At 44.0% G+C, this 43,510-nt stretch carries 45 protein-coding genes and 1 riboswitch; of the genes, 26 read left to right on the top strand and 19 right to left on the bottom strand.

Features of this window, described 5'->3' with window-relative positions:
• Positions 1–56 precede the first annotated feature (56 nt).
• The 4 genes from B1A98_RS18150 to B1A98_RS18135 all read right to left on the bottom strand — a co-directional run bounded on the left by B1A98_RS18150 (position 57) and on the right by B1A98_RS18135 (position 4,839).
• Positions 57–1,034, bottom strand: a complete 978-nt coding sequence (locus B1A98_RS18150) for a Ger(x)C family spore germination protein (protein ID WP_063384400.1) — start codon at positions 1,032–1,034, stop codon at positions 57–59.
• Positions 1,031–2,122 (bottom strand): GerAB/ArcD/ProY family transporter, encoded by a 1,092-nt coding sequence (locus B1A98_RS18145; protein ID WP_063384401.1) that lies wholly within the window; start codon positions 2,120–2,122, stop codon positions 1,031–1,033. The genes B1A98_RS18150 and B1A98_RS18145 overlap by 4 nt, the downstream gene beginning before the upstream one ends.
• Positions 2,123–2,142: 20 nt before the next feature.
• Entirely contained in the window at positions 2,143–3,627 is a 1,485-nt protein-coding gene (locus B1A98_RS18140) for a spore germination protein (protein WP_063384402.1), read from the bottom strand.
• 144 nt (positions 3,628–3,771) lie between these two features.
• Positions 3,772–4,839 (bottom strand): NAD(P)/FAD-dependent oxidoreductase, encoded by a 1,068-nt coding sequence (locus B1A98_RS18135; RefSeq protein ID WP_063384403.1) that lies wholly within the window; start codon positions 4,837–4,839, stop codon positions 3,772–3,774.
• A 208-nt stretch (positions 4,840–5,047) separates the two neighbouring features.
• Between B1A98_RS18135 and B1A98_RS18130 the strand changes: the two genes are divergently transcribed.
• Entirely contained in the window at positions 5,048–5,284 is a 237-nt protein-coding gene (locus tag B1A98_RS18130) for a YuzB family protein (protein WP_041094439.1), read from the top strand.
• A gap of 204 nt (positions 5,285–5,488) precedes the next feature.
• On the opposite strand, the gene B1A98_RS18125 is transcribed toward B1A98_RS18130, so the two are convergent.
• Positions 5,489–6,193: a DUF2225 domain-containing protein gene (locus B1A98_RS18125; protein ID WP_063384404.1), complete on the bottom strand. Its 705-nt coding sequence runs from the start codon at positions 6,191–6,193 to the stop codon at positions 5,489–5,491.
• A 192-nt stretch (positions 6,194–6,385) separates the two neighbouring features.
• Between B1A98_RS18125 and B1A98_RS18120 the strand changes: the two genes are divergently transcribed.
• Positions 6,386–6,754 (top strand): HesB/IscA family protein, encoded by a 369-nt coding sequence (locus tag B1A98_RS18120; RefSeq protein ID WP_082821689.1) that lies wholly within the window; start codon positions 6,386–6,388, stop codon positions 6,752–6,754.
• A 60-nt stretch (positions 6,755–6,814) separates the two neighbouring features.
• On the opposite strand, the gene B1A98_RS18115 is transcribed toward B1A98_RS18120, so the two are convergent.
• A complete protein-coding gene (locus tag B1A98_RS18115; protein ID WP_063384431.1) occupies positions 6,815–7,456 on the bottom strand; it encodes an SDR family oxidoreductase in 642 nt (213 codons plus the stop codon).
• A 301-nt stretch (positions 7,457–7,757) separates the two neighbouring features.
• Between B1A98_RS18115 and B1A98_RS18110 the strand changes: the two genes are divergently transcribed.
• Positions 7,758–8,978 carry an NAD(P)/FAD-dependent oxidoreductase gene (locus B1A98_RS18110; protein WP_041094435.1) on the top strand — a complete coding sequence of 407 codons (1,221 nt, stop codon included), beginning with the start codon at positions 7,758–7,760 and terminating at the stop codon, positions 8,976–8,978.
• A 52-nt stretch (positions 8,979–9,030) separates the two neighbouring features.
• Here the strand turns inward: B1A98_RS18110 and B1A98_RS20610 are convergent, their stop codons facing one another.
• Positions 9,031–9,156 (bottom strand): YuiA family protein, encoded by a 126-nt coding sequence (locus tag B1A98_RS20610; RefSeq protein WP_158286042.1) that lies wholly within the window; start codon positions 9,154–9,156, stop codon positions 9,031–9,033.
• A gap of 201 nt (positions 9,157–9,357) precedes the next feature.
• Here B1A98_RS20610 and B1A98_RS18105 point away from each other — a divergent pair, with 201 nt between their 5' ends.
• Entirely contained in the window at positions 9,358–9,675 is a 318-nt protein-coding gene (locus B1A98_RS18105; protein WP_063384405.1) for a YuiB family protein, read from the top strand.
• 68 nt (positions 9,676–9,743) lie between these two features.
• Here B1A98_RS18105 and B1A98_RS18100 read toward each other — a convergent pair whose 3' ends face one another.
• Complete coding sequence (locus B1A98_RS18100; RefSeq protein WP_063384406.1) at positions 9,744–10,562, bottom strand: cobalamin-binding protein; 819 nt, start codon at positions 10,560–10,562, stop codon at positions 9,744–9,746.
• Between the two features lie 194 nt (positions 10,563–10,756).
• Between B1A98_RS18100 and B1A98_RS18095 the strand changes: the two genes are divergently transcribed.
• The 7 genes from B1A98_RS18095 to B1A98_RS18070 all read left to right on the top strand — a co-directional run bounded on the left by B1A98_RS18095 (position 10,757) and on the right by B1A98_RS18070 (position 17,903).
• A complete protein-coding gene (locus B1A98_RS18095; RefSeq protein ID WP_063384407.1) occupies positions 10,757–12,388 on the top strand; it encodes an acetolactate synthase large subunit in 1,632 nt (543 codons plus the stop codon).
• Between the two features lie 111 nt (positions 12,389–12,499).
• On the top strand, positions 12,500–13,999 hold the full coding sequence (locus B1A98_RS18090) for a leucyl aminopeptidase (protein WP_063384408.1): 1,500 nt from the start codon (positions 12,500–12,502) through the stop codon (positions 13,997–13,999).
• Positions 14,000–14,185: 186 nt separating this feature from the next.
• Positions 14,186–15,001 (top strand): STAS domain-containing protein, encoded by an 816-nt coding sequence (locus B1A98_RS18085; protein ID WP_063384409.1) that lies wholly within the window; start codon positions 14,186–14,188, stop codon positions 14,999–15,001.
• Positions 15,002–15,323: 322 nt separating this feature from the next.
• Positions 15,324–16,643, top strand: coding sequence for a Na+/H+ antiporter family protein (locus tag B1A98_RS18080; protein WP_063384410.1), 1,320 nt, complete (start codon positions 15,324–15,326; stop codon positions 16,641–16,643).
• A 105-nt stretch (positions 16,644–16,748) separates the two neighbouring features.
• Positions 16,749–16,922 carry a hypothetical protein gene (locus B1A98_RS20605; protein ID WP_169713123.1) on the top strand — a complete coding sequence of 58 codons (174 nt, stop codon included), beginning with the start codon at positions 16,749–16,751 and terminating at the stop codon, positions 16,920–16,922.
• 150 nt (positions 16,923–17,072) lie between these two features.
• Entirely contained in the window at positions 17,073–17,459 is a 387-nt protein-coding gene (locus B1A98_RS18075; RefSeq protein ID WP_223661978.1) for a hotdog fold thioesterase, read from the top strand.
• Positions 17,460–17,519: 60 nt separating this feature from the next.
• Entirely contained in the window at positions 17,520–17,903 is a 384-nt protein-coding gene (locus B1A98_RS18070; RefSeq protein WP_063384412.1) for a DUF2188 domain-containing protein, read from the top strand.
• Positions 17,904–17,964: 61 nt separating this feature from the next.
• Here B1A98_RS18070 and mnhG read toward each other — a convergent pair whose 3' ends face one another.
• The 7 genes from mnhG to B1A98_RS18035 are packed head-to-tail and all read right to left on the bottom strand — an operon-like array spanning position 17,965 to position 23,698.
• Positions 17,965–18,303 carry a monovalent cation/H(+) antiporter subunit G gene (mnhG, locus tag B1A98_RS18065; protein ID WP_041094418.1) on the bottom strand — a complete coding sequence of 113 codons (339 nt, stop codon included), beginning with the start codon at positions 18,301–18,303 and terminating at the stop codon, positions 17,965–17,967.
• Positions 18,287–18,556 carry a Na(+)/H(+) antiporter subunit F1 gene (locus B1A98_RS18060; RefSeq protein WP_370511080.1) on the bottom strand — a complete coding sequence of 90 codons (270 nt, stop codon included), beginning with the start codon at positions 18,554–18,556 and terminating at the stop codon, positions 18,287–18,289. The genes mnhG and B1A98_RS18060 overlap by 17 nt, the downstream gene beginning before the upstream one ends.
• A gap of 8 nt (positions 18,557–18,564) precedes the next feature.
• Positions 18,565–19,047 (bottom strand): Na+/H+ antiporter subunit E, encoded by a 483-nt coding sequence (locus tag B1A98_RS18055; protein WP_041094416.1) that lies wholly within the window; start codon positions 19,045–19,047, stop codon positions 18,565–18,567.
• A 6-nt stretch (positions 19,048–19,053) separates the two neighbouring features.
• A complete protein-coding gene (locus B1A98_RS18050) occupies positions 19,054–20,535 on the bottom strand; it encodes a Na+/H+ antiporter subunit D (RefSeq protein WP_041094414.1) in 1,482 nt (493 codons plus the stop codon).
• Positions 20,528–20,869: a Na(+)/H(+) antiporter subunit C gene (locus tag B1A98_RS18045; protein ID WP_041094411.1), complete on the bottom strand. Its 342-nt coding sequence runs from the start codon at positions 20,867–20,869 to the stop codon at positions 20,528–20,530. Before B1A98_RS18045 ends, B1A98_RS18050 begins: the two co-directional genes overlap by 8 nt.
• Complete coding sequence (locus B1A98_RS18040; RefSeq protein WP_063384414.1) at positions 20,869–21,291, bottom strand: Na(+)/H(+) antiporter subunit B; 423 nt, start codon at positions 21,289–21,291, stop codon at positions 20,869–20,871. The genes B1A98_RS18045 and B1A98_RS18040 overlap by 1 nt, the downstream gene beginning before the upstream one ends.
• Entirely contained in the window at positions 21,281–23,698 is a 2,418-nt protein-coding gene (locus B1A98_RS18035; RefSeq protein ID WP_041094408.1) for a Na+/H+ antiporter subunit A, read from the bottom strand. Before B1A98_RS18035 ends, B1A98_RS18040 begins: the two co-directional genes overlap by 11 nt.
• A 379-nt stretch (positions 23,699–24,077) precedes the next feature.
• Here B1A98_RS18035 and B1A98_RS18025 point away from each other — a divergent pair, with 379 nt between their 5' ends.
• Positions 24,078–24,635: a DUF5366 family protein gene (locus B1A98_RS18025; protein WP_063384416.1), complete on the top strand. Its 558-nt coding sequence runs from the start codon at positions 24,078–24,080 to the stop codon at positions 24,633–24,635.
• A gap of 100 nt (positions 24,636–24,735) precedes the next feature.
• Here B1A98_RS18025 and B1A98_RS18020 read toward each other — a convergent pair whose 3' ends face one another.
• A complete protein-coding gene (locus tag B1A98_RS18020; RefSeq protein WP_063384417.1) occupies positions 24,736–26,586 on the bottom strand; it encodes a transglycosylase domain-containing protein in 1,851 nt (616 codons plus the stop codon).
• A gap of 430 nt (positions 26,587–27,016) precedes the next feature.
• Here B1A98_RS18020 and kapD point away from each other — a divergent pair, with 430 nt between their 5' ends.
• Complete coding sequence (gene kapD / locus B1A98_RS18015) at positions 27,017–27,679, top strand: 3'-5' exonuclease KapD (RefSeq protein WP_052474950.1); 663 nt, start codon at positions 27,017–27,019, stop codon at positions 27,677–27,679.
• On the opposite strand, the gene kapB is transcribed toward kapD, so the two are convergent.
• Positions 27,676–28,074, bottom strand: a complete 399-nt coding sequence (gene kapB, locus B1A98_RS18010; protein WP_063384418.1) for a kinase-associated lipoprotein KapB — start codon at positions 28,072–28,074, stop codon at positions 27,676–27,678. The genes kapD and kapB overlap by 4 nt on opposite strands.
• 263 nt (positions 28,075–28,337) lie before the next feature.
• Between kapB and B1A98_RS18005 the strand changes: the two genes are divergently transcribed.
• The 5 genes from B1A98_RS18005 (at position 28,338) to queE (ending at position 31,324) form a co-directional block, all read left to right on the top strand.
• Positions 28,338–28,928 (top strand): peptidylprolyl isomerase, encoded by a 591-nt coding sequence (locus tag B1A98_RS18005; RefSeq protein ID WP_063384432.1) that lies wholly within the window; start codon positions 28,338–28,340, stop codon positions 28,926–28,928.
• Positions 28,929–29,037: 109 nt separating this feature from the next.
• Complete coding sequence (locus tag B1A98_RS18000; RefSeq protein ID WP_041094399.1) at positions 29,038–29,271, top strand: hypothetical protein; 234 nt, start codon at positions 29,038–29,040, stop codon at positions 29,269–29,271.
• A gap of 80 nt (positions 29,272–29,351) precedes the next feature.
• A riboswitch (PreQ1 riboswitch) is annotated at positions 29,352–29,395 on the top strand.
• Positions 29,396–29,508: 113 nt separating this feature from the next.
• Positions 29,509–30,171: a 7-cyano-7-deazaguanine synthase QueC gene (gene queC, locus B1A98_RS17995; protein WP_063384419.1), complete on the top strand. Its 663-nt coding sequence runs from the start codon at positions 29,509–29,511 to the stop codon at positions 30,169–30,171.
• Complete coding sequence (gene queD, locus B1A98_RS17990) at positions 30,168–30,605, top strand: 6-carboxytetrahydropterin synthase QueD (RefSeq protein WP_063384420.1); 438 nt, start codon at positions 30,168–30,170, stop codon at positions 30,603–30,605. Before queC ends, queD begins: the two co-directional genes overlap by 4 nt.
• On the top strand, positions 30,602–31,324 hold the full coding sequence (queE, locus tag B1A98_RS17985; RefSeq protein WP_063384421.1) for a 7-carboxy-7-deazaguanine synthase QueE: 723 nt from the start codon (positions 30,602–30,604) through the stop codon (positions 31,322–31,324). Before queD ends, queE begins: the two co-directional genes overlap by 4 nt.
• 68 nt (positions 31,325–31,392) lie before the next feature.
• Here queE and B1A98_RS17980 read toward each other — a convergent pair whose 3' ends face one another.
• Positions 31,393–32,571, bottom strand: coding sequence for a MalY/PatB family protein (locus B1A98_RS17980; protein ID WP_063384422.1), 1,179 nt, complete (start codon positions 32,569–32,571; stop codon positions 31,393–31,395).
• Between the two features lie 97 nt (positions 32,572–32,668).
• Between B1A98_RS17980 and B1A98_RS17975 the strand changes: the two genes are divergently transcribed.
• The 8 genes from B1A98_RS17975 to nhaC all read left to right on the top strand — a co-directional run bounded on the left by B1A98_RS17975 (position 32,669) and on the right by nhaC (position 41,636).
• A complete protein-coding gene (locus tag B1A98_RS17975) occupies positions 32,669–32,932 on the top strand; it encodes a DUF1871 family protein (protein ID WP_041113524.1) in 264 nt (87 codons plus the stop codon).
• A gap of 262 nt (positions 32,933–33,194) precedes the next feature.
• Positions 33,195–34,679: an amino acid permease gene (locus tag B1A98_RS17970; RefSeq protein WP_063384423.1), complete on the top strand. Its 1,485-nt coding sequence runs from the start codon at positions 33,195–33,197 to the stop codon at positions 34,677–34,679.
• A gap of 143 nt (positions 34,680–34,822) precedes the next feature.
• Positions 34,823–35,323, top strand: coding sequence for an Lrp/AsnC family transcriptional regulator (locus B1A98_RS17965; protein ID WP_063384424.1), 501 nt, complete (start codon positions 34,823–34,825; stop codon positions 35,321–35,323).
• Positions 35,323–36,486, top strand: coding sequence for an aminotransferase (locus B1A98_RS17960; protein ID WP_063384425.1), 1,164 nt, complete (start codon positions 35,323–35,325; stop codon positions 36,484–36,486). The genes B1A98_RS17965 and B1A98_RS17960 overlap by 1 nt, the downstream gene beginning before the upstream one ends.
• A gap of 268 nt (positions 36,487–36,754) precedes the next feature.
• Positions 36,755–37,387: an NAD(P)H-binding protein gene (locus B1A98_RS17955; RefSeq protein ID WP_063384426.1), complete on the top strand. Its 633-nt coding sequence runs from the start codon at positions 36,755–36,757 to the stop codon at positions 37,385–37,387.
• Between the two features lie 45 nt (positions 37,388–37,432).
• Entirely contained in the window at positions 37,433–39,040 is a 1,608-nt protein-coding gene (locus tag B1A98_RS17950; protein ID WP_063384427.1) for an FMN-binding glutamate synthase family protein, read from the top strand.
• Positions 39,041–39,622: 582 nt separating this feature from the next.
• Positions 39,623–39,985 (top strand): S1 domain-containing post-transcriptional regulator GSP13, encoded by a 363-nt coding sequence (gene yugI, locus B1A98_RS17945; RefSeq protein ID WP_063384428.1) that lies wholly within the window; start codon positions 39,623–39,625, stop codon positions 39,983–39,985.
• 199 nt (positions 39,986–40,184) lie between these two features.
• Entirely contained in the window at positions 40,185–41,636 is a 1,452-nt protein-coding gene (nhaC, locus tag B1A98_RS17940; RefSeq protein WP_063384429.1) for a Na+/H+ antiporter NhaC, read from the top strand.
• A gap of 201 nt (positions 41,637–41,837) precedes the next feature.
• Here nhaC and B1A98_RS17935 read toward each other — a convergent pair whose 3' ends face one another.
• Positions 41,838–43,238: a sigma-54 interaction domain-containing protein gene (locus tag B1A98_RS17935; protein ID WP_063384430.1), complete on the bottom strand. Its 1,401-nt coding sequence runs from the start codon at positions 43,236–43,238 to the stop codon at positions 41,838–41,840.
• Positions 43,239–43,510: the final 272 nt, after the last annotated feature.

Genomic DNA, 43,510 nt, shown 5'->3' with positions numbered 1-43,510 from the left:
CGAATTTTAGAAACAAAAGAATGGCTAGAAAACAGCCAATCTTAGTGGCTCAATTTTTAATTAATAAATGGCTCACTTTTCAGTTGCGAAATACAAGTGCCTATATCCTGTAGCTTCCTCACTAACTTTTCTGCTTTTTCTAGCGTTTCTTTTTCCCATTCCGCTTCTACCTTGCGTATTCGTTTTTGGGTATGAAGAGGCACGCCATAGGCATCCTGCACTTTTCCTTCCAAAGACACATGAATGGTAACAACAGGGCGTGTTGATGATCCTGAGATATGGTATTTTACTTTTGAGCGCAGGTTTTCAATTGAGATATAGGTGTCTTCGTACTTAATTTCATATATTCCGTATTTAAAGTTCTCATACAGCATTTTGAAGATATAGCCCTCCCTAAACGAAAGGCTGTCTACATATTTTTCATCTTTAAAAAGCGCCAGGCCCATATAATGTATACGGTCATGTTCTTGTTTAAGCAGGGGCAGAAAGGGATCTTGGCCGAAGCCTTCCATTTGGGAAAGAAAGGAATGCAATCCGGTGCTCGGAGCCATTCTTACGATGCTTTCTTCCAATAAATCAGAAAGATAGCGCGATAAGTTCTGCGCATTCGGATAATTACTGGTCAAAAGCTTTTTTGTGCTGCCATCGACAACCGCAAGCTTTGTATCCCTGCCGATAAAAGTAGTGCGGCCAAAAGAATCGACCACCTTTTTGACCCCTCGTTCGGCTAGATCCTTATTTACTAGAATGCTTTGCAGCCGGCCGGATGCCAGCTTTCTCTGTGCTTCTCGCTGAAATTGCTGCCTAATACTGTGAATCGTATGCCCGCTCGCCGTAAAGGAAACATTAATGGGCTTCACATCCTGACCCTGGGGATAGAAAGGGGCTGCCACGGTTCCTCTCATGGTGTCATCCTCCAGGTAATCATAGCCGAGGGCCGTGATAATTTGAATATCCTCCAGCACATAGCGTTCAATATTATAATTTAAGACCAGAATAATAGCGATGGTTACCCATATTAAAAAGGTTCTCATTGATTTTTCCTCACTTTTTGCCAGATCCATTGGTACAGATAAATAAAGGGAATATAAGCGAAAAGAATAAAGAAGCTTATTCGGTCTAAAGTAGCGCTAAAGTTGCGAATTTGCACTCCATCGGTAATGAAAGATGAAACGATGATTGCAAGGAGCAGAAGAAAGAGGATGCTCTTTTTTTGCTTAATGGAAAACAGCTGCTTTAACCCGCGTGTAACAGCCCATATATATAAACATAAGTTTGGCAGCATTACAAACAGCCAAATGGCGATGCCGGCATATTCAAATCTCTCCAAGAAAGGGAAGTCAACGATCTTCCATAAAGTAAGGGTAGGCCAGAGTGTTTTTTCCAGCTGTCCTTCACTGAAATAAAGCAGAGAAACGAGCACGGCTGCCAGGTAGACGGATGTCGTGAAGGCGGCACCAAGCTGAGCCCACCTATGTGCGCGGATTCCTTGCTTGAAAAAAGGATAGCAAAAGAGAACCACTTCGAAGCCTGAAAAAATGACGGACATTTTTTTAGCGCCGCTTAAAATTTCAGCCGGCGAATGCTCCATTACAGGCAGGAGGTAGGAAAGGTGTGCGCTTTTTAATGGAAAAGCCTTCAGCATCAGCAAAGGGATTGTCAGCATAAAGCTCAGCACACACAAGCCGACCATTACCCGAAATCCTCCAGTAAAATAAAGATACACTAGAATAGCCAGCACGAATGCCATATACCACGTTTGCAAATGAGGAAACATCCATACTTGAATCACATCTATATAAGCACGCATAATCATTATAAAGAGCGTCATTAAATAGGTGATCAGCAGTAAAGTAAACAGTCCCCCGATCCATTTGCCGAATAAATTCTTGTGAATAACAGCTATATCGTTTTCACCTTTGATCGTGATTTGAAAAGTCATCCATAAGATGATATGGGTAGCAATGCCGGCGATGAGAACAGAGATCCAAGCATCTTGTCCCGCTTCTTTCACGAGGAACCTCTCAAAGCTAAGAACCACTATTCCAATTTGCATACTATTAATAATGTAAAAAGCAAGATAGGGGGAAACCTTTTTATCTTCAGATGGCAACGGCAGCATAGGACCACCTCCAAGGAAATTTATTCATCGATATCCCGTTTATCCGGCGGTGAGCTGTGCGGCCGGAATTTAATTTTGTTATCTGTGCGTGTTTGCAAAGGGCGGCTCGTCTGTTGATTAAACGGCAGACGGACAAGCGCATCCTTCATATCTTTCAGCCGAATGGGATAAACAGGTTCCAAAAAAGGACGGCCAAGCGATTTCAATTTGAGCAGATGGGCCACAACAATGGCTGTACAAGCTGCCACTCCCAATAATCCGAGCAGCTGGGCAAAGATTAAGAAAGGAAAACGGATCAGCCGAATGGCATTACTTACTTGATAGACAGGTGTTGTAAATGACGCCAGTGCACTCAAAGCAACGACGATTAACAGTACATTGCTCGTTAGACCGGCTTGTACGGCTGCTGTTCCAATTACGATTCCTCCCACGATGCCAATAGTCTGGCCGACTTTGGTCGGCAGACGCGCTCCGGCTTCCCGTAAAAGCTCAATCGTCCACTCAAGAATAATCGCCTCCAGAAGTGGAGGAAAAGGAATGCCTGCTCGTGAAGAGATGAGCGTAGTAAGCAGATCTTGCGGAATCATTTCGTAATGGTAAGTTAATACGGCGACATACAGAGGGGTTGATAGCACAGAAAACGTAATGGCCAAGAAGCGGATCAACCGGAAAGCAGAAGCGATATTCCAAACAGTTACATAATCTTCAAAGGCAGAGAAAAATTCTCCCAGCGTAGCTGGTCCGGTTATCGCACTTGGAGAGCCGTCCACTAAAATAGCAACTTTCCCTTCCATCAGCACGCTGGCAACCCGGTCCGGCCGTTCTGTGTCCACCAGCTGGGGAAAGGGAGAGTTTTTATTGTCAGCTATCATTTGGTTGATGAAAGAACTATCAATAATTTGATCGTAACCAATATCAGTGATGCGCTGAATGACTGTATTTACATTTTCCTCATCGGCAATGCCTTCAATATAGGCGACGGCTACCCGGGTTTTGGATAATTTTCCGACAGAGAACTCCTTTATTTGAAATTCAGGAACAGGAATCCGTTTCCTAACGAGATTTATATTCGTATCAAGCGATTCCACGAAGGCTTCCTTCGGACCGACAACGGAATATTCCGTTTCCGGAATGGATACTTGGCGATTTTCCTGCAGAAAAGCCGGGATGAGTAAACAAGAAGGCTGAGCCTCCTGCTGATAAATGATGATGTTCCCTTGCATCAGCTTCTGCTTCACGGAAGAAAGTTCAGTTGTCAAAACAAGATCTTCTACTTGTATAGCATGCTTCATGTCCTCTAAAGAGGTAAATTGCTTGTCTTTCAAAATAGTAAGAATGTCCTGGTGAAGCACTTTCTTGTCTACTAACGTTTGAAAATAAGATATAAAAAAAGGGGAGTCTTTTAATTGAAAGGTGACGAAGTCTGCCGACTTGCAGCATTGATCGATCAGCTTGCCAATCTCGCTGCTATGAAATGCTGACGAGCTTCGTTTGTTTCTTCGCATCACAAGATTTCCCCTTTCTGCTTTGTTAAAGCACACGTTGTTGTTAGTATGCACCAAAAAAAGAGGAATTATAATAAAAGCGGGGAAGAATAAAAAATGACTGCCTCACGCTGTAAATGCGCAAAGCAGTCAGATAAAAAGAGATTATCCATTATGGTAGCGGTACATCCAAAGTACACCCGATTTTAAGAAGCGGGCAACCCGTCCTGTAATTGCACGATCAGCTACAAAGCCGAAGCCTTGCTTTTTGCCAAGCGAGCCGAGAATGCCTTTGAGTTTGATTTCCGGCAGCTCTTCTGGAAGAGGCTCTCTTTTCCAGCGCTTTAAAAGAACCTGTACAATTTGTTCGGCCTGTTCTTCTGCCAGCTGGGCACTTGGTGCGTGCGGAAGGCTTGCGCAGTCGCCGACAACATACACATGCTCATCAGTTGGCAGGTTGTGATATTGAGAAAGCTTTACTCGTCCAGACCGGTCTTTTTCAACCGGCATCTCACGAACAACCTGATTTGGCTGAATGCCTGCTGTCCAGACAACAGCGTCCATTGGATAGGCTTCATCATGGTTGTAAATAGTATGAGGCTCTACCTTTGTGATGTTGGCGTTATTGACGACCTCTACACCATGGTCAACGAACCATTTATGAATATATTTGCTTAATCGCTCCGGGAAATCTTTCAGGATACGATGGCCGCGGTCAAATAAGACGATTCCAAGGTCTGGTCGGCTCTCCCGGAGTTCACTCGCCAGCTCAATCCCGCTTAGTCCTGCTCCAACAATGCCCACTTTCGATCCAGCTGGCATATTAGACAGCGTCTGGTAAGTCAGACGTGACTTGTCAATGGATTGAATGCTATGTGTGTATTCGGCTGCTCCCGGTACGCTGTGATATGTGTCTTCACAGCCTAAGCCGATGACAAGATCATCGTAGGGAACAGGCTCTTTATCTTTAATAAAGACTTGTTTGTTTTCTAAATCAATATGAGTGACTTCGCCAAACAGAGCATTCAGGCGAGGGTGTTCAGGAAAGGAAACCCGCACCTCCTGGTCAGATATCGTTCCTGCTGCTAGAGCATAATACTCGGTTTTCAAGGAGTGATACGGAAATTTATCCACTAGGGTAATGGTGACGTCTTCAGGCAATTGGTTAGGAAGGAGCCTGAGCAGCACGCGCATATTCCCATAGCCGCCGCCGAGCAATACTAAATTCTTCATCATAATTTTCCTTTCTGTAACAGTATGTATTAAAATTTACGAATTCTCAAAATTATTGTGAAAAGACTCACAACTTTTCACTCTACCATCTTGAGTATATCTAAATACTGCGCTTTTCACAACTGAGTTCATACATTTTCAATTTAAAGTTTTCCGCTTTTCTCCGGGCGGAAAGGATAGTAAAATGAGAATAGAGGTGAACAGGAAAATGAAACCGATTATTGAATTTTGCATTAGCAATTTAGCGAATGGTGCGCAAAAAGCGCTTGAAATACTAGAACGCGATTCAAATGTGGATGTAATTGAATATGGCTGTCTCGGCTATTGCACCAGATGTGCTGAAGGGCTGTACGCTTTAGTAAATGGAGAACCGGTCGATGGAGAAACACCAGAAGAATTAGTGGACAACATTTATGAATACTTAGAGGAAAATCCAATGTTTTAAAGGATAGCGGAATACTTTACTTCTGCTGCATCAATGAAAAAGAAGGGATGCCTGAACAACTGAATGTTCCGGGCATCCCTTCTTTTGTGCAGACTCTGTTGCCAGCCGGCAGCGTCCGACCGCAGCGGAAGCTATAGAAGCATCAAACGTGTTCTTTAACAGCGTCCTTGCATAGCGCTAAAGTATATATGCTTGTTCCGTTCTTTATGAAATGGCGCTTGCCTCACTTTTTTTCATTTCATCGCGCAGCTCGTACCAGCGGTCCCTAGCCATTTCAACGAGCCTTTTATCCCTGGATTCTCTCTGCTTTTCGAGTACTTTCGAGAAATATTTGACAGCTTCCTCCCATTTTCCGATCCGCACGTGGAGCTCAGCCAGCAAGTACATAACCTTCACATCTGACATGGATGTCAGCGTTAAATCTTCATTTAAATAAGCTTCTTTATATTGGCCGGCAGCAAGAGCGAGGAACCGTTTTTCATCGGGGGACGATAAATCCCGATAAAGCCAGGCAATTCGCAGAGCCAGACCTGCCAAGGTTAAATGTTTTTCTTTTTTCAAAAAGCCGGAATAAAAGGCTAGTTTATAACTGTTAATTGCTTCATGAATTGTCCGCGCCCTGCCGTAATCCTGGGAAACCCAGTTGCTCGTGATCTTTTCTGTCAGCACATCTTTTGTGCCGGGCGGAAAAAACTTAGAGAAATCATCTGTAAAAGAGTACCCGCAATGCGGACAGACTTTCACATGATAAAACAAGGGATTCATCGCCGCATCTGCGTAATTAGGCTTTAAATCAGTATCTTGTCCGGTTAGTTTAACAAATCGGTTTCTGAGCTTCATCGATGAAAACGGCCTTTTGCATAAATGGCATGTTTCTTGTTTTTCATAAAGAGGAGAAAGATTGTCCATATGTACAGCCTCCTGACGAATGTTATAAGTCGATCTACTCACACTGTTGTCCTTATTATAACTTTTTTGAGTTAAAAGAACTACGCCTTTAGAACTTTTCCTTGAATTTTTGTTGAATTTTAAAAGCAGATTGGTTGAGATGGCTCTTTCTCGTGTATATACTAATAGTAAAGACAGAATGGAGGGGTCCCATTGCAAGAACAAGAAGTAGTGAAAATTACAGAAGCAGCTGCTTTTCAGATAAAGGAAATGATGAAGCAAAATGAAGAAGAGGGAGCCACTTTGCGCGTAACTGTTCATGGCGGAGGCTGCAGTGGCTTGTCGTATGGCATGGGATTTGACCGTGACGTGAAAGAAGATGACATTCAATTGAGTCAGTATGGAATTGACATTGTGGTTGATCAGGAAAGTGCGCCGATTCTGAAGGGTACGGTCATTGATTATAAACAATCGTTAATGGGGGGCGGCTTCACCATCGAAAATCCGAATGCCATCGCTTCCTGCGGATGCGGCTCTTCTTTCCGTACAGCAGTAAATGCCGGCAAACCAGAAAACTGCTGAGCCATCTTGTATGTATATGGACACCGACGGAGAAAAAAGCGCCGCATTGGGGCGCTTTTTTTATATTTTTGCCAGTGCTTCTGTGATAGGGGTATTTCCGCTGATGATTTCAAATACTTTTCCTTCGGTCTCCTTGATTGTCAGTGCTTCGACAAGCACTTTGGCTACATCTTCACGGGGGATCGTTCCGCCCATGGGGGAGAAGCGCGTCGCCAACTCAATCATCCCGGTGCCTGGATCATTGGTTAATCCGCCGGGACGGACGATGGTAAAGTTCAAGCGGCTTTTGATTAAATAGTCATCTGCTGCCTTTTTAGCTTCCAGATAAGGCTTGAGAGAGGCAGGAGCTTCTTCGGGCGTATCTGTTCCCATGGAACTCAGCATAATAAAACGCTCAATCCCTTTTGTTTTCGCAAAATCGATCGTTTTCTTGGCGCCCTCCTGATCAACGGCAATCGTTTTATCATGACCAGTAGAAGAGCCGGACCCTGCTGCAAAAATGACGGCATTCACATCATTCAAAGCAAAGCTGAAGTCTTGTTCTAAATCGGCAAGAATCGCTTTTGCTCCTAGCTTCTCCATTTCATCCATTTGTTCGGCTTTGCGTACCATCGCCCGGACGAGGTGCTGGTTGCTCTCTGCAAGTTGTTTGACAATTTTTTTACCGGTTAATCCGCCTGCTCCAATAACGAGTACGTTCAAAATCATCACCCTTTTCCTAAAGAATTCTTGTTAAACAGTTTACCCTTTTAAAAATAAAAAAAACGGGAGAAAAAGCGGTGAAAAGCAATTCGATGAAATCGGTTAAATATCTTGAAAAAGAGGTATAAAAAGCATATCATTGAGATAGATATGCCTTTGTTAAAATTTCATGACAATTTTTATTGTGTTTTTTTACAACTATTCGTGAAAAAAATCACATTTTCACCGAATAAGTGGCAAACTACTAAATATTCAAGCGAATGATTCGCAAAATATGTGCAGAAGGTGGCAGGGAAACATTATGAGAAAACCAAAAATTGTTGTTTTAGGTGCAGGTTATGGCGGATTAATGACGGTTACGCGTCTTCAAAAAGCTTTAGGACAAGAGGAAGCCGATATCGTTCTTGTCAATAAGAATGACTATCATTATGAAACAACTTGGCTGCATGAAGCATCTGCAGGCACGCTTCATCATGACCGTGTTCGTTATGACATTGACAATGTCATCAATCGCAGCAAAGTAGAATTTATTCGTGCTGAAGTGCAAGATATTAAAACGGATGAAAAGAAAGTAATCCTCAATACAGGAGAAATTGATTACGATTACTTAGTATTTGCTCTTGGCGGCGAATCAGAAACGTTTGGCATTCAAGGATTGAAAGAATACGCTTTCTCTATCTCTAACGTAAATGCTGCCCGTCAAATTCGTGAGCATATTGACTATCAATTTGCTACATATGCAACGGAAGTAGAGAAGAAAGACGAGCGCTTGTCCATCGTAGTCGGCGGTGCCGGTTTTACAGGCATTGAGTTCCTTGGCGAGCTGGTAAACCGTGTTCCAGAGCTTTGCCGCGAGTATGACATTGATTATGCCAAAGTGCGCATTTACTGTGTAGAAGCGGCTCCAATGGTTCTTCCTGGATTTGATCCAGAGCTTGTTCAATATGCTGTCGCGCTTCTTGAGAAAAAAGGCGTGGAATTTAAAATCGGCACAGCGATCAAGGAAGCGACTCCAGAGGGAATTAAAGTGGCTAAAGGCGAAGAGGAAATGCAGGAAATCAAAGCGGGAACAGTTATTTGGGCAGCTGGTGTCCGCGGAAATCATGTGATTGAAAAAGCAGGTATTGATAACATGCGCGCCCGCGTAAAAGTAAATCCTGATCTGCGTGCTCCAGGCCATGATAATATTTTCGTTATCGGGGATTCTTCTTTAATTATTAATGAAGAAATCAACCGCCCATTCCCGCCAACCGCCCAAATTGCTATGCAGCAAGGCGAGGTATGCGCGCGCAATTTAGTGAAGCTTGTGAGAGGCACAGAAGGCGAACTTGAAACATTCAAGCCGGATATTAAAGGAACTGTTTGCTCCCTGGGCGATAACGATGCAATCGGTGTTGTTTTCGGCAAGAAGCTGACAGGCACAAAAGCTTCTTTCATGAAGAAAATGATTGATAACCGCGCCTTGCTTATGATTGGCGGTCCATCACTTGTACTGAAAAAAGGTAAATTTAATTTCATTTAAGTATAAAAAGAAGGAAGAGACTGCCTGATCAAACGATCGGGCAGTCTTTTTCTTATTTGGCTTCAGCCTTTTGTTTCCCTTTACAGCTCGGACAAGTTTCTGAACCGCCCAGCAATAGCTGGAAGTATCCTTGGCCTCCGCAATAACCGCACGCTTTTGTCTCCGTTTGAATAGACATCTGATTCTCCTTTCTATTTTTAGAATTTTTAGATAATATATCATGTTCCTAGAAGCCAATCAATCTCCTTTTTAGCTCAAATCCATATCAAAGAGAGAATGGCAGGGCAACCTGTGAACAAAAAAGGGCTATTGTCCCGTTTAGTTGACGTTTTTAATAGAATTGAGTACACTATTCAATAGTGATTTAGGGGGGACAGACATGCATATAGCCATTTTGCTTGTTTCAGTTTTGCTGTTTTTTGTGCTTTTTTTTGGTATTGGCTTTCTACTAAATATGCTGCTTCGAATGACTTGGATCATGGCGGTTCTTTATCCGCTCGTCACGATTGCTATTGTGGATGGAATCAGTACATTTGACTATATCTTTCATGCAAGTGAATCGTTTAGTGCTTTAGGAACAAAAATCGTTTCTCTGAAGCTGCCAGACATCGTTATTTTAGCTAGTGGTTTTATCGGAGCGCTAACATCCGGCGTGACGATGAAGTTTTTGCGTCAAAAAGGATATCAAATGTTTTAACGGCCAAATGAATGGCCGTTTTTTTGTTGTTCCTCACCTTATGCTTGCTTTGCTGCGATTATTCTCGCTTATAGATGAATGTTTTGAAAAAGAGGATCTAATTCAATCTCTTGAAATACCTCCGGATGAACAAGCTTGGACAACTTGTCTAAACCACTAACGAGGCGCGGCGATGGCCGGCAAAAGAGACTTTCTTCCATGACTGATACACGCTGTTGCTGGACAGCAGAAAGATGGCTCCAGCCAGGGCGTTTCAGGACGGCCGCAGGGTTAATCTTCTCAAGGCGCACCCCCACCCAGGAAAGCAAAATAAAGTCCGGATTCCGCTCCCTTACTTCTTCCCAGTCTGTCTGATAGTTCGCTGTCTGTTTATCCTTGAATACATTGCTCGCTCCGGCCAGTTCGCTTATTTCGGTAAGCCAATTGACACTCCCGGGGGTAAATACAGGTTTGGGCCACCATTCCCAATATACAGAAGGACGGCTGCCAATTCGGGCGCTAGCCGATCGAAACCGTTCGAGCTGCGCTTCGTAGCTTTCAGCCAGGAGCCTGCCTTTATGAGAAATGCCGCATGCATCGGCTATTTCCTCAATCGATCGGCCGATTTCGAAAAGCGACTGCGGATTGGTAACGATATGGGGAATGTCGCGCTTTCTTAATTGTTCCACATTTTTTTCCATCCCGGGAACACTCAGCGAGGCAATAACTAGATCGGGCTGCAAGGCTTCTACTTTTTCCATATCAATATCCAAGTCAGGGCCAAGCTTAGGCAAATGTTGAATAGACGCCGGCCAATCGGAGTAATCGTCTATTCCAACGAGCTGCGGGGCCAGGCCGAGAAATTCTATAATTTCTGTGTTACTCGGGCAAATTGAAATCAGTCTCATGAAACCGCCTCCTTTTCTTCCATAGTATCAAATTCTTCCATGCAAAGAGAGCACAACAAACGAATTAGTAAAAAGAGAAGGAGAGGCGCTTAACTTTTCGTTTACTGGACAATCCTAGTGGAAAAGGGAGAACACACTTGCTTTCGTGTATCTCTAAGTATAGAAGGCGAAATAAATGAAAAAGGGTGTGGCCGATGAATGTAGCTCAATTAGTCGTTAAGTGTCTTGAACATGAAGGGGTGGAATATATTTTTGGAGTGCCCGGCGAAGAAAATTTGGATATTATGGATGCTTTGCTTGATTCAAGCATTCAGTTTATCGTTACGAGGCACGAAGCAAGTGCAGCGTTCATGGCGGGAATGTATGGACGCCTTACTGGCAAGCCGGGTGTTTGTTTATCTACGCTGGGACCGGGAGCCACCAATTTATTAACGGGTGTGGCAAATGCTAACATGGATCATTGTCCGCTGGTGGCGATCACCGGACAGGCGGGTTTAAACCGCCAGCATAAGGAGTCCCATCAATACTATGATCTCGTTTCTGTTTTCAAGCCTGTTACAAAGTGGAATGTCCAGATCAAAAAGGGAGAGGTTGTTCCAGAAGTGGTCAGAAAGGCGTTTAGAGTCGCTACCCAGGAGAAGATGGGAGCCGCACATATTGACCTGCCTGAAGACGTTGCCGCCACCGAGGTCGGCGAGTCGCCAGTAAACTTAATAAACCATACGTTGTCGGAGGCGAGTGAGCGGGTTATTCAACAAGCCGTTCGTTTGATTGAAAAAGCCAAGCGTCCGCTGATTTTAGCGGGAAACGGAATTGTCAGAAGCCGTGCGGAAGACAGCTTGCGCGCCTTTGTCAAGAAAACATCTATCCCGGTTGTTCATACTTTTATGGGAAAGGGCGCTCTTCCTTATACAGATGATCTCAGCCTTCTTACTGCAGGGCTAGTCGGCAAGGATTACATCACCTGCGGATTCACGAAAGCAGATGTAATTATTGCTATAGGCTTCGATATGGCTGAGTATCCGCCAAGGAGCTGGAATCCGGATGGAGCGGTGCCGATTATTCACATTGATACGCAGGAGGCGGAAACAGACGCTAATTACCCTGTGGAACTGAATGTGCTAGGAAACATTGCTGAGAATTTAAAAGAATTAAGCGTCAAGGCTGGATGCACACACAGAAACAATGACTGGGTGGCTGATGTGAGGAAAGCGGCGCTCGCTGAATTAGCGGAATACAGAGATAGTGACAGCTTTCCTGTCAAACCGCAAAAAATTATTTCAGACGTGCGTTCCGTCTTAGGAAAAGAAGATATTTTAATATCTGATGTTGGCGCACATAAAATGTGGCTGGCACGGCTGTACCATACGTACCAGCCCAACACGTGCTTGATTTCCAACGGTCTTGCTTCTATGGGTGTTTCTGTTCCAGGCGCTATTGCTGCCAAAATGGTGCACCCCGATCGCAAGGTGGTTGCTGTTTGCGGGGATGGTTCGTTTCAGATGTCAAGCGCTGAGCTGGAAACAGCGAAGAGACTTGGAGTACCGATTATCATTCTTCTTTGGAGAGACGGCGGATACGGATTAATCGAATGGAAGCAGCTGAAAAAATTTAAGCGATCTTCCAATATTAAGTTCGGCAACCCGGATTTTATTCAGCTAGCTAAGTCCTATGGGTTTGAAGCGATCAAAATTACGGAGGCCAATCAACTGAAGCCGGCAATGGAAAAGGCTATTGCCATGAATAAACCAGTGTTAATCGACTGCCCGGTGGATTACAGCGAAAATATGAAATTAACCGAAAAGCTAGGCGATCTTCCTTGTTAATCGCTTGATAATGGCGTGATAAAAGCCTGGAGGCTCCAATGCTCATCAAAAAGAGGTAGGCGCTCGTCCCTTGAAAATCTTTCCGGTATAATGATAGGTGGAGGTGGGAAGATGTTCAAGGTGAAAAATAGTTTATTTTTTAATCAAAAAGAGGAAGTTGTCCTTATCGGTCTCTATGATCGGCCGCTTAAATTTGAAGGCGAGCTTGCTAAACTCGATGAAGCGATGGCTGGCCAATTAACTGAGCTTGTGAAAGAAGGAGACATTTCTGCTAAACTGCACGCAACAGCCGTTATCCCAACGCTGGGACAAGTCCCTGCTAAACGGCTTCTCTTTATCGGGCTGGGAAAAGAAAAACAGGCGGACTTCCATGCGATAAAAGAAGCCATCGGCATGGCCGCAAAGCAAATAAATAAGCTGAAGCTTTCATCCGCAGCTGTCGCACTTGACAGTTTTGTTTCTGAATCAGTTGAGGCCAATGATGCCGCCCACGCTTTCAGTGAAGCATTTGGTCTTGCTTCCTATGTATTTAAAGGATATAAGCAGCTTTCTAATGAACCAGAGCGCTTAGTTGAACAAGTGAGCATTTATACGGAGGCAGAGGCTGAAGAGGTTCAGGCTGCACTTCATGTCGGCTATGCACTTAGCCAGGGAACCAATGCTGCGCGCACGCTGGTGAACACACCGGCTAACATGATGACAGCAGCTGACTTGGCAGAACACGCGAAAAGGCTAGCGGACAAATATGGATTTGAAGTTGAAATTCTGGAAAAAGAAGATATGGAGAAGCTCGGAATGGGCGCCCTGCTCGCTGTTAATAAAGGATCTGTAGAGCCTCCTAAAATGATTACCCTGAAATATCAGCCGCTAGAGCAGTGGAAGGATGTCTTGGGGCTTGTAGGAAAAGGGATTACCTTTGATACTGGCGGTTATTCTCTTAAAACAAAAGATGGACTTGTCGGCATGAAAATGGATATGGGCGGTGCCGCAGCCGTATTGGGCGCCATGGAGATTATTGGCGAATTAAAGCCTGATCAAAATGTAGTCGCTGTTATCCCTTCGACAGACAATATGATCAGCGGTGAGGCGCTGAAGCCGGATGATGTGATTACATCAATGAGCGGAAAAACAATTGAAGTTCTGAATACCGATGCCGAGGGCCGTCTTGCTCTTGCCGATGCAATGACTTATGCTAAACACCATAAAGCAGATTACCTTGTAGATGTGGCCACTTTAACCGGAGGGGTGATTGTTGCCCTTGGAACGGATAAAACGGGAGCGATCACGAATGATGAAGCTTTCCTGGAAGAAGTGATGGCAGCTTCTGAAGAGGCCGGTGAATTTATTTGGCAGCTGCCTTTGACGGAGAAGGATAAAGAGCGTATTCGCAGCAGCAAAATGGCCGATTTAAATAACTCTCCGGGACGCGAGGGACATGCCATTATGGGCGGAGGCTTTATCGGCGAGTTTGCAGAAGGGACACCGTGGGTTCATTTGGACATTGCCGGAACGGCGGATACAAATAAGGCAGGGGCTTTCGGGCCGGCGGGAGCGACTGGCGTAATGGCGCGCACACTTGCTTTATTGGCAGTGAGAAAAGCAGAAAAGTGAGAATGCTGGAGGGGCTGTCCAATACGTCTCTAAAATAAAAACAGGCGGAGAAAACGGGACCGGCCAAAAAGTTATTTTTCATGACCTTTTGAGACAGCACCTCCGTTTCCCAAAGGAGAAACCAAATGAATGTTTCCGGTTCGTTCCATTGTCGCGAAGAAAACAGGAAGGAGGAACTGAACGAGAATGAGTAGAATGACGAAAGCAGCAGATTATTTGCGAGAGCATGCAGAAGAATTGGCTCGCGATATCGTACATACGGTTGTACCTAGATTTGAAACACATGTGCCTAAGGAAGAAGCTGAGGCGGCTGTACGAATGTACACAGACTTTATGGGCATGTTAGGGGAAGCAATTTCATCCGGGGAAGAAAAGCTGCCGGCTGGACTGCTGAAGTGGAGTCGGGAAAACGGAGAACGAGCGGCTGATCACGGGGAAAAGGTTTCACTTATCGTGTCCCGCTATCCGCAGAGCCGTCTAGTATTTGTGGAAAAATTGACAAGCATTTCAGCAAAATTTGAGTTAACAACGGAAGAGACAGTTTTTGTTAATAAGCAATTTAATTACATGCTTGATATGAGCATTCAAGAGACGGTGCTTGCTTTTGAAAAAGTAACCGATGACATTATTAAGAAGGCCCGTACAGAAATTATGGACTTGTCGGCGCCGGTTGTCCCATTAAAGGACGGACTGGCTGTCCTGCCGCTTGTCGGCTCTATTAATGAACAAAGGGCGCGCTATTTAGCAGAACAAGCGATCCCGAAAATTGGAGAAATGCGGCTGGAGCGCTTAATTATAGATTTCTCAGGAATTATCCAAGTTGATGAGATGGTGGAACAGCATTTGTTCGACGTGTACCATATACTTGGTTTGCTTGGAATTAAAGCCATTGCGACAGGCATTCGTCCGGATCTGGCTCAAAAGCTTGTTAATATGGGAGCTGACCTTTCTGCTATTGAAACATACGCGACGGTTAAACAAGCGATGGAGCAACTAAAATAGAATATGGGCTGGAAAAAACCGGCTTCTTTTCATTACAAAAAAACCTTCAGTTGATTGAAGGTTTTTTTATTAACGAAAAGAAACAGTATATACAAATTAAGCAGATTGAACGTTGCAGTCCAGCGGTTATGGCAGCGGAAGGCACGCGGAGTAATATTCTAGCTAAACCGAAGAAGCTGGCCGGCTGGACTCGTTGAGGAAGACAGGTGATTTTATCCAATTGAATATTTTTTAAAAATGATTGACAAGCCTTTGTAAAGTTTGCTATGTTGTTTTTAGTTCTCTACCAATTTAGCAAACTAAAGTGAAAGGGGCATTTCAGATGAATGCTGTAGTGATTGCTGTTATCGTTATGCTCCTCCTCAGTCTATTTCGTGTAAATGTTGTATTTTCATTGATTACGGGTGCACTGATCGGAGGAGCTGTTGGCGGCTTAGGAATAGATGGAACGATCGGTGCTTTTTCGGAGGGAGTTGGCGGCGGTGCGAATGTGGCGCTTAGTTACGCGGCGATTGGCAGTTTTGCCGTGGCGCTTTCTAGCACAGGGCTCCCGGCGGCACTTGTTGAATTTGTCTTAGGGCGCATCGGAAATAAAGAAGAAGCGAGGAAGAAAAAGCTGCCTAAAGCACTGATTATTTTCTTTATTTTATTAGTGGCGGTCTCTTCCCAAAATATTATTCCTATTCATATTGCCTTTATTCCCATCCTGATTCCGCCGCTTTTGCAAATCTTAAATGAAATGCAGATTGACAGACGCCTGATTGCTTCGGTACTGACATTTGGCCTTGTAACACCATACATGCTCCTTCCGGTGGGCTTCGGGCGAATCTTTCACGAGATTGTAGCTACGAATATTACAGCCAGCGGGTTAACGATTGAAACAGCTGCCGTGTCAAAAGCGATGATTTATCCGGCAGCCGGCATGCTTTGCGGTTTGCTCGTTGCTGTCTTCATTTCTTATCGGAAGCCAAGAAAGTACCAAGAGCGGGCATCTATAGTGACAGATGTTGAGAAGAAAGGTTTTACGAAGTCAGGTATTTTAACAGCGGTTATCGCGATCGCAGCAGCGCTTGCCGCTCAGTTGTGGACGGAATCGATGGTGTTTGGCGCATTGGCGGGAATCATGGTGCTTTATGCAACAGGCACGTTACGCTGGAATGAAGCGGACAGGCTGTTAACAGAAGGCATGCGCATGATGGCCTTTATCGGCTTTGTGATGATCGCTGCTTCAGGATTTGCAAAAGTCATGAGCTCAACAGGAGATGTTGAACGCCTTGTTGAAGAGTCGGCTAGCTTAATTGGAGGCAATCAAGCTCTTGGGGCCTTATTAATGCTAGTTGTCGGTTTGTTTGTAACGATGGGAATCGGCTCATCCTTTTCAACCGTTCCGATCATTGCTACGATCTTTGTTCCATTGGCGATCGAGCTGGGCTTCAGTCCAATGGCGACCATTGTTCTTGTTGGAACAGCAGGTGCACTTGGAGATGCCGGATCACCTGCATCTGACAGTACGCTTGGACCGACGGCAGGTTTGAATGTGGACGGCCAGCATAACCATATTTGGGACACGTGTGTACCGACCTTCCTGCACTATAATCTTCCGGTGATCTTATTCGGCTGGCTGGCAGCTATGATTTTATAGAGAAGATACCTATTGAAGGACAATCCTAATTGTTAAAGACGCCCATCCCTTTTTCCTTCTCCTTGCATAGAACATAGTAGGCAGAGAAAAGGAGGCTTTTTGACAATGTATAGAGATACACGCTTTCTTCCGTTTATTGGCGGTCCGTTTGTTGGGGGCCTTTTAGGCGGATTGTTAGGAGGAGCCATTGCCCGGCCGTTTTATGGCTATCCGGCGGCATATCCTCCTCCATTTTATCCTCCTTATGGGCCCTCTTATGGACCCTACGGTTTTTATTAATGAAAGAGCTTCCGTGATAGGTGCGGAAGCTCTTTTATTTATGTGTTTCCGTTGTTCGTTGTGAGGAGGGAAGGAGTTTTCATAATAAAAGCGAATGTAGTATAGTGAATAATTGTTCATTTTCTTAAAGAGAAAGAGAGGAAATCAAGGGTGAGAGACAATCACAACTTATCACACACGTTAGGAATGGAGTTTGTTGAAATCAGCGAAGGAAAAGTAGTGATGACGATGCCGGTCGATGAGCGCACTCGTCAGCCATTCGGATATTTGCACGGCGGAGCCTCTGTAGCTTTAGCGGAAACAGCGGCGAGTGTGGGAACGGCCCGCTTAATTAATCCAGATACCCAAATATGTTTTGGACTGGAGATCAACGCGAATCACATTAAAGCAAAAAGAGAAGGGATCGTCACTGCTACGGCAAAGGCTGTGCATCGGGGACGCACGACAATGGTATGGCAAATTGAGATTTGTGACGAACAAGGAGAGTTGATTTGCCTGTCCCGTTGTACGGTAGCTGTAATGCCGAAGAAATCCTAGTTGTTTTTAAAAAGTGAAAAAGGGGAAAAGAACGGTAACTTAACTTCAGGAGGAAGAAGTATGCCGTGGAATGAGAAAGACTACCCTGATTCAATGAAAAATTTGCCTGATCGTGTGCGCGAAAAAGCGATTGAGATTGCAAATGCACTGCTTGACGATGGCTATGAAGAAGGAAGGGCTATTGCCATTGCGATTGATCGAGCCCGCAGCGCTGTCGGAAAGGGGCATGGCAATGATGATGAGCGGCCCATTTATCGCCTGCAGCCGAAAGAGGACAGCGAGGGCTGGCACTTGATCAAAAAGGCAGACAAACGAAGTCTCCTATCAGCTAGCACAAAAGAAGACTTATCGGAAAAAGCAAAGGATTATGTAAAGAAACATGATGGCATTCTTATTATTTATCATGCTGATGGCAGTGAGGAAAGACGCCTGTATGAAAATTAAGATCGGCCAAAGAAGGCATCGGCATAAGAAAACAGCCAGCGGACGGGCCCGCTGGCTGTTTTTATTTTTTATTCTTTAAGTCGTCACGTACGCTTTTCCCCCATAATTTGACGCCTGAATGATAGGCAGCCCGGCTGATTAAGTGACCGCCGACAGGAGCTGTTATGAAGATAAAGGCAATCCCCAGAAGAACGCGCGAGCTAAAGTGGCCTTCGATTAAATAGAAATACAAAAAGCACGAAAGCAAAATGAACATGACGCCCAGGGTAGCGCTTTTCGAAGCGGCATGGTTGCGGGTATAGACATCTGGCAGCCGTATTACCCCAAAAGCTGCAACAAGAGTAAGAAACACACCAAGCAAGAGGAAAAGAATGATCATGGTCTCAATGATTACGGTCATTTTCAATGATCTCTCCTTTCTCAAGGAACTTGGAAAAAGCTGTCGTACCGATGAATGACAAAATGCCAAGCAGCAAAATAACGTCTAAAAAAACATAGGTTCTAAAGAGCATAGAGAGCACGGCAATCATGGCTACCAAGTTAATCCCAATTGCATCTAAAGCGACAATGCGGTCAGGGACGGTGGGGCCTTTAATGAGCCGATAGATAAAACCGAGCATAGCTATGGTGATCAAAAACAGGGATACTTGCATAGCGATTACTAACATGGACGGCTCACCTCCATAATCGCTTTTTCAAACGATTCTTTAATGCTGTTGATCGCATCTTGCACATCGGGAACATCAATGGCATGGACATATAACGTTTTTTGATCGTCCGACACATCAATAACTAATGTTCCGGGTGTTAGCGTAATTAAGTTAGCGAGCAAAGTAATTTCCCAGTCTGACTTCAACTCAGTAGGCAAAGCAAAAATTCCCGGCTGGATATCAAGCTTCGGTTTTAAGATGACTTTCAGCACATCAATATTGGCCATGATCAATTCCTTAAAGAATAGAAGCGTTAAATAAATCACAGCCCACACTCGGCGGATATATAAATCTGTTTTAAAAAACCGCCGCATGCCGTAAATCAGAATCAAGCCAAGCAAGTAGCCGATAACAAAAGTTTTGAGGTCAAAGGATACTTGCAGAAACATCCAGAGAAAGGCTAAAAAGAAATTAAGTAAGATTTGAAAAGCCATAAGACATTACTCCTTTAACACTGCATCAATATAGATTGCCGGATGTACGAGTGCATCAGTGGCTTGAGAAATAATTGGATACATCACTTCCGCTCCCACCCCATAAAGAATGGATGCGAGAACGAGAAGAGCTCCTGGCGCCCATAATGAAAGGACAGGCTGGTTCTCTTCGCCCGGATAGTCTTTCGGGGCTTTCCAGAAACCATTCATAAAGATTTTGATCACTGAATAAAGCACAACCAGACTGGATAAAAGAACGATCAGAGAGCCGACATACGCTCCTTCTGCGAGGCCCCCGCGGACAATTAACAGCTTTCCGACGAACCCGCTGAGCGGCGGAATACCGGCCAGAGCGAAAGCGGCGACAAGGAATGTCCAGCCAAGGAGCGGATACTTCTTCATTAATCCGCCCATTTTACGCAAATCGTTTGTGCCGGTGATTTTAATCATGACACCAATTAATAAGAATAGGGCAGCTTTTACAATCATATCATGAATCGTGTAAAAGACCGTTCCCATGTAAGATTCTTCAGTAGCAACCGAAATACCAAAGGTTAGCACGCCAACGGCAATAATAATATTGTAGATGATGATTTTTTTGACATCCCAGTAAGCGATAGCGCCGATGCAGCCAACGATGATTGTAATAATGGCGAGGATTCCTAACAGTTCGTGTGTGAACGCCTGATCATGGTAAAAGAACAGCGAGTAGCTGCGGAGAATCGAATAAACACCTACTTTTGTCAGCAACGAGCCGAATAAAGCGAGAACCGGTACAGGCGGCGCATAATAGGAGCCCGGAAGCCAAAAGTAAAGCGGGAAAATCGCTCCTTTCAATCCAAACACAATCAAGAAGAGCACAGCGATCACGGTTAGAATAGGCAGAGAGCCGATTTGGGCAATCCGCTGAGAAATATCGGCCATGTTTAAGGAACCGACGACAGAATACAGCATCGCTACAGCAATGACAAATAGCGCGGATGAGATGACATTAACGAGAATGTATTTAATCGATTCACGCAGCTGTATTTTAGTGCCTCCGATAACAATCAGCACGTAGGAAGCCATCAGCATCACTTCAAAAAAGACGAACAGGTTGAAAATGTCTCCTGTTGTGAAAGCGCCATTTACCCCAACGAGCAAAAATTGAACGATAGGATAATAATAGAAGCGTTCACGTGCTTCGCCAATTGAGCGGAATGAATACAGAATGACGCTCAATGTAATCAGTGACGAGGTGGTTACGAGCAGGGCAGACAAGGTGTCTGACACAAGGGTAATGCCAAATGGCGCATCCCAGCTGCCGACATTGACGGTTTGAATCCCCTTGTCTTTAACCGTCAGCAGCAAAACAATAGAAGCAGCTAGTGTCCCAATAGCTGAGACGACAGAAACGGCTCTTTGAACCCGGATGGATTTAGGCAAGAAAATCAATAAAGCAGCAGTCACGAGAGGAATAAGCAGCGGCAAAACTAACAGGTTAATCATTTGCTTCATTACCTCTCATTTCATCCATATTATCTGTTCCTAATTCCTGATAAGCTCTGTAAGCCAAAACAAGGAATAAGGCTGTCACTCCAAAGCTGATAACGATGGCTGTTAAAATCAGGGCCTGCGGCAGCGGATCCACATAAGAAGCCGCCTTTTCGCCGAGAAGAGGAGCGGCTCCCCTCTTCAATCCGCCCATTGTAATAATTAACAAGTGGGCACCGTGGCTTAACAGACCTGTTCCAATAATAATACGCAGCAAGCTTTTGGAAAGCATTAGATACACAGAGCTCGCGAATAGAGCCCCGATTACAATTGACATTAAAATCTCCATTATTCACTCTCTCCTATCGTTTGAATAATGGTCATGGTCACACCGATGACAACTAAATAAACCCCTAAGTCGAATAACATGGCAGTATGAAGCGATGTCTCTCCAAAGATCGGCAAATACACATCACCAAATACGTGCGTAAAGAAGGGAACATTAAAGACAAGCGCGCCGGCTGCTGTGCCGATCGCAAACAGCAAACCGATGCCGATCATGATTTTATAATCGATCGGAAAGCCTTTTGCTACAGTTTTAATATCAAAAGCCAGAAGAAGAAGAACGAGTGCCCCTGACGTCATTAATCCGCCGACAAATCCGCCGCCGGGATGGTAGTGGCCGGCGAAAAATAAGTGGATAGCAAAGAGAATAATGATGAAAAAGACGACTTTGCTTGTTGTTTGTAAAATGACATCATTAGTTTTCATCTGCTTCTTCTCCTTTCTTGGCCAGCCGCAGCTTAATCAATCCGAAAATCCCAAGGCCGGCAATAGCAAGCACGCTGATTTCAAATAACGTATCGAATCCGCGGAAGTCAACGAGGATAACGTTAACCATGTTTTTTCCTGCTGCTTCCTTATAGGTATTTTCTACATAAAAACTGGCAATTGACTCAAACATTTTATTGCTGTGAGCGGAGATCGCCATTAAAGAGATAACGGCACCCACTCCAAGAGAAATGATTAAATTACCAAGCTTAAAGCCCATGCGCTCTTCATGACGATTGAGCTTCGGCAGGTGATAGAAACACAACAAGAATAGGGCAACAGATACTGTCTCGATCACTAGCTGCGTCAGCGCCAGGTCCGGGGCCCGGAAAATAACGAAGAACAGGGACACGGTATAGCCAACTGCTCCTAACGCAATAATGGAAGTTAATCGTGATTTGGCAAATAAAATAGTAAAAATACCAGCCGTAATAATAACAACGAGAACAATTTCATAGACACCGATTGGAGCTAAATTGCTTGTATCAATCGTTAAAGCCTGCCGCGTCCACATGGTAAAGCCAAGAATGCCGATAAAGAAGGCAAAAATGTAGACGAGGTAGGTCCGGATGAACCCATTCATATATGCTTTCGTCAATGTATAAGAACCGCGTTCAGCTGCATATAGGCTTGTGTCATACAACGCATTCAGTGTAACTTTTCCTGGGAACAGCGCATAGAGTTTGATCCATTTGCTTAGTGTCAGGTACATAAGCGTACCAACAGCGATAACACCAATGGTCATCCATAGCTCTGGATTAAAGCCGTGCCAATGGGAAATATGAACATCGAGCAATTCGCCTGGACCAACGAGCGACGGCACAATAGCTGCAGCAGCCGGCTGAATGAGGCTGTAAGACAGCAAATTAGGGAAAAGTCCGAATAGGACAACGAGAAAAGCCAGGATGATTGGCGAAATTAACATGCCGACAGGTGCTTCATGAGGCTTTTTGTCGAGTTTTTCCGGCTGATATTTCCCGGAAAATGTCTTGAACACAAACATCATGCTGTAGATAAAGGTGAAGATGCTTCCAATCCAAGCAAGTATAGGGAACAGCATTCCCCATGTCTCTAAGTTGAAGAGATCAAGATTGACAAGCTGAATCATTCCTGTGAAGAACATTTCCTTGCTCAAAAAGCCATTAAAGGGAGGCAGACCCGCCATAGAGAAAGCGCCAATCACAGCAATTGTGAATGTCACTGGCATAAAGCTGAGCAACCCGCCAAGCTTGCGAATGTCCCTTGTGCCTGTTTCATGGTCAACGATGCCGACCACCATAAACAAACTGCCTTTAAATGTAGCATGGTTAATTAAATGAAAGACGGCAGCGATGACAGCGGCAATGTAAATGTTGTCGTTTAACGTGTCAAAGTGAAGAGCCGCAGCTCCCACTCCTAAAAGCGACATAATCAAGCCAAGCTGGCTCACAGTAGAAAAAGCTAGAATACCCTTTAAATCAGTTTGCTTGACGGCATTGAAGGATCCCCAGAACATTGTAAAGATCCCGATGGCTCCGACAATCCAAAACCAGTAGCTCGAAAAAGCAAAAATTGGACTTAAGCGGGCCACTAAGTAAATTCCTGCTTTCACCATTGTAGCAGAGTGTAAATAAGCGCTAACAGGTGTAGGCGCTTCCATGGCATCAGGCAGCCAGATGTAGAATGGAAATTGGGCTGATTTCGTGAAAGCTCCCAGCAGGATAAGGATTAGTGCAAACAGGAAGAGAGGATGCTGATTTAGCTCTCCGGCCTGCGAAATGAGTTCGCGAATGCTAAATGTATCGCCCATAATGGAAAGCAGCAAGATGCCGCCAAGCATGGAAAGACCGCCGAATACAGTTAAAAGCATAGACTTAAGAGCACCATAGCGGGATCGTTCGCGATCATACCAGTAGGCAATTAACAAGAAAGAAGAAATGGACGTCAGTTCCCAGAACATATACAAGGTGATCAGGTTATCTGACAGTACTACACCGAGCATCGCACCCATGAATAATAGTAAGTAGACGTAAAAGTTGTGAAGGCTTTCTTTTTCCTTTGATAAGTAAAAAATGGAGTAAAGCACAACGAGTGCTCCAATCCCTGTAATAAGCAAAGCAAACAACAGGCCGAGTCCGTCTACATAGGCAGTAAAGTGTATACCTAGAGATGGAATCCAGTCAAAGGACTTTTCGACTGTCCCGTTATTTCGGGTAATTGGCAAAAATCCAATGAAATAAGTGAAAAGCAAGATTGGCAAAGCAAGAACAAACCAGCCTGTATGTATGCTTTTCAGTCCTTTATAAAGAAAAGGAACGAAAATAGCCATTAAAAAAGGAGAAAAGATGGCCAAATGCAGTAAAGACAAAAAAAATCCCCCTCTCATGAACAAAATCCGTGTAGTGTGCAAAAGGAAAGGCCGGATGTTTGCATACAGCAATTCCTTTTTCAAACTTTCATGTATCGCTGTCCATGCAAATTTTGACCTCCTAGAGCATTATAACGTAAAAAATTACTTCCTGCATGGTCTAAACGAGAAACTTGCTGAAAAGTCGGTCAATAATAATAAATATGTAGAAACATGGCATAATTGCTGGTTAAAAAATTTTTTCTCATCCTTCTTTCCCCCATCTTTTTTGCCAAAAAATGTTTGCGACTTCCAAAAATTATTAAAAAAGAACTTGTCTTTGTTTGCCAGCTCTTGCATAATAAAAATGGATTGAACGGAACAGGAGCGTATATTTTTTATGAAGAACACTTACTTAACTGGGTATTTGCCCCTCGTAGCTATTTTATTGTTTAGCTTGTCGTTTGCCTTATTTGTCCAAGGACTTATTATCTCTCTATTTAAGCAAGTAGGCCTGTATACTGAAATGCTGGAGCTTTTTACAGAGACAGAAGTGAATTTGGTCATTACGCTTTCCTTAATGGTCCTTTTTTTCTTTCTGATTTCCGGCTTAAAAGTGATTGCCAATACAGTTAATGAGTTGTCTCTGCTATTCTTTTCGAAGGATACAGAAGGAGAGCTGCTTAAAGTTGTGCGCAACGGCTCTATTATCTTTTTTGTTGGCGGCTTGCTTTCATTGATTAGCTTTTCCTCTATCGTAGGAATTATAGCTATCTTTTTTCTGACAGCGGTTGGCTATCTAGTCTTTTTTGTCTATAAAACTAGTGCATCCCTGTCTATTGCTAATTTAGTAGGAATCATTACTTTCCAGGTTGTTTCATGGTCTACCTTGGGCATCCTGCTCGCTTTATTTGGGATGAAAGTCTATAATGGGCTGCTTGGCAGCTTGCCGCTCTAAAAAACCGCATCAGCGGTTTTTTAGGCGCAAATTAGTGCATAAGCAATACAAATAAAAGCTGCCGTTCAATATGAACGGCAGCTTTTATTTGTATTGAATTTTAACGCACAATCCTCCGCCAGATCAATTGGTTCGGGGCATATTTTTCTAGGTAGCGAATGCTGCCTTCTACGTCTTTTCCGACCCATACACCGGCCGTATATTGATCAGTCAAGCCAGCGAACCAAAGATCTCTTGTATTGTTCGTTGTACCGGTTTTACCACCGGCGTAGGCGGTGCCAGGATTGGCTTTTTTACCTGTACCGTTTTGAATAACATCTGCTAATAGATAGCGCATTTTATAAGTTGTCGCTTTTGACCAAATGGTTTTCGGCTCGTCTTTCCATTCATAGAGCAGGTTGCCTTGGCGGTCTGTTACTTTCTGAATGGCCCGCGGCTTTGTGAAGGTGCCATCAATAAAGGAGGTGTAGGCACCAGCTATTTCAAGGGTGGTCATCCCATATCTAAAGCCGCCGAGTGCTTTACTATCTGAATAGCGGTCTTTTTCTGTCATCCGCTCAAATTCAAATTTTTCCAAGTAAGAATAAGCCCGTTCATTTCCTGTTTTTATAAACAAGCGCAGTGCAGCTGTGTTGTAGGATTTAGATAAGGCAGTTTTTAACGTAACCATGCCGTATTCTTTGCCGCTGTAGTTTTTCGGGCACCAGCCGCGTACACAATATTTATCGGCACTTACCATGCTGTTTACACCGGCTTGTGTCGTATCGATATACGGTCCAAAGTCGAGCAGCGGCTTAATCGTTGAGCCGGGCTGCCGGAATCCTTGGAAGCTTCGGTTGAATTGGGTACGGTCAAAGTCTTTTCCGCCGACAAGAGCGACGATATCACGCGTGTCGTTTTTAATCACAGAAGCTGATGCCTGAACGGATGAACCGGCCATTACAGAGTTAACGGCATTTTCCGCCTGCCGCTGTTTGGCAGGGTCGAGAGAGGTATGAACCACGATGCCGGAAGACATCACTTCTTGGACACGATCGTTCAGTTTGTGTTCAATTGTAGTCTTCTCTTCGCCTTTTGCATTTTGCAGCTGCTGATCAAAGCCCTCTGTTTTGGCTATTAGCCGTTTTAACTCATCTTCGACATAGGTCGAATAGCTGGCATATTTATCGATCCGGTCCCTTACTTGCAGCTTGATCGGTTCTTTTTTAATTTCTTCTGCTTCTGCAGCTGTAATAAATTCTTCGCGCTGCATCATGTCAATCAGCCGTTCCTGCCGTTTTTTCGTGTTATCAAAATGCCGCACAGGATCATATAGCGATGGGTTATTCGGGATGGCGGCAATAAAGGCCATTTGAGCTTTCGTTAATTCATTGACATGCTTTTGAAAATAAAATTGGGCGGCTGCCTCCACGCCGTATACTTGATGGTTAAAATAAATGGCGTTTAAATAGAGGTTTAAAATCTCGTCTTTCGACAGCCTTTTTTCCAGTTCATAAGCATAAAGAACTTCCGACACTTTTCTGACTAACGTCCGGTCGTGGCTTAAATATACGTTCCGGGCCAGCTGCTGTGTGATCGTACTTGCCCCTTGCTCGATTCCGTCGGCTTTGGCATTAACAAGCATAGCGCGCATGACGGCCGCTGCATTAATGCCTGAGTGATCGTAAAAATGTTTGTCTTCAGACTGCAAAAATAACTCTTTTAAAAAAGGAGGGATTATTTTGCCGTCTGCAATAATCCGGTAAGGCTGATGAATTTCTAAATAAGGATTTCCATCTTTATCAACCATTTTGCTTGCTTGAGGAAGATGAACATCTTTAATGACGATTTTTTCATCAACCACTTCATCAAAGCTCCTGACTTTATGTGCTTCTGCGTTTGTGAAGTAAAATAAAAACACAGCTACAGGGAGGAGCAATGCTATTACTGTATAACCAAAAACTGTCCTCATTCCGTAAACCGCCTTCTTCTTTCTAGTTTTTTATACCTGTGGAAAAACAAGTAAAATTAATCCTTTCATCATAATAATCGAAAGCCGGCAATTTAGAAAGGGGCTATTAAGAGAAAAATAGGAAAATATTGAGAAGCACTGAGGAATGAGAGCAATAGGAGGAAAGAGAAATGAAAGAGACAATAAGATATATTGTTGATTTTTTATTGATTTCAAGAAAGGAGATTTTCTTGAAAAAGCAGAAGATAAACAGAGAATCTTTTAGAAGTGCGGCTTCCTATTGATGATCCGCTTTGAATTTGAGGCAGCTGTCCGCTGGAACAGCCGAAAAGCAAGCACGGATCAATTGGAGGAATGGGCATCTAGCACTAGAGGAAAGCGGTCATATACATCATGATCGCCGAAAGATTATAATAGAATAAAATAAGGAATGGCCGGTAGGATAAACTGTTTATTAAGGTTAAAGGAGGAGCTCCCTGTGAATAAAAAGTTCTTTTTTATTGATTTTGAATTTTCGATGCCGGATGCTAGATTAACAGCCCAAGGGTTTTACCCGGAAATTATTGAGGCGGGTTTAGTTATTGCAGACAAAGATCAAATCGTCCGTACGTTTTCCTCTTATGTGAAACCCTCAGCCTTTCCTGTATTGACGGAAAGGTGCAAGCGTTTTCTTAAAATTGAACAGCAGCAAGTAGAGGAGGGAATCTCTTTTGATGAGCTGACCAGGATACTTGCGGAATGGAACGAAGATGGAGAACAAAGCATTATCACTTGGGGAAATATGGATATGAAAGTGCTGAGAAAAAATTGCGAGGAAACAGGACTTCCTTTCCCGCTAAAGGGCCAGTTTATCGATTTATCGATGGAATATAAGACCTTTTTCGGTGATCGCAATCAGACAGGATTGTGGAAAGCGGTGCAGGAATATGGCAAAGAGGGCACAGGCAGGCATCACCGGGCTCTTGATGATGCCCTTACGACCTGCCATATTTACAATCTTGTTGAAAAGGATAAAGCGTATATGAAAAAGTCAAAGCCGCCGACGATCGGCGACCTGGTTGACTTCTCGCAATTGCTTAATCGCATGGCTTAAGCCCAAGTAAGGTTATACATTAGTTCATATTCTCTTTGAACGGCTTGTAATGCCTCCAAGCTTCTTGCGGAAAATTCGCTGTTATCTTGCTGCAGTCTGTTTTTTAATGATAGGACTGCTTCTTTTAACGAGTCGTTGTACTCAGGAACAGGCCCATCATAGGGCTTGACGGTTGCTGCTGGCATGTTGGCCCGTTCTGTGTAAGCAAGCGCCTTTCTCTCATGGAAAAACGGCACATCGACTTGCTTGGGATGATGCAGATCTCCCTGGGCCGGGTGGCGCAGTACGGCCAATATTTTTACAGTGCAGCTGTTTTCTTGAGCGCTGCTGACTTCCCCGATGTATTTTCCAGTTTTATAAAAAGCCGTCACAATTTCTCCAGTTTTAATCGTCATTCTCTAACCTCCTTTGTTCTTTTCACTCTACCAGAATCGCCAGTTGAAGGAAATACGAGGAGCCAAAAGATGCTTTTTTTGCGGGAATCAGTTAAAGTATAAAAGGCAGAGGTGAGACAATGTACCGTTTGTTATTCATCGTATTGACAGTGTTCCCCCTCCTGATTGCCGGCTGTAACAAAGAGAAGGAAACGGAAAAAGAATTGCCGGAGCTTTCAAAGCCGGCGGCAGAGAGCGGGAAAGAACAGAAGGGAGATCAAAAAATGAATTATCCGCAGTTAACAACTGAAGTGGCTGAAAATGAACAGCTTGTTGAAATGAGAACGAATAAAGGAACCATTAAAATCAAATTATTTCCTGAGCATGCACCGAAAACAGTGGAGAACTTTGTGACTCACAGCAAAAACGGCTACTATGACGGGCTGATCTTTCACCGTGTTATCCCTGATTTTATGATTCAGGGAGGAGACCCTCAAGGAACAGGGATGGGAGGAGAAAGCATTTACGGCCATGCATTTGAAGATGAATTCTCCCAGCAATTATTCAACTTCAAGGGAGCCCTCTCGATGGCGAATGCCGGTCCGAATACAAATGGAAGCCAATTTTTCATTGTTCAGAACAGCAAGATGGACCCTGGTTTCAAAGAACAGATGGAAAAAGCAGGATATCCTCAGCAGGTTACAGACTTCTACATGGAAAACGGCGGCACGCCATGGCTTGACTTCCGCCATACAGTGTTCGGACAAGTTGTAGAAGGCATGGATGTTGTGGATGCGATTGCCAATGTATCAACCGGCGCGCAAGATAAACCAAAAGAAGATGTCATTATTGAAAAGATTACAGTAGTGGAGTAATTCAAAGAATCTATGAACAAACAAAGACGGACTGATGGCTGCCAGTCCGTTTTATTTTTGCCCGGCAGTTGGTTTGCCCGGCAGAACTTGATATAATGAAGGCGGGCACTTGATTGAAGAATTTGCTGTTTACACAGTGAAAGGAGAAGGAATCGTGCTGCAATCATTTATGTTAGGGATGTTCTTTTTATATTTCCCTGAGGATAAGACAGAATATATTCCGGCTGTGATTTCAATGGTTATTTTCACGGCAGCGGCTGTAGCTGTCTTTCTGTTTTTTCGGCGGATCTCCAAAAGGGAGGAAGAAAAGGTTAATCAGGAGTATAGAGAAGCAAAGAAATGACCAGCCGGCTGTTGCGGGTTTTTCATTTTAGGGGATCTATGCTATAGTGTACAAGAATAAAAGGAAGAATTCTGCTTTTGGCAGGAGAGGTTCGCGAACTCCCTCTATAAAAAACTAAGGGAAAAGCCTGTCTGTGTTTAGACGGTTTTTTTCTATTGCCTCAAAAGGGGCCATTTAGAGTAATAGTTCTTGAATCTCTTTCTTCTTTCCAATGAAAAGAAGAAAGGAAGAGGAAAGATGAACAAGGAAAAAGCGGTTGTTGTATTTAGCGGCGGCCAGGACAGTACGACCTGTTTGTTTTGGGCGCAGCAGCGTTTTGATGAAGTGATTGCCGTTACGTTTGATTATGGGCAGCGTCATCGTCTCGAATTAGAATGTGCAACTGAGATTGCCAATGAGTTAAATATTCCGCATCATACGTTAGATATGTCGTTATTGAATCAGCTCGCTCCAAACGCTTTAACGAGACAGGATATAGAAATTACAGAAAAGGATGGAGAACCGCCTTCCACATTCGTTGAAGGCCGCAATCTGCTGTTTTTATCCTTTGCTGCAGTACTTGCTAAACAATACGATGCCCGTCATCTTGTAACGGGTGTGTGCGAAACGGATTTCAGCGGTTATCCCGACTGCCGGGACGTATTCATTAAATCATTAAATGTGACATTAAATTTGTCTATGGACTATTCATTTGTTATCCATACACCGCTAATGTGGCTGGATAAAGCAGAAACATGGGAATTAGCGGATGACCTTGGCGCTTTTGATTACGTAAGGGAGCGTACGTTAACTTGCTACAATGGCATAAAAGGGAGCGGCTGCGGCGACTGTCCGGCATGCAAGCTGCGCCAGAATGGATTAAGCAAGTATTTAGCGAAAAAGGAGGCAGGAACCAAATGATGCAGCAAATCTATCCAGCCCCAGCACACTCTTATCGTTATGAATTAAATAAAGACTTTCAGTTTGCCGCTGCGCATTATGTTCCCCATGAAGAGGCGGGCGCATGCCGCCGCTTGCATGGCCACACATATTTTGCCAATATCACTGTGGTCGGCAATGAGTTAAACGAATCCGGCTTTTTAGTAAACTTTCAGGATATTAAAAACTTAATTCATAAACGTTTTGATCATACAGTTTTAAATGAAGACTCGTTGTTTGACGATATGGATCCTAATCATTTCCCGACAACAGAGGCAGTTGCCAGAAAGTTTTGGGAGGTCATTCAGGAATCATTAAATAAGCTGCCTAATCAGCCTAGGTGCCTTCAAGTATTCCTGCGGGAAACGCCGACCAGCTATGTTGTGTTCCGGCCGCGAAAAGAGGATTTTCAATGAGGAAAATCCCTGTATTAGAAATATTCGGGCCGACCGTGCAAGGAGAAGGAGCAGTCATTGGCCGCAAGACCATGTTTGTCCGGACAGCCGGCTGCGATTACCGCTGTTCGTGGTGTGATTCTGCTTTTACTTGGGACGGCTCCGCCAAAGAGCAAATCCGGCTGCTCACAGCCGAAGAGATTTGGGAGGAGCTTATACAAACAGGAGGTCAGACATTCGACCATGTAACCATTTCTGGAGGAAATCCAGCACTGCTGCCGCAAATAGCCGACTTGCTCGCCAAGCTTGCTGAAAAAGGCGTGAACACAGCGCTGGAAACACAAGGAAGCCGCTGGCAGGAATGGTTTTATCAAATTGATGAACTGACGATTTCACCAAAACCGCCGAGCTCGGGAATGGAAACGGATTTTGAGCAGTTGTCTCTCATTGTTGAGCGGCTGGCAGCGAAGGGCAGAGCGGCCAGTTTGAAGGTCGTGGTCTTTGACGAAAACGATTTGGCCTTTGCAAAAAAGGTTCATCAGCTTTACCCGGCACTGCCATTTTTTCTGCAAGTTGGGAATGATCGTTTGCAAGAGCAGAAACAGGGGGACCTGCTGCCTTACCTGGTGAGCCGCTATGAGTGGCTAATCAACAAAGTGATGCCTGACAAAGAATGGAAAAGCGTCCGTGTCTTGCCGCAGCTTCATACATTTGTATGGGGAAACAAGCAAGGTGTGTAACCAAGAAAGAGATGCCAATTTTGGCATCTCTTTCTCCTTTTTGCTAACAGAGGATCAGTAGTAGGAACTTACCGATCATTGGCTGCTAGAGCTGTTTTTAACCGCTGCAGGCCCTCTTCAACAATGGAGCGGGGACAGGCAACATTCATGCGCATAAAGCCTTCTCCTCCGCTGCGATATTTAGAGCCCTGCCCCAGTGCAAGCTTTCCTTTTAACAGAAGCTTCTTCATTAACTCGTCATCGCTAAGGCCAAGCTTGCGGCAATCAATCCATACTAAATAGCTGCCTTCCGGTTCAATGACCGTTAAATCCGGCAATTCACGGCCGATAAATTCCTTTACGAGCTGAATATTGCCGCGGATATAGTCGATGGCTTCATCAAGCCAAGGACCGCCTTCGCGATAGGCAGCTTCCGTAGCGGCAATCCCCATTATATTTAATGTGAAAAATCCCTGCTTAGCCAGCACTTTTTGCAGCTTGGCACGCAGTTCTTTGTCCGGCACGATCATGGCAGAAGTTTGCAGGCCGGCCAAATTGAATGTTTTGCTTGGGGCAATGCAGGTAACGATATGCGATTGGCAGTTTTCGTGAATGGAAGCGATCGGTGTATGCTTATGCGGCTCAGCGGTTAAATCGCTATGTATTTCATCGGAAACGATCAGCACATTGTATTTTTGGCACAGGTCAGCGATCGCTGAAAGCTCTGTTTTTGTCCATACACGCCCTCCAGGATTATGAGGACTGCATAACAGAAATAGTTTGACTTCTTCATTGGATAACTTTTCTTCCAGATCTGCTAAGTCGATTTCATATCGGTCATCTTTCAACATGAGCTCGCTGTTGACGACAAGCCGGCCATTGCGCTCAATCATATCGAAAAATGGCGTATAGACAGGAGATTGCACCAGGACAGAATCCCCTAACTCAGTGAATGCTTCGATTGCTGCGCCCAGCGAAGGAACGACGCCTTGGTTGAACAAAAGCCACTCGGTTTCGATGTCCCATCCATGCCGCTTCAACATCCAGTGTTTAATTGCTTCTTTCATGGACTCCGGGATCGCTGTGTAACCATATATGCCGTGTTCAGCTTGCTTGACCACGGCTTCTTTAACAGCATCGGGTGCCTCGAAGTCCATATCGGCTACCCACATGGGAAGAGCGTCCTCTACACCGAAAACGGCTTTGAGATTATCCCACTTCACCGCATTCGTACCTGTGCGGTTGATCACTCGATCAAATCTGCTCATAATCTTCACCATCCTGACAAGTAATATATAATCATGTTAAATTATTTTTAGAAAAAAGGGCAATAATTTGTCTTTTTATTTGAGGAGGCATAGAAAAATGAATAAAGATATTGAAACGAATAGAAGGTTTGACCGTGTTCTTCGGGAGTGGGACCCATTTAAAGAAGGCGGAGATTTTTATGATACAGAGGCAGCGGATGCTATTCAAGCGGTGCATCAGTTAGATGATCTGGAAGCGCTGGCGCGGAAAATACAAGAGATTTACGAATTTTCGTTTGAAAAGCCGCTTTCTTTGGCCAGCTGCCGCCATGTGGCAACAGAGTTATTGCGCATTAAAAATGAAGCGTCTTGTGAGCTCTAAGAGACAATAACTGCTTTCTCATTGCCCGGATGGACAGAAGAACAACTGTTTCTTTATAGGGTCCATCCGTGTGGTAAGACTTGAAAAAGAGAGAAGATTTTATATTTTGAAAAAGTAATTTAAAGAGTAGTTAAATTTTAAATCTACAGAAAATAATACTTTTCAGAAATGTAAAAGTTTATTAAAATAACAAATGAAAAGTTTGTGAAAAGAGTGAACCTCTTTTTTTGAGTCAGCCAACAATGAGAAAGGATTGGAACATATGGCTATACAACAGGATCACAGCACCTTGGAGCCTGGACAAGCAGAGCAACAATTAAAGAGAGGCTTGAAGTCCCGGCATTTAACGATGATTTCTATTGGCGGGGCAATTGGCACCGGGCTATTTCTTGGAAGCGGTGCCGCCATTCATACGGCAGGACCAGGAGGAGCATTGCTTGCTTATGCACTAGTCGGTGCCATGGTATTCTTCGTGATGACTAGCTTAGGGGAAATGTCTGCGTTTATGCCAGTGAGCGGGGCATTCAGTACATATGGAACAAAATTTGTTGATCCGGCATTTGGTTTTGCTTTAGGCTGGACCTACTGGTTTAACTGGGCGATGACAATTGCCGCCGAGTTAACCGCTTCCACTATGATTATGAAATTTTGGTTTCCAGACAGCCCGTCGTTGTTATGGAGCATGTCGTTTTTAGCTTTAATCTTTTTCTTAAACTACTTATCTGTTAAAGGATACGGAGAAGGAGAATATTGGTTTTCCTTCATTAAAGTGTCAGCAGTTATTATTTTCATCATCGTCGGTGTACTGATGATCTTCGGTATTATGGGCGGAGAGGTTATTGGCTTTAAAAACTTTACTATAGATGATGCGCCATTTTCCGGCGGTTTTCTAGGTGTATTTATTGTATTCGTGGCTGCAGGCTTTTCCTTCCAAGGAACGGAAATTGTCGGCGTTGCTGCCGGAGAAAGTGAAGATCCCGCAAAAAATGTGCCAAAAGCGATTAAAAGTGTGTTTTGGAGAATTTTGCTTTTCTACGTATTGGCCATCTTTGTTATTGGATTAATTATTCCGTATACAAATCCGGATTTGCAAAGTGAAAGTGTAATGGTCAGCCCATTTACGATAGTCTTTGAAAAAGCCGGTCTTGCTTTTGCGGCTTCACTGATGAATGCAGTTATTTTGACCGCTGTTTTATCTGCGGGAAACTCTAGTCTTTATGCGTCGACCCGTATGCTGTACTCCATGGCAAAAGAAGGGCAGGCACCGCGTATTTTTGCTAAGCTGAACAAACGCGGCGTTCCGATGGCGGCCATCATTTTAACGTGCGCGGTGGGAATGCTCGCCTTTTTCTCTTCAATTTTTGGTGATGGCATCGTTTATGTGTGGCTAATGAACTCAATCGGTATTACCGGTTTTATTTTCTGGCTTGGTATCTCTATCAGCCATTATCGTTTTCGTAAAGCTTTTCTGGCACAAGGCCATTCGCTGGATGAACTGCCATACCATGCAAAATGGTACCCATTCGGGCCGATTTTCGCTATTGTCATTGGTTTAATTGTTATTCTTGCGCAAAATTTCCAAGCGTTTCTTGCTGAGAAAATCGATTGGGGAAGTGTAGTAGCTGCTTACATGGGCATCCCGCTTTTCCTTTTACTATGGCTTGGATATAAATTGATCAAGAAAACAAAAGTGGTGCCGCTTCAGGAATGTGAATTCGATTTTGCGGACCATGAAAAAAACAACTAAACGGATTGGTCTGATTAAAGTAAACCGGACAGCGTTATTTTTACGCTGTCCGGTTTTTTTGTACAAAATGGACAAAAGCTATCTTTTTTTACGAAAATGTTTGATATAATTGTGTTGATTTATGAAAATTTGGGGGAATAGTTGTGAAAATAAACAATAGCGAACGAGAAATACTAGAAATTCTTGAAAAAGATGCCCGCTTCACCGCAGCGGATATCAGCAAAATGACAGGCTTAAATGAAGAAAACGTGCAAGCTATGATTCATAAACTAGAAGAAGCGAGAGTGCTTGTTCATTACACGTCTCTTGTGGACTGGTCTAAAGTAGAAGGCGATCAGCGGGTAACAGCGATGATTGATGTTAAAGTAACCCCGAAACGAGGCGTCGGTTTTCATGAAACAGCCGATAGAATTAGCCGGTTCAGCGAAGTCAGTTCTGTATATTTAATGTCCGGGGCATATGACTTATCGGTCACTGTGGAAGGCAAGTCCATGAACGAGGTGGCCCGGTTTGTTTCTGAAAAGCTATCTGTGCTGGAAGAAGTCATTTCTACCACTACCCATTTTCAGCTGAAGAAATATAAACATGACGGCAGAATGTTTGAAGAAAAGCAAATAGACAGCAGAATCGTGGTGTCTCCGTAATGATAGAAACAAAAAGTTATATTGCTAAGTCGGTAGAATTAATGCGTCCTTCTGGCATCCGCAAATTTTTTGATCTGGCGGCCGGTATGGAAGGTGTGATTTCTCTTGGGGTGGGAGAGCCTGATTTTGTCACCTCGTGGTCTGCAAGAGAAGCGGCCATTTCATCGCTTGAGCGCGGATTAACTTCTTATACAGCAAATGCCGGGCTCCTGGAGTTGCGGGAGGCAATAGCGGATTATATAAGCAGCCGTTTCAGTGTTTCTTATGATGCAAAAGAAGAAATTATTTTAACAGTCGGAGCCAGTCAGGCGCTGGACTTGGCGTTGCGGGCGATTATTGACCCAGGTGACGAAGTGGTAGTCGTGGAGCCTTGCTTCGTTTCTTACGCGCCCCTGGTTGAATTGGCTGGAGGAAAAACAGTGACAATAGAAGCGACAAGTGACCAGCAATTTAAGCTGCAGGCGGATGCTCTCAGAGGGGCCATTACTTCAAAAACAAAAGCACTGCTGCTTTGTTCGCCCAACAACCCAACAGGAGCACAGCTTGATAAGGCGGATTTGGAGGCGATTGCGCAGATCGTCAAGCAACATGATTTGCTGGTGATTGCAGATGAAATTTATGCGGAGCTCGCTTACGATATCCCTCATACCTCAATTGCAAGCCTTGAAGGGATGAGAGAGCGGACTATTTTAATTAATGGCTTCTCTAAGGGATTTGCTATGACCGGATGGAGGCTCGGATTCATTTGCGCTCCAGTTGAATTGGCGGCAGCAATGCTTAAAATTCATCAATACGCTATGATGTGCGCCTCCACTCCTGCCCAATATGCTGCGCTTGAAGCATTGAAAACGGGAATGAAAGACGTAGAAGACATGAAAAAGGATTACCGGCGCCGGCGGAACTATATCGTTCAGTCATTTAATGATATGGGGCTTGACTGCCATACACCGGGAGGAGCATTTTATGTGTTTCCGTCCATCCAGAGCACCGGCTTAACATCAGAGAAGTTTGCTGAAGAATTGTTAAAGGCTGAAAGAGTCGCTGTTGTACCGGGTTCTGTCTTTGGAAGGAGCGGAGAAGGGTTTATTCGTTGTTCCTATGCTTCTTCGATGGAGCAATTGCAAGAAGCGGTTCGGCGGATTCAGCGCTTTATTAACCAATAAGAAAAGGCATACGACAGTTTGGATTAGCTCCTCTTATGAAAAGAGCTAATAAAGCAGGAGCATGCGCATCGCAGGCAAGTTGTAAATCAAACAGGCCGACCCAAAAATAACTTTTTGGGTCGGCTTTTTTTCTCACAAACAGGCTGATCAGAATGAAGACCGCCTCTTTCCGCGGTCCGCCCTCTTTATTTTGCAAATAAATTAGGGAGGGTTTTAAAGAAACAGGACGGTGGAAAAGAAAAGATAATGAAAAGAAGGAGGGGCCGGTATGAAAGTAATTGTGATCGGTGCAGGCAGCCAGGTTGGACAATTTGTGATTAAGTATTTACAAGAGGCAGGATACGAATCAGTTGCCATAGTGAATGAGAAAAATAAAGCTCCCGACATGAAAAAGCTCGGCGCACAAAAAGTGGAGGCAAACGGCCGACGCGATTTTACTTCTGCTTTTTCAGTGTGTGATGCGGTTATTTTTCTTTCCGATTCCAGTCCGAATGCCGGTCAAGGAAAAACCATTTTAGTCGATCACCGGGCAGTCATAGATGCTGTTCAAGCCGCAAAATCGAGCGGAATCCGTCGCTTCGTTATGATGAGTGCCGTGCGGGCGGGAGAGAGTTTAGAAGATAGAAGCGAAATGACTGGTGCTAAGGATATGCCCGACGAATTAATTCAAGAAGAAGCGATGAACTATACAGTTATTCGGCCAGCACGGATGACAGATAAGCCCGGAAAGGGAACGGTCACAATGAAAGACTCGCCCATGAATAACAATGACACGATCCCGCGTGAGGACGTAGCTGCTGTATTAGTAGCTATTCTTGAAAAGGAGGCTGTTTTTAATCGGATATTAGATGTAAGCAGCGGACCTATGCCTATTGATGATGCTATCCAAGCGCTTAACTAAATAAACCGGCGCTTAGGGAGAAGAAAAATAAAGGAGGGTTTTCCCATGAGCTTAACATCCTGGCTGATTCTCGTTCTTATTGCTTTTATCGTATTAGCCATTATCGTGCCAGCTTGTTTCTTTCTCTATATTTATATGAAGGATGACCGGCAGAAGCAGCATGCTGTGCTGCGGAACTTTCCAGTTATCGGGAAAGTTCGCTACTTTACTGAACATCTTGGCCCGGAATTGCGGCAATATTTATTTGAGGGAGACAATGAAGCAAAGCCTTTTTCAAGGAAGGAATATCAGGATATTGTAAAAGCCGGAAAATATAAAGAACGGCTGATTGGGTTCGGTTCGAAGCGGGACTTTAGTGAAGCTGGTTTTTATATACGCAATACGCTGTTTCCGAGGCAGCGAGAAGAAATGAGGGTGGACAATACTGAAAAGATAAAAACCCGTGTATACCGGATAGATTCAGATAATTTATTCACGAGGAAGGAGCATGGCGAGGAACAGCTCGCGGACCCTTATTATTTGAGGGAAGAAGATGCGGTCATCATTGGCAAGAACAGCTGTCGGCACCCCTTTAAAGTGAGAGGGCTGGTTGGCCAGTCAGGCATGAGCTACGGGGCACTGGGCGAAAAGGCAATTGCTGCTTTATCAAAGGGCCTTGGTCTTGCCGGCGGAACTTGGATGAACACCGGAGAAGGCGGATTGTCTGAATATCACCTCGAAGGAAACCCGGATATTATCATGCAGATCGGTCCTGATTTATTTGGGGTCCGCCAGCCAAGCGGTGAATTCTCATGGGAAGAATTTAAAAAGAAAAGTGAAATAAAAAATGTGAAAGCGTTTGAATTAAAGCTGGCCCAAGGAGCAAAAACGCGCGGCGGACATGTAGAGGGGGAAAAGGTAACAGAGAAAATTGCTGCTATCCGCCTTGTAGAACCTGGAAAAACGATTAACAGCCCAAACCGTTTTTATGAATTTGACGATGTTCCAACTATGTTTGATTTTGTTGATCAACTCCGTTCTGTTGGAGGCAAACCAGTCGGAATCAAAATCGTTGTCGGCGACCTTGATGCGTTAGAAAGAATGATTTCCTATATGAAAGAAAGCGGAAAGGGCCCCGATTTTATCACGGTGGACGGCGGAGAAGGCGGTACAGGCGCTACTTTTCAGGAGCTTGCGGATACAGTTGGGTTGCCGATCATGTCTGCTCTTCCCGTTCTTGATGAAATGCTGCAAAAGTATGAGGTTCGCGATAAAGTGAAAATCATCGCATCCGGAAAATTGATTACTCCTGATAAAATAGCGATTGCGTTGGCAATGGGAGCCGACCTTGTGAACATCGCCCGGGGGTTTATGATCAATGTCGGCTGCATTATGGCGCAAGTATGCCACACAAATACATGTCCGGTCGGCGTAGCAACAACCGATGAAAAACTTCAAGATGGCTTAGTGGTAGAGGAGAAGTGTTACCGGGTATGCAATTATGTCATATCGCTCCGCGAAGGGTTATATAATTTGGCCGCTGCTGCCGGTATTGAATCTCCGACGCAGTTTAAGCGGAAACACATTGTGTACAAAGACGAGCTTGGCCGGCTGTTGCCGCTTGAAGAAGTGATTATAGCCGCAGAACGGGCACAACGTGAAAAGCATGCATAAATAAAAGAGAGCACCTTTCTGGAGAGGGTGCTCTTTTGAGTGCCATTGGAGGGGGTGGTGTTCTGAAAACCTCTTCTTCCCCTTTAAGGATTCGATCGGTTGATTTCCAAACGGGCATCATTGTCCGGCTGTCTTAACTTTGTCTACTCTGCTGATTGGGATGGCAGACGCGAAGACTCCTGCGGGATCAGCGGGACAGGAGAGACTCAACAAGTGCTTTAGCGCGGAGGAGGCTCGCCGTCTGTTCCGCGAAAGCGAAGTGCCTGGAGTGGAAATCAACAGCCCCATCCACAAGCAAACTAAAAAAGACAGCCACATAGGCTGTCTTCTTCAATCAAGGGGAAAATAGGGAATGTTGCATAGTTTAATCGTTCCCTATTTTCAAGAATTTATGCGTGTTCCACACAAATAGTTGACGATCCTCTGGATAGCCGGGGCAGCTCAAACTTTGTCATCCGATAAACTAGATATCGTCTCTATGAGGATAAATGGTGAAAAGTGGCTATCTTTAGAAATTTATCAGCAAATATGATATAATTTCATGATGCGTAGATAATGAATTTAATATTTAGGAGTGTTTGGATGGGAAATCAGATCGAACAAGGACAGATTATTACAGGAAAAGTAACAGGCATTCAGCCTTATGGAGCGTTCATTGCATTGGACAACGGTACGCAGGGACTTGTCCATATTTCAGAAATTACTCATGGATTTGTAAAAGACATTCATGACTACCTCCAAGTGGGCGAAGAAGTAACAGTAAAGGTAATGTCTGTTAATAAAGATGAGGGGAAAATCAGTTTATCTATCCGGGCGACTCAAGAAGCGAAGCCATCAGCTGTGCAGCCAGTCCGCCGTTTGAAAATTGATGAAAACAATGAGGGATTTAATACGTTAAAGGATAAGCTGCAAGAATGGATTGATCAGTCCGGGGTAGGCAAGTAAGGGGATGTGTGAAGATAGACAAAGTCTATCTTCTTTTTTTGTGCATTTATAAAAATAGAGGTGTTCAAATAAGATTATCCGTGTATAATAAATTTAAAATATTTAGAAAATTGAAAGAGGTGATAAACAGTTATGAATGAGGAAGTTTAGCTCTGCGCCGGCGTGTCAGAAAAAGAATGATCAAAAAGGAGAGGGAAGAATGAAGGAAAACCACCTGAAAAATCAAGAGGACATCGAAGTGCCATTTTATTTAGCTATTATTCCTATGATTATTATGGTTGGAGTGATGGCCGTCACCATCATTAAGTTTGAAGGAAGTCCTCATGTTCCGCTCTTTGTGGGAGCAGGCGTGGCCGCATTTATCGCCTGGAAGCTGGGGTACAGGTGGGATGTAATTGAAGAAGGAGCATATAATGGCATTCGTCTCGCGCTGCCGGCTATTCTGATTATTATTATGGTTGGCATGACGATCGGTTCCTGGATCGGCGGCGGGATTGTAGCTACTATGATTTATTATGGTTTGAAAATAATTACGCCTTCGCTATTCCTCGTTTCTATTTGTGTGATTTGCGCCATTGTCTCCTTAGCTATAGGCAGTTCATGGTCAACTATGGGAACGATCGGCGTTGCCGGCATGGGCATCGGCATCAGCATGGGAATCCCTGCTCCGATGGTGGCTGGGGCAATTATTTCGGGCTCATACTTTGGCGATAAAATGTCTCCGTTGTCAGATACAACCAATCTGGCTGCCGGGATTACAGGGACGGATCTCTTCGCCCATATTAGGCATATGTTTTACACGACCATTCCTGGAATTGTACTAGCCCTGGCCGTTTACTTTTTCTTGGGACGGAAGTTTGCGGGAGCTTCAATCAATGCGGAAGAAATCAATGGAGTTTTGAAAGCGCTTCAAGAGAATTTTGTGATTTCTCCCTGGCTGCTTCTTGTGCCGCTTGCTGTCATTTTATTAGTCGTGAAAAAGGTGCCGGCAGTCCCGGCGCTTGGAGCTGGAATCTTTCTCGGCTGGGTGTGCCATGCTTTCGTGCAAGGAAGCCCTTTAGCAGAAGCGGTCAACACGCTTCACGATGGTTTTGCGATCGAAACAGGCAATAAACTCGTTGATGACTTGTTTAATCGCGGCGGAATTGGAGATATGATGTATACAGTGTCGCTGGCTATCATCGCAATGACGTTCGGCGGTATTATGGAACGGACAGGCATGCTGAAAGCGATCGTGGGACAAATCTTAAAATTTGCCCGTTCAGCAGGAAGCCTAATTGCCGCCACCATTGCATCTGCCTTTTTTACAAATGCAACCGCTTCCGAGCAATATGTGTCCATTCTTTTGCCGGGACGTATGTATGCAAATGCTTACCGCGAAAAGAAGCTGCATTCTAAAAATTTATCGAGAGCACTTGAAGATGGGGGGACCATCACGTCAGCACTCGTTCCTTGGAATACATGCGGAGTCTTTATACTGGCTACACTCTCGGTTCACCCGTTTGCTTACGCGCCATATGCCATCATGAATTACTCTGTGCCTATTATCGCTATGATTATGGCTTTTCTTGGATGGAAGGTAGAGTTCATGACAGAAGAGCAAGTCAAGGAGCTGGAAGAAAAAGAAGCGCGGCAAACAGGAACTGCTTAAAGCAAGATAGTATTTTATTATAGAAAAAAGCTCGCAAAGAGAGGGAGGAATCCTCCGCTCATTGCGAGCTTTTTGCTTATTTAGTTCGTTTAGGCCGTTATGTCTGAACACTTAGAAGAAAGAATGCTGGATTTGCTTTTTTATTTACACAAAGCAATCAGCACGGCGTATGGATCATGTTTTTCAAAGAAATCGCTGGTATTATACTTTGCCGATGTTGTATTTTCGAATGCGATATTGCAGGTTTTGCCGGCTCATGCCCAGCGCCTTTGCTGTTTTGGTTATGTTGAAGTCATGATGTTGAAGCGCTTTCGTAATATAGTAGGTTTCTGCTTCTTGAATGTAGTCATCAAGGGGCAAAATCGCTTTATCCGATTGGTATAAAAATCCTTCTGCTTTTTCTAAATCGTTGGACAATCCGCAATTAACTGACTTGTTGCGAAATTGAATGGGCAGATGATCAAAAGAAATGGTTTCTTCATGATCCATTAAATTCATAGCTCCTTCAATGACATGTTCCAGTTCGCGAATGTTTCCCGGCCATTCATATTGCTGAAAATAGTTTTTTACTTCCTCATCAACAGAGAGTACATCCATACCAAATAAATGATTGTATTTGTCAATGAAAGCGGACGTAAGCAACTCAATGTCATCTTTCCGTTCACGCAATGGAGGGATGAAGATGGAAACGGCGCTTAAACGGTAATATAAATCTTTTCTTAAATTCCCCGCGGCAATGGCATCAATTGGATCTTCGCTAATCGTAGCGAGAATACGGACATCAACAAAGATATCTGTATTTCCGCCTTCCCGGCGCACCTTCTTTTCTTGAATGACCTTTAATAATTTTGTTTGCAGAGCCGGACTTAAAGAATCAATTTCATCGAACAGGATGGTTCCTCCGTCAGCTTGTTCAAACAAACCTGGCCGGCCTTCTGCGTCTGGCTGTTCTTCAATTCCAAAAAGCAAAGTTTCCATTAAGGTATCTGGAAGTGCCGCACAGTTTTGGGAAAAGAAAGCTTGCTCGGACCGCGGACTGTCATGATGGATGCTGCGGGCGAATAACTCTTTTCCAGTTCCAATTTCGCCAATAATGAGAACGGAGGAAGCTGTGCGGGCGGCCCGCTTGCCTGTTTCGATGGCTTCTTTCAGCAGAGGGCTTTGTCCGAGGATTTGATCAAAGGTATAGCGGATCTCATCTTTTTTACTCATATTTTCGTGTATCATTTTTTCCAGTTTTGTGACATCTTTGGCGATTTCCATGGCACCTATAACTGTTCCGTTCTCTGTAATCGGGAAGGTGTGATTGATCGTTGTAATTTCTTGTCCCTTGTTGTTAAAGTACGTCTGTTTGACATTTTGGATGCTTTCTCTTGATTTCAGTACTTGAAGCAAGGTACTTTCCTCAGCAGCGCCAAAATCGAAAACGTCCATTAAGTTTTTATCAAGAACATCTTCAATGCCCATTCCCTCAATTTCCCGCATTTTTTTATTGTAAATAACTGTTCTTTCGTTAGAGTCAATAACGTGAATCCCCAGGTCGATCTTTTCTAGGATCTCTTCATACATTATTAACAGCGATTCTAAAGTTTTTGCATTCATAGAATCCCCCTCTTTAAAATATATTTCTATTTTAAGAAAAAACACTTGAAAAAAGCAATGATATTTTGCATTATAATAAGTGTAAGGGTTTTATTGGTGCAAATTTTTTTTGCGCATAAAACTTATTCAGTCACATAAAATCGATTTTTTTTGATCATCTTAAAGGAGGAAGGACATTGATTCCATATAAGCATGAACCATTTACTGACTTTTCAAAACCAGAGAACAAGAAAGCATTTGAAGAAGCTCTTCAACTGGTAGAAAGCTACCTT

It is taken from the genome of Pseudobacillus badius, from assembly GCF_002189605.1.
GTDB classification, from domain to species: Bacteria; Bacillota; Bacilli; order Bacillales; family Domibacillaceae; genus Pseudobacillus; species Pseudobacillus badius.
The sequence above is the reverse complement of the archived record's forward strand: the minus strand, read 5'-3'. Positions and strand labels throughout refer to the sequence as shown.

Excerpts from the sequence above, each read along its gene's own strand:
- B1A98_RS18150 (WP_063384400.1), bottom strand. The coding sequence starts at position 1,034 with ATGAGAACCTTTTTAATATGGGTAACCATCGCTATTATTCTGGTCTTA.
- B1A98_RS18145 (WP_063384401.1), bottom strand. The coding sequence starts at position 2,122 with ATGCTGCCGTTGCCATCTGAAGATAAAAAGGTTTCCCCCTATCTTGCT.
- B1A98_RS18140 (WP_063384402.1), bottom strand. The coding sequence starts at position 3,627 with ATGCGAAGAAACAAACGAAGCTCGTCAGCATTTCATAGCAGCGAGATT.
- B1A98_RS18135 (WP_063384403.1), bottom strand. The coding sequence starts at position 4,839 with ATGAAGAATTTAGTATTGCTCGGCGGCGGCTATGGGAATATGCGCGTG.
- B1A98_RS18130 (WP_041094439.1), top strand. The coding sequence starts at position 5,048 with ATGAAACCGATTATTGAATTTTGCATTAGCAATTTAGCGAATGGTGCG.
- B1A98_RS18125 (WP_063384404.1), bottom strand. The coding sequence starts at position 6,193 with ATGGACAATCTTTCTCCTCTTTATGAAAAACAAGAAACATGCCATTTA.
- B1A98_RS18110 (WP_041094435.1), top strand. The coding sequence starts at position 7,758 with ATGAGAAAACCAAAAATTGTTGTTTTAGGTGCAGGTTATGGCGGATTA.
- B1A98_RS20610 (WP_158286042.1), bottom strand. The coding sequence starts at position 9,156 with ATGTCTATTCAAACGGAGACAAAAGCGTGCGGTTATTGCGGAGGCCAA.
- B1A98_RS18105 (WP_063384405.1), top strand. The coding sequence starts at position 9,358 with ATGCATATAGCCATTTTGCTTGTTTCAGTTTTGCTGTTTTTTGTGCTT.
- B1A98_RS18100 (WP_063384406.1), bottom strand. The coding sequence starts at position 10,562 with ATGAGACTGATTTCAATTTGCCCGAGTAACACAGAAATTATAGAATTT.
- B1A98_RS18095 (WP_063384407.1), top strand. The coding sequence starts at position 10,757 with ATGAATGTAGCTCAATTAGTCGTTAAGTGTCTTGAACATGAAGGGGTG.
- B1A98_RS18090 (WP_063384408.1), top strand. The coding sequence starts at position 12,500 with ATGTTCAAGGTGAAAAATAGTTTATTTTTTAATCAAAAAGAGGAAGTT.
- B1A98_RS18085 (WP_063384409.1), top strand. The coding sequence starts at position 14,186 with ATGAGTAGAATGACGAAAGCAGCAGATTATTTGCGAGAGCATGCAGAA.
- B1A98_RS18080 (WP_063384410.1), top strand. The coding sequence starts at position 15,324 with ATGAATGCTGTAGTGATTGCTGTTATCGTTATGCTCCTCCTCAGTCTA.
- B1A98_RS20605 (WP_169713123.1), top strand. The coding sequence starts at position 16,749 with ATGTATAGAGATACACGCTTTCTTCCGTTTATTGGCGGTCCGTTTGTT.
- B1A98_RS18070 (WP_063384412.1), top strand. The coding sequence starts at position 17,520 with ATGCCGTGGAATGAGAAAGACTACCCTGATTCAATGAAAAATTTGCCT.
- mnhG (WP_041094418.1), bottom strand. The coding sequence starts at position 18,303 with ATGACCGTAATCATTGAGACCATGATCATTCTTTTCCTCTTGCTTGGT.
- B1A98_RS18060 (WP_370511080.1), bottom strand. The coding sequence starts at position 18,556 with ATGCAAGTATCCCTGTTTTTGATCACCATAGCTATGCTCGGTTTTATC.
- B1A98_RS18055 (WP_041094416.1), bottom strand. The coding sequence starts at position 19,047 with ATGGCTTTTCAAATCTTACTTAATTTCTTTTTAGCCTTTCTCTGGATG.
- B1A98_RS18050 (WP_041094414.1), bottom strand. The coding sequence starts at position 20,535 with ATGATTAACCTGTTAGTTTTGCCGCTGCTTATTCCTCTCGTGACTGCT.
- B1A98_RS18045 (WP_041094411.1), bottom strand. The coding sequence starts at position 20,869 with ATGGAGATTTTAATGTCAATTGTAATCGGGGCTCTATTCGCGAGCTCT.
- B1A98_RS18040 (WP_063384414.1), bottom strand. The coding sequence starts at position 21,291 with ATGAAAACTAATGATGTCATTTTACAAACAACAAGCAAAGTCGTCTTT.
- B1A98_RS18025 (WP_063384416.1), top strand. The coding sequence starts at position 24,078 with ATGAAGAACACTTACTTAACTGGGTATTTGCCCCTCGTAGCTATTTTA.
- B1A98_RS18020 (WP_063384417.1), bottom strand. The coding sequence starts at position 26,586 with ATGAGGACAGTTTTTGGTTATACAGTAATAGCATTGCTCCTCCCTGTA.
- kapD (WP_052474950.1), top strand. The coding sequence starts at position 27,017 with ATGGCCGGTAGGATAAACTGTTTATTAAGGTTAAAGGAGGAGCTCCCT.
- kapB (WP_063384418.1), bottom strand. The coding sequence starts at position 28,074 with ATGACGATTAAAACTGGAGAAATTGTGACGGCTTTTTATAAAACTGGA.
- B1A98_RS18005 (WP_063384432.1), top strand. The coding sequence starts at position 28,338 with ATGAATTATCCGCAGTTAACAACTGAAGTGGCTGAAAATGAACAGCTT.
- queC (WP_063384419.1), top strand. The coding sequence starts at position 29,509 with ATGAACAAGGAAAAAGCGGTTGTTGTATTTAGCGGCGGCCAGGACAGT.
- queD (WP_063384420.1), top strand. The coding sequence starts at position 30,168 with ATGATGCAGCAAATCTATCCAGCCCCAGCACACTCTTATCGTTATGAA.
- queE (WP_063384421.1), top strand. The coding sequence starts at position 30,602 with ATGAGGAAAATCCCTGTATTAGAAATATTCGGGCCGACCGTGCAAGGA.
- B1A98_RS17980 (WP_063384422.1), bottom strand. The coding sequence starts at position 32,571 with ATGAGCAGATTTGATCGAGTGATCAACCGCACAGGTACGAATGCGGTG.
- B1A98_RS17975 (WP_041113524.1), top strand. The coding sequence starts at position 32,669 with ATGAATAAAGATATTGAAACGAATAGAAGGTTTGACCGTGTTCTTCGG.
- B1A98_RS17970 (WP_063384423.1), top strand. The coding sequence starts at position 33,195 with ATGGCTATACAACAGGATCACAGCACCTTGGAGCCTGGACAAGCAGAG.
- B1A98_RS17960 (WP_063384425.1), top strand. The coding sequence starts at position 35,323 with ATGATAGAAACAAAAAGTTATATTGCTAAGTCGGTAGAATTAATGCGT.
- B1A98_RS17955 (WP_063384426.1), top strand. The coding sequence starts at position 36,755 with ATGAAAGTAATTGTGATCGGTGCAGGCAGCCAGGTTGGACAATTTGTG.
- B1A98_RS17950 (WP_063384427.1), top strand. The coding sequence starts at position 37,433 with ATGAGCTTAACATCCTGGCTGATTCTCGTTCTTATTGCTTTTATCGTA.
- yugI (WP_063384428.1), top strand. The coding sequence starts at position 39,623 with ATGGGAAATCAGATCGAACAAGGACAGATTATTACAGGAAAAGTAACA.
- nhaC (WP_063384429.1), top strand. The coding sequence starts at position 40,185 with ATGAAGGAAAACCACCTGAAAAATCAAGAGGACATCGAAGTGCCATTT.
- B1A98_RS17935 (WP_063384430.1), bottom strand. The coding sequence starts at position 43,238 with ATGAATGCAAAAACTTTAGAATCGCTGTTAATAATGTATGAAGAGATC.